Annotated in this window: 41 protein-coding genes (1 of these 41 running past the window's edge); 35 read left to right on the top strand and 6 right to left on the bottom strand. The window is 42.7% G+C overall.

What is annotated here, in order from left to right; translation table 11 throughout:
• Positions 1–3,206 carry the 5' portion of a phosphoribosylformylglycinamidine synthase gene (gene purL / locus RE317_RS11800; RefSeq protein ID WP_011964614.1) on the bottom strand. The gene continues 499 nt to the left of window position 1, outside the view, so the window shows 3,206 of its 3,705 coding nt (coding positions 1–3,206); it begins with the start codon at positions 3,204–3,206; the stop codon falls past the left edge of the window.
• 150 nt (positions 3,207–3,356) lie between these two features.
• Between purL and RE317_RS11795 the strand changes: the two genes are divergently transcribed.
• The 4 genes from RE317_RS11795 (at position 3,357) to RE317_RS11780 (ending at position 7,077) form a co-directional block, all read left to right on the top strand.
• Positions 3,357–4,016, top strand: a complete 660-nt coding sequence (locus tag RE317_RS11795; protein ID WP_005842995.1) for a LysE family translocator — start codon at positions 3,357–3,359, stop codon at positions 4,014–4,016.
• Between the two features lie 71 nt (positions 4,017–4,087).
• Positions 4,088–4,630: a DUF4924 family protein gene (locus RE317_RS11790; RefSeq protein ID WP_118430179.1), complete on the top strand. Its 543-nt coding sequence runs from the start codon at positions 4,088–4,090 to the stop codon at positions 4,628–4,630.
• 14 nt (positions 4,631–4,644) lie between these two features.
• Positions 4,645–5,502: a dTDP-4-dehydrorhamnose reductase gene (rfbD, locus tag RE317_RS11785; protein ID WP_005851079.1), complete on the top strand. Its 858-nt coding sequence runs from the start codon at positions 4,645–4,647 to the stop codon at positions 5,500–5,502.
• Between the two features lie 6 nt (positions 5,503–5,508).
• The gene (locus RE317_RS11780) at positions 5,509–7,077 is read left to right on the top strand and encodes a peptide chain release factor 3 (RefSeq protein WP_005842989.1); all 1,569 of its coding nucleotides are present in this window, start codon (positions 5,509–5,511) and stop codon (positions 7,075–7,077) included.
• Between the two features lie 74 nt (positions 7,078–7,151).
• On the opposite strand, the gene RE317_RS11775 is transcribed toward RE317_RS11780, so the two are convergent.
• Positions 7,152–7,934: a TerB family tellurite resistance protein gene (locus RE317_RS11775; protein ID WP_005842987.1), complete on the bottom strand. Its 783-nt coding sequence runs from the start codon at positions 7,932–7,934 to the stop codon at positions 7,152–7,154.
• A gap of 106 nt (positions 7,935–8,040) precedes the next feature.
• On the opposite strand from RE317_RS11775, the gene RE317_RS11770 reads away from it, so the two are divergent.
• Positions 8,041–8,925: an NAD(P)-dependent oxidoreductase gene (locus RE317_RS11770; RefSeq protein ID WP_008670231.1), complete on the top strand. Its 885-nt coding sequence runs from the start codon at positions 8,041–8,043 to the stop codon at positions 8,923–8,925.
• On the opposite strand, the gene RE317_RS11765 is transcribed toward RE317_RS11770, so the two are convergent.
• Positions 8,908–9,696, bottom strand: a complete 789-nt coding sequence (locus tag RE317_RS11765) for an aspartate dehydrogenase domain-containing protein (protein WP_008670229.1) — start codon at positions 9,694–9,696, stop codon at positions 8,908–8,910. The two genes, RE317_RS11770 and RE317_RS11765, sit on opposite strands and share 18 nt — an antisense overlap.
• A gap of 296 nt (positions 9,697–9,992) precedes the next feature.
• Here RE317_RS11765 and RE317_RS11760 point away from each other — a divergent pair, with 296 nt between their 5' ends.
• On the top strand, positions 9,993–11,072 hold the full coding sequence (locus RE317_RS11760; protein ID WP_118430178.1) for a BF3164 family lipoprotein: 1,080 nt from the start codon (positions 9,993–9,995) through the stop codon (positions 11,070–11,072).
• Between the two features lie 763 nt (positions 11,073–11,835).
• Here the strand turns inward: RE317_RS11760 and RE317_RS11755 are convergent.
• On the bottom strand, positions 11,836–12,834 hold the full coding sequence (locus RE317_RS11755) for a winged helix-turn-helix domain-containing protein (RefSeq protein WP_022508243.1): 999 nt from the start codon (positions 12,832–12,834) through the stop codon (positions 11,836–11,838).
• Between the two features lie 253 nt (positions 12,835–13,087).
• Between RE317_RS11755 and RE317_RS11750 the strand changes: the two genes are divergently transcribed.
• The 15 genes from RE317_RS11750 (at position 13,088) to fmt (ending at position 35,431) form a co-directional block, all read left to right on the top strand.
• A complete protein-coding gene (locus tag RE317_RS11750; RefSeq protein WP_120002709.1) occupies positions 13,088–13,309 on the top strand; it encodes an NVEALA domain-containing protein in 222 nt (73 codons plus the stop codon).
• Between the two features lie 3 nt (positions 13,310–13,312).
• Positions 13,313–14,179, top strand: a complete 867-nt coding sequence (locus tag RE317_RS11745; RefSeq protein WP_118430177.1) for a DUF1573 domain-containing protein — start codon at positions 13,313–13,315, stop codon at positions 14,177–14,179.
• A gap of 247 nt (positions 14,180–14,426) precedes the next feature.
• A complete protein-coding gene (locus tag RE317_RS11740; RefSeq protein WP_008670224.1) occupies positions 14,427–15,521 on the top strand; it encodes a 6-bladed beta-propeller in 1,095 nt (364 codons plus the stop codon).
• Positions 15,522–15,800: 279 nt separating this feature from the next.
• Positions 15,801–17,705 (top strand): hypothetical protein, encoded by a 1,905-nt coding sequence (locus RE317_RS11735; protein ID WP_016270773.1) that lies wholly within the window; start codon positions 15,801–15,803, stop codon positions 17,703–17,705.
• An 8-nt stretch (positions 17,706–17,713) separates the two neighbouring features.
• Entirely contained in the window at positions 17,714–18,616 is a 903-nt protein-coding gene (gene lepB / locus RE317_RS11730) for a signal peptidase I (RefSeq protein WP_016270772.1), read from the top strand.
• 1 nt (position 18,617) lies between these two features.
• A complete protein-coding gene (locus RE317_RS11725; protein ID WP_074783544.1) occupies positions 18,618–20,129 on the top strand; it encodes a transglutaminase family protein in 1,512 nt (503 codons plus the stop codon).
• A gap of 2 nt (positions 20,130–20,131) precedes the next feature.
• On the top strand, positions 20,132–21,784 hold the full coding sequence (locus RE317_RS11720) for an O-antigen ligase family protein (RefSeq protein ID WP_057099373.1): 1,653 nt from the start codon (positions 20,132–20,134) through the stop codon (positions 21,782–21,784).
• 52 nt (positions 21,785–21,836) lie between these two features.
• Positions 21,837–22,904 carry an efflux RND transporter periplasmic adaptor subunit gene (locus RE317_RS11715; RefSeq protein WP_011964606.1) on the top strand — a complete coding sequence of 356 codons (1,068 nt, stop codon included), beginning with the start codon at positions 21,837–21,839 and terminating at the stop codon, positions 22,902–22,904.
• Positions 22,905–22,908: 4 nt separating this feature from the next.
• A complete protein-coding gene (locus tag RE317_RS11710; RefSeq protein ID WP_118430176.1) occupies positions 22,909–25,989 on the top strand; it encodes an efflux RND transporter permease subunit in 3,081 nt (1,026 codons plus the stop codon).
• On the top strand, positions 25,976–27,463 hold the full coding sequence (locus tag RE317_RS11705) for a TolC family protein (RefSeq protein ID WP_007839821.1): 1,488 nt from the start codon (positions 25,976–25,978) through the stop codon (positions 27,461–27,463). The genes RE317_RS11710 and RE317_RS11705 overlap by 14 nt, the downstream gene beginning before the upstream one ends.
• Positions 27,460–30,636, top strand: a complete 3,177-nt coding sequence (locus RE317_RS11700; protein ID WP_005851161.1) for an efflux RND transporter permease subunit — start codon at positions 27,460–27,462, stop codon at positions 30,634–30,636. The genes RE317_RS11705 and RE317_RS11700 overlap by 4 nt, the downstream gene beginning before the upstream one ends.
• A 90-nt stretch (positions 30,637–30,726) precedes the next feature.
• Positions 30,727–31,890, top strand: coding sequence for an N-acetylglucosamine-6-phosphate deacetylase (gene nagA, locus RE317_RS11695; protein ID WP_005842962.1), 1,164 nt, complete (start codon positions 30,727–30,729; stop codon positions 31,888–31,890).
• 166 nt (positions 31,891–32,056) lie between these two features.
• Positions 32,057–32,632 (top strand): L-threonylcarbamoyladenylate synthase, encoded by a 576-nt coding sequence (locus tag RE317_RS11690; protein ID WP_005842961.1) that lies wholly within the window; start codon positions 32,057–32,059, stop codon positions 32,630–32,632.
• Positions 32,633–32,640: 8 nt separating this feature from the next.
• The gene (locus RE317_RS11685; RefSeq protein ID WP_005842960.1) at positions 32,641–34,443 is read left to right on the top strand and encodes a chloride channel protein; all 1,803 of its coding nucleotides are present in this window, start codon (positions 32,641–32,643) and stop codon (positions 34,441–34,443) included.
• A gap of 13 nt (positions 34,444–34,456) precedes the next feature.
• Positions 34,457–35,431 carry a methionyl-tRNA formyltransferase gene (gene fmt, locus RE317_RS11680; protein ID WP_005851165.1) on the top strand — a complete coding sequence of 325 codons (975 nt, stop codon included), beginning with the start codon at positions 34,457–34,459 and terminating at the stop codon, positions 35,429–35,431.
• 72 nt (positions 35,432–35,503) lie between these two features.
• Here fmt and RE317_RS11675 read toward each other — a convergent pair whose 3' ends face one another.
• Positions 35,504–36,286, bottom strand: coding sequence for a NigD-like protein (locus RE317_RS11675; protein WP_008670208.1), 783 nt, complete (start codon positions 36,284–36,286; stop codon positions 35,504–35,506).
• A 157-nt stretch (positions 36,287–36,443) separates the two neighbouring features.
• Here RE317_RS11675 and RE317_RS11670 point away from each other — a divergent pair, with 157 nt between their 5' ends.
• The 9 genes from RE317_RS11670 (at position 36,444) to RE317_RS11630 (ending at position 46,849) form a co-directional block, all read left to right on the top strand.
• A complete protein-coding gene (locus RE317_RS11670; RefSeq protein WP_005851170.1) occupies positions 36,444–36,986 on the top strand; it encodes an RNA polymerase sigma factor in 543 nt (180 codons plus the stop codon).
• Positions 36,987–36,988: 2 nt separating this feature from the next.
• The gene (locus RE317_RS11665) at positions 36,989–38,284 is read left to right on the top strand and encodes an outer membrane beta-barrel protein (protein ID WP_008670207.1); all 1,296 of its coding nucleotides are present in this window, start codon (positions 36,989–36,991) and stop codon (positions 38,282–38,284) included.
• 75 nt (positions 38,285–38,359) lie between these two features.
• Entirely contained in the window at positions 38,360–39,013 is a 654-nt protein-coding gene (rpe, locus tag RE317_RS11660; protein ID WP_005842952.1) for a ribulose-phosphate 3-epimerase, read from the top strand.
• 46 nt (positions 39,014–39,059) lie between these two features.
• Positions 39,060–40,979 (top strand): ComEC/Rec2 family competence protein, encoded by a 1,920-nt coding sequence (locus tag RE317_RS11655; RefSeq protein ID WP_008670206.1) that lies wholly within the window; start codon positions 39,060–39,062, stop codon positions 40,977–40,979.
• Positions 40,980–41,028: 49 nt separating this feature from the next.
• The gene (locus RE317_RS11650; protein ID WP_008670205.1) at positions 41,029–42,069 is read left to right on the top strand and encodes a bifunctional oligoribonuclease/PAP phosphatase NrnA; all 1,041 of its coding nucleotides are present in this window, start codon (positions 41,029–41,031) and stop codon (positions 42,067–42,069) included.
• 82 nt (positions 42,070–42,151) lie between these two features.
• Positions 42,152–42,787 carry a DUF4827 domain-containing protein gene (locus tag RE317_RS11645; RefSeq protein ID WP_008670204.1) on the top strand — a complete coding sequence of 212 codons (636 nt, stop codon included), beginning with the start codon at positions 42,152–42,154 and terminating at the stop codon, positions 42,785–42,787.
• Positions 42,784–44,172: a phosphoglucosamine mutase gene (gene glmM / locus RE317_RS11640; protein ID WP_005842943.1), complete on the top strand. Its 1,389-nt coding sequence runs from the start codon at positions 42,784–42,786 to the stop codon at positions 44,170–44,172. The genes RE317_RS11645 and glmM overlap by 4 nt, the downstream gene beginning before the upstream one ends.
• Before the next feature lie 90 nt (positions 44,173–44,262).
• Positions 44,263–45,054, top strand: coding sequence for a glycoside hydrolase family 16 protein (locus RE317_RS11635; protein WP_008670194.1), 792 nt, complete (start codon positions 44,263–44,265; stop codon positions 45,052–45,054).
• Positions 45,055–45,355: 301 nt separating this feature from the next.
• Positions 45,356–46,849: an MFS transporter gene (locus RE317_RS11630; protein WP_008782290.1), complete on the top strand. Its 1,494-nt coding sequence runs from the start codon at positions 45,356–45,358 to the stop codon at positions 46,847–46,849.
• A gap of 170 nt (positions 46,850–47,019) precedes the next feature.
• On the opposite strand, the gene RE317_RS11625 is transcribed toward RE317_RS11630, so the two are convergent.
• Positions 47,020–47,985 carry an IS110 family transposase gene (locus RE317_RS11625; RefSeq protein ID WP_008670190.1) on the bottom strand — a complete coding sequence of 322 codons (966 nt, stop codon included), beginning with the start codon at positions 47,983–47,985 and terminating at the stop codon, positions 47,020–47,022.
• A 212-nt stretch (positions 47,986–48,197) separates the two neighbouring features.
• Here RE317_RS11625 and RE317_RS11620 point away from each other — a divergent pair, with 212 nt between their 5' ends.
• The 5 genes from RE317_RS11620 to RE317_RS11600 all read left to right on the top strand — a co-directional run bounded on the left by RE317_RS11620 (position 48,198) and on the right by RE317_RS11600 (position 57,451).
• Complete coding sequence (locus tag RE317_RS11620; protein ID WP_008670188.1) at positions 48,198–49,319, top strand: endo-1,4-beta-xylanase; 1,122 nt, start codon at positions 48,198–48,200, stop codon at positions 49,317–49,319.
• Between the two features lie 12 nt (positions 49,320–49,331).
• Positions 49,332–50,303 (top strand): glycoside hydrolase family 43 protein, encoded by a 972-nt coding sequence (locus RE317_RS11615; RefSeq protein WP_008670185.1) that lies wholly within the window; start codon positions 49,332–49,334, stop codon positions 50,301–50,303.
• A 349-nt stretch (positions 50,304–50,652) separates the two neighbouring features.
• Positions 50,653–52,389: a glycoside hydrolase family 43 protein gene (locus tag RE317_RS11610; protein WP_008782291.1), complete on the top strand. Its 1,737-nt coding sequence runs from the start codon at positions 50,653–50,655 to the stop codon at positions 52,387–52,389.
• A gap of 41 nt (positions 52,390–52,430) precedes the next feature.
• A complete protein-coding gene (locus RE317_RS11605) occupies positions 52,431–55,502 on the top strand; it encodes a TonB-dependent receptor (protein ID WP_008670182.1) in 3,072 nt (1,023 codons plus the stop codon).
• 14 nt (positions 55,503–55,516) lie between these two features.
• Positions 55,517–57,451, top strand: a complete 1,935-nt coding sequence (locus RE317_RS11600) for a RagB/SusD family nutrient uptake outer membrane protein (RefSeq protein WP_005842928.1) — start codon at positions 55,517–55,519, stop codon at positions 57,449–57,451.
• The last annotated feature ends 220 nt before the right edge of the window (positions 57,452–57,671 follow it).

The following is a 57,671-nucleotide window of genomic DNA, read 5'->3' as shown; positions in this document are numbered from 1 at the left end:
GCATAGAAGTTATCCAATGCAGCTTTGGCTTTGGGATTGAACAAGAAAGCTCCGGCCCATCCTTTGGCAGAGCCTAAAACGTCCGAATTAGAGAACCCACCGCAGAATACGATGAAATTGATGTCCTCTAATGTCTCACGTCCGCTGACCAGATCGGTCATTGTTACATCCTTCACATCAAATCCTGCCAAATAGAGCATGTAGGCCATTTCGCGTTCGCCATTGGTTCCTTTTTCACGGATAATAGCCGCTTTGATACCTGTCGGAGTACGACGGTCGGGGTTAAGGCCGAATTGTGAAAGTTTGCCGGTGAATGATTTGTCGAATACAAATTCCAAAGGTTGTTTCTTGTAGTTCTCGAAACGTTTTTTGGCGCAGCCGTTCATGCTCTGCTTGCGGTCTAGCAAGTAAGAGGTAGAATACCATACATCGCGCAGATAGTCTATGCCGAACTGGTAAGTCGCATCTCCCTTTTCTACCAGGATATGCCGTTCTTCAGTCGGTTTACCTAATTTTACGTAGCCTATGCCTGCGTCTTCCAAGATCTTTTTCACTTCTTCTTTGTGCTTATCTTTTACCTGGATAACAATACCCGGATTTTCGGCGAACAATATCTTGATAATGTCATCTTCCTTAATCTTGTTCAGGCTGATTTCCATACCACCTTCCATATTCGAGAAGCACATTTCAAGCAGTGTAGTAATAAGACCACCGGCAGAAATATCGTGACCGGCCATAATCAGACCTTTATTTACTAATTCTTGTACAGCCAGGAATGCGTCGCGGAAATATTCAGGATTTTGTACAGTCGGTACATCGTCACCTACTTTGTTCAATGATTGTGCAAAAGCAGAACCTCCCAGACGTAACTTGTCAAAACTGAAATCAATATGGTAGATAGTGCTCTTTTCATCATTTACCAATACAGGAGAAACCACTTTCTTCACATCCGAAACTTCACCGCCGGCAGAAACGATGACAGTTCCCGGACTGATGATCTTTTCACCGTTAGGATATTTCTGAGTCATAGACAAAGAATCTTTTCCGGTCGGTACATTGATTTGCAATGAGCAGCAGAAATCGGAAAGGGCTTTTACGGCAGTGTACAGGCGGGCGTCTTCACCTTCCTGTGCGCGGCATGGCCACATCCAGTTGGCAGACAAGGAAATGCTGTCCAATCCTTCCGCCATCGGGGCCCATACGATATTAGTCAGTGCTTCGGCTACCGACAAAACAGAGCCTGCGGCCGGATTGGCTAAGGCGGCTTGGGGAGCATGGCCTAGAGAAGTTGCTATACCTTTTTCTCCACGATAGTCGAGAGCTACTACACCACAATCGCTCAGAGGCAACTGAATTTCACCTTGACATTGTTGGCGAGCGATTTTACCGGTTACGGAACGGTCTACTTTATTGGTTAACCAATCTTTGCAAGCAACAGCTTCCAGCTGAAGTACGCGGCGGATATATTCATTTAATTTGGAAGTTTCGTATGAAACATTTTCATAATGGCGCTCTACGGTCTTGTCAACCATGTAGGTTTTCGGAGAAGAACCGAACATCTGATCTACTGCCAGATCGAACGGACGTACCCCATCGGCCTGTTCAAAGGCAAAGCGGGCGTCTCCGGTTGTTTCACCTACGGTATACATTGGCGCACGTTCGCGATCAGCAATTTTTTGTACATGTTCAATAGCCGACTCGTCAATCAGCAATCCCATACGTTCCTGAGATTCGTTGGCGATAATTTCTTTGGCAGACAAAGTCTGGTCACCGATAGGTAGTTTGTCCATATGAATTAATCCACCGTTTTCTTCTACCAGTTCGGATAAACAATTCACGTGGCCGGCCGAACCGTGGTCGTGAATGGAAACAATCGGGTTGTTATCTTCTTCACACAATGCACGGACTACATTATAGGCACGTTTTTGCATTTCCGCATTGGCACGTTGAACGGCGTTTAGTTCGATTCCCGATGAGTACCGGCCTGTCTCAACAGAAGAGACCGAACCTCCACCCAAGCCGATGCGATAGTTATCACCACCCATTACAACGACTTTATTTCCTTTTTCGGGATGTCCTTTCAGACAGTCGCGCTGAGTACCGTAACCTACTCCTCCTGCCAGCATAATCACTTTGTCGTATGCATACTTCTCGCCGTTTTCCTGGTGCTCGAATGTCAGTACAGAACCACAAATCAGCGGTTGACCGAATTTGTTACCGAAATCGGAAGCACCGTTGGAAGCCTTGATTAAGATCTGTTCCGGAGTCTGGTATAACCATTGGCGGACAGGAAGGATGTCTTCCCATTCGCGTCCCTCATCAGTACGGGGATAAGAGGTCATATAAACGGCAGTACCAGCAATGGGCCATGAGCCCTTGCCACCGCCCATACGGTCACGGATCTCACCACCGGTACCGGTAGATGCACCGTTGAATGGTTCTACGGTTGTCGGGAAGTTATGTGTTTCGGCTTTCAGTGAGATAACAGTCTTGATATCTTTGATAATGAAATAATCGGAAGTGGAATGATCGGCCGGAGAGAATTGCTCTACTATCGGTCCTTCGGCAAATGCTACATTATCTTTATAAGCGGAAATAATCTTGTTGGGATTTTCAGCAGTCGTTTTCTTGATCATCTGGAACAAGGAAGACTCCATTTCCTGACCATCAATAATGAATGTTCCGCCGAATATCTTATGGCGGCAATGCTCGGAATTGATCTGTGCGAAGCCGAATACTTCGGAATCGGTTAATTTACGTCCCAAATCTTTTTCAACCTTCAGCAAATAGTCCATTTCCTCACGGGAAAGTGCCAGACCTTCTTTTTCATTGTATTCTTCGAGGTTCTCGATGTGAACAATCGGCTGGGGTTTGATGTTGACTGTGAAAATCTCCTGGTTCAATCCCTTATACATACGTTGCAGCATAGGATCGTACTCGGCGTTTTCGTCTTTTACAGGGAAATATTCCTCAATGCGTAAGACACCTGTAAGACCCATGTTCTGAGTGATTTCTACAGCATTTGTACTCCAGGGAGTAATCATTTCCCGACGCGGTCCGATGAAGCAACCTTTCAGGTTCTCTTCGTTCTCTACAGTGGCTTCACCATAAAGCCAGCTTAATTTCTGAATATCCTCAGAAGCCAGTTCCTGGCTGACTTCTGTTGCTATTACACTTTTAGTGGGTGTTCTGAAAAATAGAATCATAGCACTTTTATAGTTGTTTTGTTAATTGAAAACTAGTTCTAATATCAAGGGTCTATTAATAAGGTGCAAAGTTATATAAAAGAGACGGGGTATGAAAGAATTTTGAGCGTAAATATAGGTACTTTCGTAAAAAAGTAGCATCTTTGCAGCATGAATTGGATAGAACAAGTAACCATACTCGATTTATTGGTGAAAGGGCTTATCGTCGGTGTAGTGGTTTCTGCGCCGTTAGGTCCTGTTGGGGTACTTTGTATACAGCGCACACTGAACAAGGGACGATGGTATGGATTTGTTACCGGTCTGGGAGCTGCCCTTAGTGATATAGGCTATGCCTTGATTACAGGTTATGGCATGAGTTTTATGGATGATTTCTTGGCAAAGAACCAAGTTTTGTTACAAATTATCGGCAGTATCATGCTGTTCTTTTTCGGTATTTATACTTTCCGTAGTAATCCTGTCCAGTCTATCCGTCCTGTATCTTCTACCCCGGGCAGTTATCTTCATAATTTTGTTACTGCTTTTTTTGTGACTCTCTCCAACCCCCTCATTATATTCCTGTTTATAGGTTTGTTTGCCCGTTTTTCTTTTGTGATGCCGGGCAGTCCCATAGGCTTTCAACTGGTGGGGTATTTGGCTATTGTATTGGGGGCTCTTCTCTGGTGGTTCGGAATTACGTATTTTGTCAATAAAGTACGCACCCGTTTTAATTTACGCGGCATTTGGATTTTGAACCGTGTGATTGGTATTGTAGTGATGCTGATTTCAGTCGCAGGTTTCATTTATACTATTTTAGGAAAAACGATGTACTGACAAAGAAACATATCTTGTGTATCATACGTTGGTTTTTTAATTTTTTAATTATCAATTTTAATTTAAAAAGTATGTTCGTTTCCAGGCAGTTAAAAGAAAAGAATATAGCCGAGTATCTTATATATATGTGGCAGATAGAGGATTTAATCCGTGCCAACGGCTGTGATATGGAAAAGATAAAAAGCACCATCATAGCTCCTTATCCGTTAACGGAAGAGCAGAAAACGGAACTCACCCAGTGGTATATGGATTTGATTGAGATGATGCGTCATGAAGGGATTATGGAAAAAGGCCATTTGCAGATTAATAAAAACATTATAACTTGGCTTACCGACCTTCATTTGCAGTTATTGCGTTCCCCTAAGTTTCCTTATTATAATTCTGCTTATTATAAAGTATTGCCTTATATTGTAGAGTTACGCGCTAAAGGTGCGGATAAAGAGGAGCCTGAACTGGAAACTTGTTTTGAGGCGCTTTATGGTATCTTATTGTTGAAATTGCAAAAGAAAGAAATCAGTGAGGAAACAAGAAAGGCACAAGAAGCAATCTCGACATTGCTGGCTATGTTGTCAAACTACTATATAGAGGATAAAAAAGGAGAATTGGAATTCTAATAAATGAAATAGAAATGAAGAATATATTGGTGACTGGTGCCAACGGTCAATTAGGAAATGAAATGCGTGTGCTATCGGCTGAATACAAGGAATACACTTGTTTTTTTACGGATGTAGCCGAATTGGACATTTGTGATGAGCAGGCGGTGATGACTTTCGTAAAAGAGAATAATATTCATGTCATAGTGAACTGTGCGGCCTATACGGCGGTAGATAAGGCAGAGGATGATATAGAGTTATGCACCAAGCTGAATAAGAACGCAGTGAGCTATCTGGCGAAGGCGGCTGAAGCCAACTGGGGTGAGTTTATTCAGATATCAACGGATTATGTGTTCGATGGCACGAAACATCTTCCTTATAATGAGGGGGATGTTCCTTGTCCCAATTCTGTTTACGGCAAGACCAAGCTGGCCGGTGAAACGAATGCATTGGAGTATTGCAAAAAAACAATGATTATCCGTACCGCATGGCTTTATTCCACTTTTGGGAATAATTTTGTAAAAACGATGCTCCGTCTGGGAAAGGAAAAGGAAACTTTGGGTGTGGTCTTTGATCAGATTGGTACACCGACATATGCCCGTGATCTGGCACGTGCTATCTTTACAGCCATTTATAAGGGAGTGGTTCCGGGAGTTTATCATTTCAGTGATGAAGGAGTATGTTCCTGGTATGATTTTACCAAGGCTATCCATCGTATTGCCGGTATCACGACCTGTAAGGTCAGTCCCCTGCATACAAATGAATATCCGGCAAAGGCTCCCCGTCCCCATTATTCCGTATTGGACAAGACCAAGATTAAAACTACTTATAACATTGAGATTCCTCATTGGGAAGAGAGTCTGGAAGCATGTATCAAAGAATTAAATGCATAATAAAATATGAATAGTGAAATAGAAAGAAGACGGACGTTTGCGATTATAGCGCATCCGGATGCCGGTAAGACCTCTCTAACTGAAAAATTGTTACTTTTTGGCGGACAGATACAGGTGGCCGGAGCCGTAAAGAGTAATAAGATAAAGAAGACCGCCACATCCGACTGGATGGACATTGAAAAGCAGCGTGGTATTTCTGTGACCACTTCTGTGATGGAGTTTGATTACAATGATTATAAAATCAATATTCTGGATACTCCGGGCCATCAGGACTTTGCCGAGGATACTTATCGTACTTTGACAGCCGTAGATAGTGTCATTATTGTGGTGGATGGTGCGAAAGGTGTGGAAACGCAGACACGTAAGCTGATGGAAGTATGCCGTATGCGTAATACTCCGGTAATCATATTTGTCAACAAGATGGACCGTGAGGCGAAAGATCCGTTTGATTTGTTGGATGAACTGGAGGAGGAACTCATTATCAATGTACGTCCTCTGACGTGGCCTATTGAAAGCGGTCCCCGTTTCAAAGGTGTGTATAACCTTTATGAACATAAACTGAATCTTTTCCAACCTTCCAAACAGGTGGTAACAGAAAAAGTGGAGGTTGATATCAATACGGAAGAACTAGACAACCAGATCGGTGCTCCTTTGGCTGAAAAATTGCGCGGAGAACTGGAACTGGTTGACGGTGTTTATCCTGAATTCAATGTGGAGGAGTACCTGAAAGGCGAGATGGCTCCTGTATTTTTCGGGTCGGCATTGAATAACTTCGGTGTACAGGAACTGCTGGATACATTTGTGGAAATTGCTCCGAGCCCCCGTCCTACCAAGACAGAAGAACGTGAGGTGGAACCCGATGAACCGAAATTTACCGGATTTGTCTTTAAGATCACAGCTAATATCGATCCTAATCATCGTTCATGTATTGCATTTTGTAAAATTTGTTCGGGCAAATTTTCCCGTAATACTCCTTATTATCATGTACGTCATGACAAGACGATGCGTTTTTCTTCTCCCACTCAGTTTATGGCACAGCGTAAAACAACAGTAGACGAGGCTTGGGCGGGAGATATCATCGGTTTGCCGGATAACGGAACGTTCAAGATCGGTGATACGCTGACTGAAGGTGAGAAACTTCATTTCCGTGGAATTCCCAGTTTTTCGCCCGAGATGTTTAAATACATTGAGAATGCTGACCCTATGAAACAGAAACAATTGGCTAAAGGTATTGACCAGTTGATGGATGAGGGTGTGGCACAGTTATTTATCAATCAGTTTAATGGACGTAAGATTATCGGTACGGTAGGGCAGTTGCAGTTTGAAGTGATCCAGTATCGTCTGGAAAATGAATATAATGCAAAATGCCGATGGGAGCCTATCAGCCTATACAAGGCATGTTGGGTGGAAAGTGATGATCCGGAAGAACTGGAAGCTTTCAAAAAACGTAAATATCAGTATATGGCCAAGGATCGTGAAGGAAGGGATGTATTCTTGGCTGATAGCAATTATGTACTTCAAATGGCACAAATGGACTTCAAGCATATTAAGTTCCATTTTACCAGTGAGTTTTAATTTGTTGTTGGAGGTGGTCAAAAATCCCTAAGGGATGGACACACCTCCTTCTTGTTTTCACGAAATATTCTTTTTTACTTTATTCCTCTGGCTTTATAAATTCGTTCTTTAGCGTTATTAATTTGTTGGAACTTCTCTTCTGCCGCTTTTTTCACATCTTCACCCAATGTAGCAACACGGTCAGGGTGATGTTTTAATGCCAGACGGCGATAGGCTGTACGTACTTCCTCATTGGTGGCGGACGGGTCAATTTCAAGTACTTTGTAAGCTTCTTCCAATGAGTTTCCGCTTAAGTTCAGCATGGATTCCACTTCTTTGGGCGACAGTTCCATGCATTGTGCCACTTCTTTTAATGCTGCTATTTCCTCAGAGCATACGCTTCCGTCACTTTTGGCTATGTTTACCAGAAAGTCCAACAATTGCAGCCGTTGTTCGTAAGGCAGGTTCGCGGCAATCTGTGCACCACATTCATGGATGGTATTTTTAAATGCCATCGGGTTTTGACGCTCCATCTGTTTGCGCTGTTCAAAAAGATTCAGCAAAATCTGTTCTCCTTGGATGACTGCCTCTTCGCCGAAATTCATTCTTAAGAATTGGCGTACATATTCCATTTCGCTGTGCATGATGCGTCCGTCTGCACGGATGATGTAAGACGCCATAACCAACATGGAGAATAAAAAGCTATTCCGCTGGCCTTCGTCATAGTTTCCGGCTTCCGCCTGTCCTTTTTCGTATGTATTGCCAAAAAGTCCGTTGTTTCCATCCAGCAATGAGCCTAAGGCAAATCCGGCCAAAGCTCCCAGTGGTCCCATAGTCATGAATCCCAGAATACCACCAATCCATTTTCCTGCTCCCATTATTCTTTTAATTTTTTCGTTTTGGATGCAAAAATAAACAATCTTGGATGAAAAAAGTCTCTTTGCCGCATTTTTTACTATCTTTACCAGTCAAATTAAAAATACTATGTTTCAGAAACTTGTAGCAATAGAACCTGTCAGTCTGGTTCTGTCAGCAGAAAAAGCGTTATATTCTTTTGCAGATGAGGTTGTTATGTACTCTGATATTCCGGCGGGGGATAATGAGATTATTGCTCGGATCGGAGATGCGGATGCTGTATTGTTAAGTTATACATCACAAATAAACCGGTATATTTTAGAGAGATGTCCGAATGTCCGGTATATCGGTATGTGTTGTTCACTATACTCTCCCGAAAGTGCGAATGTGGATATCCGTTATGCTAATGAACGCGGTATTACGGTGACAGGTATTCGTGACTATGGTGATGAAGGGGTAATAGAATATGTAGTCAGCGAACTGGTGCGTTGTCTTCATGGATTCGGTCAGAAGCCGTGGGAAGGGATTCCCCGGGAGATTACCGGCTTGAAAGTGGGTATTGTAGGCTTAGGAAAATCTGGTGGTATGATAGCGGATGCAATGAAGTTTTTTGGTGCGGATATAGCTTATTATGCCCGTAGTGAAAAAAAAGAAGCCGGTGCGAAAGGTTATCGTTTTATGCCTTTGAATGAACTTTTGACATGGAGTGAAGTGGTATGCTGTTGCTTGAATAAGAATACGGTTTTGTTGCATGAGGCGGAGTTCAAGGCACTTGGAAATAGGAAGATACTATTTAACACAGGATTGTCACCTGCGTGGGATGAATCTTCGTTTACCCGATGGTTGGAGGAAGATAATCTTTGTTTTTGTGATACATTAGGAGCATTGGGGAGTACGGCATTGCTTACCCATCCGCATGTGCGTTGTATGCAAGTATCAACCGGCCGTACCCGCCAGGCGTTTGACCGCCTGAGCGAGAAGGTGCTGGCCAATTTGTCAGAATACAATGGGTGAAGTGATATTGAGCAGGGTGTTCACTACAGACCATCCTGCAATCTCTGATGTGGCGCTGTACACTTCTACTACTGCGTGTACTTGTTCATTTTTGATTTCCACTTTTTGAGTATCACCTGTAAATCCAGGGGTGGACTGTATGGATACCTGCATATTGTCCGGTCCTACGGAAGCCAATGAGGCTGCGACAGATACATTTACTTTGGTTGGAAAAACATTTATTGCCTCTGTTGCATTGCCGGAAAAGACAATGCGTTTTTCCTGTTGCAGCTCTTCCTTGTAAACCGATGTGCCTTTCAAAGCATCAGGTCCTTTTTCATTGAAAAAACGAGCTGTAGCATTTCCCATCAAAGAGGTGGTTCTTAATACATCAAATCCTCCGGTGGCCCCGGATACCAAGTAAACCCGTGTATCGTTTGCCTTGGCCGTTTCTTTGACTTTCTCATAAAAAGAGGTGTCTGCCAAAGCTCCTATGGATAGGGTGATAATGGAAGTTCCGTTTTCCAAGGTGGGTAAGGCCAGTTCTTTCATTGCGGCAGGCGAGGCTGATTCCACCAGATAATCAGGTTTTAATTCCAACAGTTCTTTTAAAGTGTGACAGGCTGCACACATTTTTCCGTGTTGCCTCATTTTATTCGCAATGTGTTCGGCCTTTGATGCCGTACGCGAATATACGCCTACTAATTCATAGTCGGGCAACATTCCTTTGACAACTGCGTTTGTTATAATTTCAGCAAGTCGTCCACATCCTACTATAACCAATCTATTCATAGAACAAAGATAGTGATTTTCATCATATAAACCTATTTTGTGGAAAATGGAATTTATTGTGATGTATTTCTTGTTCTATGGGTATGTCTGTCCGAGCTGTTTTGAAATGTTTGCACTTAGTAAATGGCAAAGTATCTGAACTTCGATGAAATGGGAAGAAATGAAAATCTACTCGTGAAAAAGAGATGTCTATGACGAATCTAAAATGAAGATTTAAGGTAAATCTAAGGTTGTTTCTTCTTGTTTTTATGAATAGTTTGTTTACTTTGTGCCAGATAAGTAAATATAGAAATCAAATGGAAAACAAACAACTATTATGCGTTTTATTCCCTTTGTTGGTGGCGTGTACCGGGCAACGCCATCAACAGCAGGTATCCAGTGAGTCAATCATAGAAGAAGCGGTGCGGAAGGGAGAAGTTCTGAAAGGGGAGATTGTTCCCATTGATACGGCTCTGTTCCGGTATGCCTATCGTATGCGTGTACAGGGTGACAAGGCGGTGATATTGGATTTGCACAATGCCGATTACTATTATCATGTATTTACTTATCCCGATTTTCAATATCAGTCTTCTTTTGGAAAGCGTGGGGAAGGTCCGGGTGAGTCCATTTATGCGGCGAATATCCGTTTTGCAGGGCAGGACACGGTGTGGGTGCTTGATGACGGCAAGGGCAGGATGTATCAATATAGCGGTATAGCCGGGGGGAAAACTCCCAAACAGGAAAAGGATATTTTGTTGGATAAGCGCTTGTTCCGTTCCCTTGATTTTGATTTGAAGGATGCCTCTACTGTTGTTATCCCCGATTATTCCGGTGAGAACCGTTTCAGTTGGGCTTCACTCTCTTCCGGCGAATTGCTTCGTAAATCCGAGCAGATACCTGTGTCCGATCCGGAACTGTTGAGAGAAAGTGCGCCTGCTGTGGCTCAAGGCTGGAACAGTTTTGTATCATTCAGTCCTGATAAGAAGATATTGGTTTCTGTCACTCAGTTTGGAGATAGGCTCGATATTTATAGCATGGCTTCACAAAAGCATATAGGAGAATTGGGTGGGGATGGTGAACCCCAATTTAAAGTGAGTCCTGAAGGGTATGGACTTCCGGCGGGGAGAATCTGTTATTATGATGTGCAGGTGACTGACCAATACATTTATACCATTTACGACGGTCGTAAATTTAAGGATATTATGAAGTTGGCCGATGCCTATCAGCAGGGTGGTAAAATATTACGTATATCCACCCACGAGGGCGATGTGGTGAAAACCTATGTATTGGATCGTCCTATTGCCGGTATTTATGTAGATGAGGCTGCCGGTATGTTATTCGGTTTGGATGTCAATGCTGACGAGCAGATAGTGAAATTTCCCCTTGAATTGGAATAGAGGAAGTTTTGAAAAGAAATCACCGTGTTATCCTATAATGGCGGATAATTTATTGTAGTGTATGGTTGGAAAAACATAAGTTCGTTTTCCGAAAAGAACCGGATCTTTTTTGAAAAGAACAGGGCCTTTTTTAAAAAGGTTCTAGTGTTTTATGAGCTGGACTGTCTGCTTATACCAATTTAGAATTCATGCGTTTTTTCTTTCAAATCCTTCATCCTTATGTAAGATGTTAGTTCTTAGCTGATTATAATGACGGATTTGTACCCGGAAAGCTTCAGCCAAAAAAAATCCTTCAGGGTGAAGGAATATGGATGATTTTCAAGTTTGCTTTCATAGAGTTTAAAAGTGAGAATTATCTGTCACACTGTCACAGTACTAATTATTTTGCTGAAAAACAGGTTGTTAAGATGTGACAGATAGCGTGACGGAGAGTGTGACAGATAAAAGTCTGTCACAGTGTTATTGTCCTGCACTACATTGTCCTGTGGCCTATAATGAATGAATCAGAATATAGTAACGAGAATCTCTTTGTTTCCCGTGTATTACAGTGTGTTCCACTGTTTGGTACAATTAATTTTATATGGTGGAACAAATAGTTTTATATGGTGGAATATTTAGTTTTACCTTGATGAAATAAATTATTCCACCTTAATGAAACAACTCGTTCCGCTGTGAGAAATGCTTTGTTCCTGCTGCGGTGGGTTGGTGATTTTAAGTAAGATTGTATACCTTATGTATGCTTATTATTGGAAATAGGAGCTATTCATTCGTTTGAGGAGATAACCAGTCGGTATCCTCCTTTTTCTGTCACTATCTGATATTCGGGAAAGTCCTTGAGTGAGGATTTAAGAGTGGAGATATGACTATATATTTTATTTTCGGGATTGTTATCTTTCGGCCAGAAAGCATTTTTAATATCTTCTTTAGTCAAAAGATGCTTGGGTGTTTTGATAAACAGTTCCAGCAGATTGAAATCTGCCGGTGCTATGTGGCAAAGCCGGTCGCCAATATATAGTTTCTTGCTTTCCAACTTTAAAGTCATTTTCCCCAATTGTATGTAGTCCGGATTGTCAGGAATTTCTTCACATGGTATGCAGTCCGGATTGGCGGGAGTTTCTTTTTCCTGTGGTTTTTTCAGAAATGACAGAGACACCCATATCAAGACAATGAAATAAGCAATGATACTCCATAACACTTTTGGAGTGGTATGTTTTACTATTTCTGTCCAATGAATCATAGCCCATGCCTGTACGCCGGCGGTTCTTTTAGCGTCTATTGCTTGTACAGGGGTGACAAGAGCTTTCTGGAAAGAGATTGAATCATTGTCACTGAATACCTTTTTCTTGTTGGGGCAGTAAATGATTCCCGTCTTAGCGGCGGAAACTCCATTCTTTTCCCATTCTTCTTGGAAGATCTTATTGAAATTGTCTGGATTGACGGGGATAATCCTTGTCATCACATACTGGTTGGCCAGTTGGGTAGCCAGTGACTCATGGGTGCTGTCTTCAAAATAAATGATTTCTAGACTATCACCGTATTCTATTTGGACACCTTTTACCTTTCTGCCTAAAGGGCGATAATGAATAAGAATCTTGTTTAAGCGTTCTTGATAATCAATATTGATTGCTTCACGTAGGCTGTCCTTCATTGTTATCAGAACATTTGTTTTTTCATCTTTAAAAGCAACATAACATAGCAGGATGAATACAATCCATCCCAATGCAATAAAGCTAAACTTGAATAAGTTTGTCGGTATTTTCATGTTTCTTGTTCATGTTAGAGATTGCAAAGATACGCATATTTATAAAAAAGGAACTTATAAGTTAAAAAAAGAATATGATTTAATTGGATGAACCTTATGATTTGGAGATCAGGGCATTAAAATAATCCTTCCGATGAAATGGGGATTTTTTGAATCTTAAGAAAACTTTAAGGTCACCTTAAGATCAATTTAAGGGAAAAAATTTGCGTGCCCGATAGATGTTCTCTACCTTCACACAAAAAATGATAAACCAATGAAAAAAGTATTTGTATTATTTACCGTTGTTATGCTAATGGCGGTAATGGCTTGGGAAAAGCAATCCGGAAAGCCGGTAGAGAGTGAGTTTCTTTTAGATAATGTGGAAGCATTGGCTGCAGGAGAATCCGGGTATGATACATGTCTGGGCAGTGGGAATGTGACTTGCAGTACCGGAGACAAAGTGGAATATGTGCTTAGACCTTTTGGCTTGGATTAATCAATGAGATACCTTTGTCTATTACTATGTGTTTTTGCTCTTTTTTCCTCCTGCAAGGAATCAGAAAAAGATAAAATCGCTCGTTTGGTTGAGGAATGGGAAGGGAAAGAAATTCTCTTTCCTACCCATTCCATCTTTACTATTCAAGGGAAGGATACAGTGGACTTTTCTTTAGCGGATGCGGATTATAAGGTAGTGACTTATATCGATTCTGTAGGCTGTACTAGTTGTAAGTTACAATTGCCTCGCTGGAAGCTGTTTATGCAGGAAGTTGATTCAACGTTGAACCGTCCGGTTCCCTTTGTCTTCTATTTCCATCCGAAAGATATGAAAGAACTGCGTTATATTACCCGTCGTGATGCATTTGTCTATCCTGTTTGTTTCGATGAAAAGGACGATTTTAACCGATTGAACCACTTTCCGGATGAAATGACTTTCCAGACATTCCTATTGGATAAAGACAACAGGGTGGTGGCTATAGGCAATCCTGTTCACAATCCAAAGGTGAAGGAACTTTATTTGAAAGTATTGACAGGTGGTGAAGTTGTAAAAGCGGAAACACCGATAACGAAAGTCAGTCTGGACGTAACAAGCATAGACTTCGGTTCATTTCCTCAGTCGGAGAAGCAGGAACGCAAGTTCACACTGACCAATACGGGACAGCATGTACTGGTGATATACGATGTCATCACTTCCTGTGGATGTACCAAGGTAAACTATAATAAGGAGGGTGTTCGTCCGGGAGAAAAAGCGGAACTGACCGTGATTTATGAAGCCGAAAAGGCTGAGCATTTCAGTAAGACGGTTACCATTTATTGCAATGCAGATAATTCTCCACTTCGTTTGAAGGTAACGGGGAATGCTGAATAAAGGATGAAGTATGAATCAATGGGAGTAAAAAGCGGATGGAAAGAAATTCATTTTCTTTGCCGAAAGTCGATTCTTTCCACCCTGTGGCTCTCTTCTAAAAGAAAAGGAGGTTAAGTCCGATGTAAAAGTAGTGTAAATAATCAGAATAAGCAAGCGGTATTTTTGTTTTTTCTGCGGTGGAGTTCTTTCCGAGAATAAGATGAAAATATGAATAATAATAATTTTTTTTACTAGAAATAAGATGATAATGAAAAAGTTGATATTAATATTTTTCCCATTTCTTTTTGTTTCATGTAGTGTAAAACATAAAAAAACATTTGATTATATTTTTAATAAAACTGAAGCAATCACACTTGAGCAAAGCAAATTGACTTTGAGTAAGGATATAACCGTTCTCAGTTTTTCAGATTCTAGTATGGTCGATCGTAATTCATCTATAATTAAAGTTGACAGTGGTTGGATTGTATATTCAAAAAATTCAGAATCATCTATACTTAGCTTTACTAGTGATGGACAGTTTTCCGGTTATATCGGACACAGGGGAAATGGCCCTGGTGAATATACTAGCGTCTATGATGTCGTTGTTAATCAGAAAAGTAAAGTTTTAGAGGTCCTATCAGATGGAGGAATTTTTTGTTATACTTTTGGGGGAGATTTCTTAGACAAGAAGGAGGTTACTTATCCTGCGTTTTCTTTTGCCATAGATGATAGGCAGAATTATTGGTTTTATGTAGGTAACAACACCACGTATGGCGATGCTAAAATGATTTGTACAGATGAAAATATCGCCAATGTGGCATATTATCTTCATCAAAAGTCTAATATGCTTCCGATGGTAGAGAATAATTTTGGAAGAAATGGAGAATGGTTGACGTTTCATGAGTCGCTAAATCATGATTTGTATACGATAGAAAATGGGAAATTGGACTTATCATATGCTATGGACTTTCCTAATTATAAGCTGCCTAAGAAATTACATGAATTATCGGGCATGGAAGTTATAGAAGAATTGCAGCGTTCTAACTATGCATCTATTATAAATTATCTGGAAAATCATGATTATATATTTTTAAATGTTTTATTGAACAATGAAGGTGAACGAATCCCAGAGGTTTATTATTGGATTATTAGTAAGAATTTGCAAGAGGAAGTTATCATCAAAATTGATGGTGGAATTTCTGCAGAATCCTATTTGTTTAATACTCAGTATTTGTCTAATGATAATAAATTATATTGTTTGGGGTATATATGGGAAAATAAGGATATGGAATCCTTTGAGGAAAATTTAAATCCTTCTGTAGTAGCACTTGAATTTAATGAACTATTTAGTAAAGTACGATGACAAATATAGTATCTTTATTTTATTGTAAGTGTGAATCCTTATTCTCTCCTTTTCTGAAAATAAGATGAAGTAACTAATTATTGAAACTAAAAATATCAATTGAGTCTGATTCTTCAGACTGGTTGAAATGTAGTTTTACTCAGGTACATAATTTAATTCCTGTGTTTTAGATTGTATCAGATAGCGGGAAGAATAAGGTGTGTTTTGAGTTTAGTTTTAATTTATGTTTTCGCAGGGGTAAATTATACTATTCCACCAAATTAACAAATGAATAATATTATGTTCTTAGCAAGACTCCTTGTCCTTTTTTCATTAGTATGTATCTCTTGTGCCCACTCTTCTTTTGAGCAGAAACAATTGAAACATGCTTTAGATTTTGCTACTTCTAATCGTTTGGAATTGGAGATACTGCTTCAGCATTATACCTATGATTCTTTAAAATTGGAAGCGGCTAAATTTTTGATACGGAATATGCCTCATTGCTATTCCTACCAACAGGGAGGTGAAATGGATAGTGTGAAGCGTGTACGTACTTATTATAGTCCTTTCGGACAAATAGACCAGACTTATGCCAGACGTTGGGGGCATTATACCTATCGTAATCTTCCTAAAATATATGATGCCCATATTATCACAGCCGAATACTTGATAGACAATATAGACCGTGCTTTTGATAATTGGCAGAAACGTCCATGGAACCGTTCTCTTTCATTTGAAGATTTTTGTGAATACTTGTTGCCTTATCGTATAGGGGATGAACCGCTGGAAGAATGGCGTGAACTTTATGAAAAGAAATATGGATATTTATTAGATTCCATATATAAAGGCAGTGATGTGGTGGAGGCCGCGAATTTGGTAAGCAGGCATCTACAAGAACCTGTCTTTATTTATTGTGAAGACTTTGAACTGCCTCATATCGGTCCCAGATATTTATTCAGCCATCGATATGGTAGTTGCGTGGATGCGGCGGATATAGTGACTTATGCATTTCGGGCTGTCGGCATTCCTTGTATGGAAGATACGGATGCCAGAGGGGGACATGTGTGGAATGTTGTTCGTGACACGACAGGGCGCGATGTACCTATTTGGTATATAGCTTCGGAGGCTGTAAGGGGGAGTAGGGATACGGGAGGGTATAAACGTGGCAAGGTTTACAGGCCCATGTATGGTTTTCAAGAAGAAAAGGCAGCACATCTGGGAGATGATTGGAAATCAATGCCGCTTTTATTCTATCACCCTTATATGAAAGATGTCAGTTATGCATATTATCCGGATACGTTACGCATACTTACCGGTATTCCTGATGATGAGGTTTGTTATCTGGCCCATTTCCACGAAGCGCATTGGTGGAGTTGTGCCTGTGCACGCTCGGCAAGCGGCAAGATGGAAATACCTAATCTAGAATCGGAACTGGTATATCTTCCCATGAAATATACCAAAGGCAATTATTATCCTTCCGGCTTCCCCTTTTGGTTTGCAGGTGGAGAAATAAATACGTTTCTTCCGGATTGGGAGAAAACAGTAAAGGTTCGTTTGTATAGAAAATATCCGGTATATGGTTGGTTGCGCAGCTTTATGGGCCATGTGGTGGGAGGTACTTTTGAGGGAAGTATGACGAAAAATTTTGAAGATGGAAAGACATTATATGAGATAGCGGATACTCCCGTGATAGCAAGGAATAGAATCTTTCTGAATAAGTCGGTTAAGTGCCGTTACATAAGATATAAGGCTGACAATGATAAATGTGCGGAACTGGCGGAAATGACATTTTATGCCAATGGAAAGGCTGTTTCTCCGATAGCGGTTTGGGGGAGTCCTACGGAAAAAGGAAATATGCATGTGCTGGCAAAGCACGTGGCGGATGGTGATCCTCTTTCTTATTATCTGTCTTTAGACAAAGGAGGGGAGGTTGTTGTTGATTTGGGCCGTGTCGCAGTTATAGATTGCCTGGAGTATATGCCCCGGAATGATGACAATTTTATTTCTCCGGGTGATATTTATGAGTTGTTCTGTCATGCCGGTACTGAAGGATGGAAGAGTTTGGGAAAACAGCGGGCTGATACTACCTGTTTGGACTGGATTGTGCCTGACAATGCATTGTTCTGGTTACGCGATCTGACCCGTGGGCGTGAAGAACATATTTTCTTTATGCAGAACAGGCGGCAGAAATTTCCAACCTTTTAAGATTTAAAATGAGGTATATAAAGAAATACATAGGCGTTTTATATAACTTGCTGGTTTGTGTGACCGGAGGGAGTTTGTTAATGATGATTATTTGGTTGTTATTACAGATATTTGTTTTTGCCTCATTTGCCATACCTTCTGACTCCATGGAGCCGGTTCTGATACCGGGTGACTATGTGCTTGTCAATAAAATGTTGAAAGGACCACGTATATTCAGCCTTGGTGATGCCCGGCAACATAAGCCGCTACACATCGATCGTTTGAAGGGATTCAGTGAATTTCAGCGCAATGAGGTATTGGTCTTTAATTTCCCTTATCCGGAACGATGGGACAGTATAGGGTTTAACCTGATGCTTTATTATGTAAAGAGGTGTATCGCATTGCCGGGTGATACTGTTGAAATAAGGGACGCCCGATATAGGGTCAGAGGTTATGATAAGGAATTAGGAAATATAGTTTCACAAAACAGTTTGGCGCATTTTTTGGAGAAACCGAGGAATGTGGAGAAAATGATACAGGAAAATTGTTTTTTTGCTTATCCCGGTGATACCATCTTAAAATGGAGTATTAAAGATTTTGGTCCTTTTTATCTTCCTTCCCGTGGGGATACTATTGTGATGGATGATAAACATTATTTGCTTTATCGCAATCTTATAGAATGGGAGCAACAAGATAAATTAATAGCAAGTAACGGGCATTTTTATTTAAATGGGCGGGAAGTGGAGCATTATGTTTTTATGCACAATTATTATTTCATGGGTGGTGATAATTGTTATAATTCTCAGGACTCGCGCTATTGGGGGCCTTTGCCGGAGGAATATATTGTAGGAAAGGCGACATTGATATGGAAGTCTAAGAATGGAGTGACGGATGAAATACGTATGGACAGGATATTTAAAAAGATAAAGTAGTATGAGAGTTTGTGGTGTATATTTTGTTTTTGTAATTCTTCTTTCTGCTTGTACGAATGGAGTAAGTCATTTGGATATTGCTTTGCAGCAGGCTAAACATAATAAAGCGGAGTTGGAAAAAGTGTTGAAGCATTTTAAACATGATAGCTTGAAATACCGTGCTGCCTGTTTTTTGATTGAAAATATGCCTGGTAAATATTCAATACTCCCTTATGATTCGTTGGATAGATATAAGAACTTTTTGAAGATTATCCCACAAAATGATCCTATAAGTTGGGATGTGCGATATTCTAAGATTTGGCATGGATTTGATTCTATTTCTAAACGACAGTTGGCAGGTTTTAGTAAGATTGAAGATATAAAAGTTATAACGGGAGATTATTTAATAAAAAATATTGAATATGCTTTTAAAATATGGGAGAATGGAAAAATAAAAGATTACTGTTCATTTGATGAATTCTGTCATTATATTTTGCCTTACCGTATAGACCATGAGCCATTATCGAATTGGCGCGAGGAAGGTTTTCAAAAGTTTGGTCATTTATTGGATTCTTTAATGTCTCCACGAGAATTGGCCCTTCGTATCATAAAATTAGGTGGAATGCGTTATAATATAGGAATGACTAAATATCCTTATAAACAGTCTTATGTTGAAATGCTACAGACCCGTTGGGGTACTTGTGATGATATGGCGGCATTTTTAGCTTTGTCTTTACGTGCCATTGGAATCCCTGCTTCTATTGATTATGTTCCGGCATGGGCTAATAGGAGTTCTTCGCATTGTTGGAATGTGGTGAAAGATGCTACTGGTGATTTTATAGAAGTGGGATATGGCCCTGAAGGAAAAAATGAAGTTGTATACAAGATTTCTAAGATTTATAGGAAAAAATATGATATTCCACTATGTGATGTTACATCCGAATATGCTATGCCTCTTTCTGATTTAACCTTTAGAGTGCCTTCACAGAAAGATAAACAATTAATCAGTCTTTGTACTTTTAATAATCATGACTGGGTTCCTGTTGCTTTATCAAAGGTGATGAATGGAAGTGTTTTGTTTGAATCAGTCGGGAGAGGAATTTTATGGGGAGATAATCAAATAAGAACTTATTTAAACGAAGGAAAGGGGATTGTTTTCTTAGCATTTATCAGCCAAAATGGGCGGTTGAATAATAAACCTATAGGGTTTCCTATAATTCTTTTAGAAGATGGAACCATAAAAGAGCTGTGTGCTAGTACAGAAAAAGAAAGTATTATACTTTACCGTAAATACCCATATTATGGAAGTAATAATGCAATAATACATGATAGTAATGAAATATGTGTCGATAATGAATATGAATTGTTCTATTGGAATATGAAATGGATTAGTTTAGGGCGAAAATTAGCAGTCGACAATAAACTTCATTATGATGATGTGCCTAAAGGCGCTTTATTGTGGTTAAAAAATCATACTCAAGGAAAAGAAGAGCGGATTTTTACATACGAAGACGGGAAACAAGTTTGGTGGTAGAAATGGAAAATAAATGGCTGAAATATGGAATAGCATTGGTGGCAGGCATACCGGTTGCGTTGTGTCTCAGCGTGGTGTGTTGTAGTACGTCTTCACTGTCATCCGATATTTTGGCGGATGACTGGCGGTGGATGTATGCCTGTGGAGTTCTTTCATCGGCAGCTTTTGCCCTGTTGATATTTCTTTTTCCGGCACGGATTAAGGAATGTCTTTCGGCTGTCGTTTCATGGGTGTTTATTCTATACGGAGGAATGGAAGCCGTGTGGGGCATCCGTCAGGTGGTATATGGCTTTACCTATTCCAACCATTCCCTCTATGCTTTGACCGGTTCATTCTATAATCCCGGTCCTTATTCAGGCTACCTTGCCATGATATTCCCTATCTGCCTGTATGAATGGTTAAAGCGGAAAGAGGGTAAGAAAACCATACCTTATTATGTTGCTTTAGCTGTCATGCTATTGATTCTTTGTGTGTTGCCTGCCGGAATGAGCCGCTCGGCATGGATAGCTGCGGCGGTCTCTTCCATTTATGTTTGTGGTATGCACTATAAGATGGAAATTCAGCATTATATCAGGCATCATCGTAAGCAGGCAGTGTCTTTTGCCATAGTAACCTTTATTTTGGGCGGTATAGCATTGGGTGGCATTTATCAAATGAAAAAGGATTCGGCAGACGGCCGTCTGTTTATGTGGAAAATTGCTGCCCAAGCTGTCAGTGAGCACCCATGGACAGGATGCGGATGGAACAGTGTTCCGGCTGCTTACGGACAAGCGCAGGAGAATTATTTTGCAGCCGGAAATTATACGGCAACGGAGGAACTTGTGGCAGGTGCTCCCGAATATGTTTTCAATGAATATCTGCAAGTAGCCATTGCCTGGGGAATACCTGTGCTTTGCATCGGGTTGTTGATACTAGGTGGGAGCATGTACATAGGTCATAAACAAGGCATCTATGGACTATGCGGCGCATTGCTATCTTTAGCGGTATTTGCGTTTTCTTCTTATCCATTACAATTTCCAGCGTTTGTTTCGGCTTTGATTATATTAGTATTAGCTTGCGGTATCCGTGTTCTTCCTTTAGAGAAAGTTTGGCCTCGCATTTTATTTACTGTTTTATTGTTAATCGGAAGCTATGGCTGTTTCTGTAAATATCAGCAGAAATCCAAGACTGTAGAAGCTTGTAAGCAATGGACCAAAAGCCGTATATTTTACCACTCGGGAGCTTACCGGCAAGCGGTGGAAAGCTATGCTGAAATTCAGAAAGAAATGAAAGGGAATGCCCGCTTTATGTTTGAGTATGGCCATGCCTTGCATAAACTGCATGAACCCGAACTGTCTAACAAGGTACTGAAAGAGGCCTTGAAAGTGAGTGGCGATCCCATGATACTAAATATTATCGGGAAAAATGAACAGGACATGAAGCACTATGATAGTGCGGAATATTGGTTTATGCGTGCTGTCCATCGGTTGCCCGGAAGGATTTATCCTTATTATCTTTTGGCCAATCTATATGCGGATCCGTTTTTTTATCGGTGTGACAAATTGGAGCGGATGGTACAGACGGTATTGGAGAAAGAACCGAAAGTTCAGTCTACCGCTATCAAGCAGATGAGACGGAAAGCACGGGAATTATTAAAAAAAGTACCCGAAAATTAGTTTTTTCAAAATAAAAAGTTTTTATTTGTTATAGATATCACAAAATATGACCATGAAATTACACATATTTGCATCAGGCTTATTATTAGCCGTTTCTTTCACTGCCTGCTCGGGAGAAAAAAAGGAAACAACGGAAAAAGAAGGGGTGGAAACAGTTCTTCCTTCTTTACCCAATGAGGTGACGGTGATGCCGCTGAAAAAGCAGGTTTTCAATCATGAATTGATCAGTAACGGGAAAGTGACGGCACAGGATTATGCCGACCTGTATTTTCGTACCTCGGAAGTGGTGGCGAATATCTGGGTAAAGAACGGGGATATAGTGCGGAAAGGTCAAAAAATAGCCCAATTGGATTTGTTTAAGTTGAACAATACGTTGGTACAGAATAAAAATAGTTTGGCACAGGCTACCCTAGAGATGCAGGATGTGTTGATAGGACAAGGATATGCTCCCGATAATCTGAAGGTGATACCTGCTGATGTGCTGGAACTGGCAAAAGTAAAAAGCGGGTATGAGCAGAGCAAAGCTCAATATGAATCTGCTCAATATGATATGGAACAAGCTACGTTGACTGCTCCTTTCGATGGAGTGATTGCCAACCTCTTTGAAAAGAGATATAATATGCCCAAAACTTCCGAGCCTTTCTGCCGGGTAATCAATGCCGGAAATATGGAGGTGGATTTCACCGTACTTGAAAATGAGCTGCCATTGCTGAAAGTGGGGGATAAGGTGGAGATTACTCCTTATGCATCGGCAGCAGGGGTGCGCCAGGGAAGTATCAGTGAGATTAATCCGCTGGTGGACGAGAATGGAATGGTACGGATAAAGGCGAGAGTGAACGGGAGTAATAAATTGTTCGACGGCATGAATGTAAGGGTAAGCGTGAAGCGTTCTGTGGGCGAACAACTGGTTATCCCCAAAACGGCGGTTGTACTACGTTCCGGCAAACAGGTGGTATTTACACTGAAAGAGGGTAAAGCTATGTGGAACTATGTGCATACGGGATTGGAGAATATGGAGGAATATACTGTCACAGACGGACTGGAAGAAGGTATGGAGGTGATAACTACCGGAAATGTGAATCTGGCTCATGAAGCACCGGTGAGGGTGATTAAAAATTAAAAGTATGGTTAAGTTCTTATTGCAACGGCCCATTGCGGTGCTGATGGCTTTTACCGCCTGTTTTATTGTCGGGTTGGTGACCTACTTTTCGCTGCCTGTATCTTTGCTGCCCGATATTGCCATACCGCAGATTACCATACAGGTAACGGGTGAGAATTCATCGGCGCGGGAACTGGAGAATACAGTGGTTACCCCTGTGCGCAGACAGTTGCTGCAAGTGGCCGGACTGAGAGAAATAAAAAGTGAAACCCGTGACGGGGCGGGTGTGGTCCGTCTGGAATTTGACTTTGGAGTGAATACCGACCTGGCATTTATAGAGGTGAATGAGAAGATAGATGCCGCTATGAACAGTCTTCCCAAGGAAGTGACACGTCCCAAGGCTATCAAAGCAAGTGCAACGGATATTCCTGTACTTTATGTCAATATGACTTTGAAAAACGACGGTGCTTATCAGGAAACCGACGAGCAACAATTTCTGGAGTTGTGCGAATTGGCGGAGAATGTGGTGAAACGCCGCATCGAACAGTTACCCGAAGTGGCTATGGCGGATATAACCGGAGTGCCCGGAAGGCTTTTGCAAATTGTTCCTGATAAAGATAAACTGGCCATGACGGGTATCAGTGTGGAGGATATAGAGAATACACTTTCCGCCAATAATGTAGAGCCGGGAAGTATGCTGGTGAGGGATGGTTATTATGAATATAATATTCGCATTGCTACCCTGCTCCGTACCCCGGAGGATGTGAAGAATATCTATATCCGCAAGGGGGAACGTATTATGCAGTTGAAAGAGCTCTGCAAAGTAGATATTGTTTCGCAAAAAGAGATGGGACGTTCCGTAGCCGGAGGAAAAAGGGCGGTGACGCTGGCCATTATCAAGCAGAGCGATGAAAATATGGATGTCATGAAAGAGAAGCTGAAAGTAACAACCGATTATTTTGCTTCTCTATATCCGGATATTGAATTCAGCGTAAGCCGTAATCAGACGGAATTGCTGGACTATACCATTTCGAATTTGCAGCAGAACCTATCTTTGGGTTTCTTGTTTATCTTTATTGTAGCCGTGCTGTTTTTGGGGGATGTCCGTTCACCGTTGATTATCGGCATCAGCATGGTTACTTCTATTGTAATCACATTCTTTTTCTTTTATTTCTGTCATGTGTCGCTGAATGTGATATCACTTTCGGGCTTGATTCTGGCAGTAGGTATGATGATAGACAGCGCCATTATTGTAACGGAAAATATTTCGCAGTATCGTGAACGGGGGTATTCTCTGAAACGTTCGTGTGCCGTGGGCACGACGGAAATGATCACACCGATGCTCAGTTCGTCCCTTACAACCATTGCGGTATTTGTGCCTTTGATATTTATGAGTGGCATAGCCGGAGCTATTTTTATGGATCAGGCTTTTTCTATCACGGTGGGATTGATGATATCTTATATTACGGGTATTATGTTGCTGCCCGTATTGTATCTGTTGTTTTATAAGGTCGGTATCCGCAGTAAGGGATTTCTTTCCAGACGTTTTGACAATCTGCTGAAAAATGAGTGGCTGGAAAGCTTTTATGATAAAGGGATTGACTGGGTGTTCTCACATAAAAAGCTTTGTGTGACCGGCACGCTGGCAACCCTTCCACTGTGTGTGTTTCTTTTTTATGTAATGGAAAAAGAGCGTATGCCGCAGATTGACCAGAATGAACTGGTGGCAAGGATAGAGTGGAATGAGAATATCCATGTGGACGAGAACAACCGCCGGGTGGATGATTTAATGAAACAGGTGGACGACCGGGTAACGGAGCATGCTGCTTATGTGGGTATGCAGGATTATATATTGAACGGGGGCAGTGAACTTTCGTCTACCGAAGCGGAACTTTATTTCAAGACGGAAAAGCCATCCGGAATCTATTCATTGCAGGAATTATTAGAGAAGGAGATAAGAGAGAAATATCCGTTGGCTGTGGTTACTTTCTCACCTCCCGAAACAATCTTTGAAAAATTGTTTGTGACAGGAGAAGCGGATGTGGTAGCGGAACTCCATACGGCGAATAAGTCGCAGGCACCGGATGCGGAGCATTTGCAGCGGTTGGAAAAGGAAATTACGCGGGTGGCGGATAATGTTCCGACGGGCATCGCTTTCCGGAATCAGATGAATCTGATAATCAATAAAGAAAAACTGTTGTTGTATAACGTATCATATGATGAATTGACGCGGGTGCTCCGCACGGCTTTCAAAGAAAACAAGGTTTCCGTTTTACGCTCTTATCAGCAATATCTGCCTATCAGTATTGCCGGAGAGGAAAAGAGTGTAAATAGTGTATTAAGTGAAACTTTGGTGCGGACGATGGCGGATGGTAACGGAGAGGTGAATCATATTCCTTTGAATAATCTGGTGACGGTAGTGCCCGCCGAAGATTTGAAGAGTATTACGGCGGGAAAGAACGGAGAATATATTCCTTTAAGTTTTTATGATGTGAAGGATGCACCGGAACTGATGCGGAATGTAAAAGAGGTGGTTAGTGAGGAAAAGGAATGGGAAGTGGATTTCTCGGGTAGTTTCTTTTCGAATGAAAAAATGATGGGGGAATTGACTGTGATTCTTTTTGTTTCTTTGTTGCTGATGTATTTTATCCTTTGCGCGCAATTCGAGAGTTTCCTGCAACCGCTGATTGTCTTGATGGAAATTCCTATTGATACGGCTTTTGCTTTGCTGGCATTATGGGTTTTCGGTCACACGTTGAATTTGATGTCTGCCATAGGCATTATCGTGACTTGTGGTATTGTGGTGAATGACTCTATTTTAAAAATGGATGCCATCAATGAATTACGGAAAGCGGGGATGCCTTTGGTGGAAGCCATTCATACAGCGGGCAGGCGCAGGTTGAGAGCGATTATCATGACTTCGCTGACAACTGTCTTTGCAATGGTTCCGTTGCTGTTTACCTCGGATATGGGGTCGGAGATGCAGAAGCCTTTGTCTATTGCCATGATTGGCTCTATGGTGGTGGGAACTTTGGTCAGCTTGTTTATCATTCCTTTAATATATTGGTTTATTTATAGAAAACATGACAAAAATGAAGTACATTAGCATATGGATGGTGGGGTGTATGCTGTTGTCTCTCGGAGCAAAGGCGCAGCAGGTGGTGAAGCTGGATTTGCAACGCACGATAGAGATTGCGAATGATAGTTCCTTGTCCGCTTTCAGATATCAGAATCTTTATTTGTCGGGATATTGGGAATATCGTACTTACAAGGCGAACCGTTTGCCGAGTCTTACGCTGGATCTGACTCCGGCTAAATATTATCGCTATATCACCCAGCGTTATGATTCGAATGAGGATATGGATGTGTATCGTGAACAACAGATGTTCAGCGCATCGGGTGGATTGAGTATCAAACAGAATCTGGACTGGACGGGCGGTACTTTCTATATTGATTCGGAACTGGACTTTATGCGTAATTTCGGTGACTCAAAGTCTACACAGTATTCCAGTATCCCTGTGCGTGTGGGATATCAACAGAGCCTGTTGGGATATAATGCTTTTCGTTGGGACCGGAAAATAGAGCCGTTGAAGTATGAAAAGGTGAAGAAGCAATTCATTTATAACACGGAAATGGTTTCAGAAGAAGCGGTGACTTATTTCTTTGCGTTGGCTATGGCACAGGCGGATTACCGCTTGGCGGAGGAGAATGTGGCGTCCAGTGATACCCTTTATAGCATCGGACTCCAGCGTCATAAGATAGCAGCCATATCACGTGCCGATTTGCTGACATTGCAGCTGGACAAAGTGAATGCGCATAATACGTTGCAGAATGCGCAGATTGCTTTGAAACGCGCTATGTTTTCATTGGCTTCCTTTCTGAACCTGGATAAGAATACTGTGATTGAATTGGATATACCGGGACGTCCCACAGGAAAGATGATTCCCGTAGATGATGCGTTGATGCGGGCCAAAGAGAATAATCCTACTTTCCTGGAACAACGGCAGAATGTGCTGGAAGCGGAACAGAATGTGGACAAGACAAAGAAAGAATCCCGTTTCAATGCCAGCTTTAATGCCAGTGTGGGCTTTAACCAGGTGGCGGATAAACTGGGAGATGCTTACAGGCATCCTTTGCAACAGGACTTGGTTTCTGTCAGTGTTTCTATTCCTTTGATTGACTGGGGGGTGAGAAAGGGTAAATATAATATGGCGAGAAATAATCTGAATGTGGTGAGGATTGCCGCCCGTCAGGAAGAACTGAGTGTGGAGGAAGAGGTGATTATGACGGTGAATGATTTTAATATTCAGCAGAGTTTGATTGCGAGTGCGGAGGAGGCTTTGGATCTTGCCGTAATGGCATACGAGCAGACACGCCAACGTTTTATCATCGGAAAGGCGGATGTGAATAGTCTTACTCTTTCGTTGAACCGCCAGCAGGAGGCGCAGAAAAATTATATTTCGGCTTTGCAGAATTATTGGTTGAATTATTATAAGATACGTAAACTGACGCTGCACGATTTTGAGTCCGGTTTTTCCCTTGCGGACAAGTTTGATTTTAATACAGGAATTTATCGATGAGTAATCCGCGTAACCTCTCCTCGTTTACCTTGATAGTGACATTTGTCTGCCTGTCACTGATAGGGGTGGTATTAGTACCGCTGTTGCCGGTTAAGCTGGCGCCGTCGCGTACCTTGCCCGGTCTGACTGTTTCTTTCAGTATGCCCGGCAATTCGTCACGGGTTATTGAGGCGGAGGTTACCAGTAAACTGGAGGCGATGATGGCCAGAGTAAAGGGAATCAGGAAGGTGAACTCTACTTCGGATAACGGCAGCGGCTCAATTTCTTTGGAACTGGACAAGCATGCGGATATTGACGTTACCCGCTTTGAAGTGTCTACCATCATCAGACAGACCTGGCCTCAGCTGCCCGAGGGGGTGAGTTATCCTCAAATCAGTACGCGACGTTCGGATGATAAGGCATCCAGACCTTTTATTACTTATACACTGAATGCGCCTGCCAATCCTATTTTGATTCAGCAGTATGCGGAAGAGAATATCAAGCCGGTATTGGGACAGTTGAAGGGGATTTATAAAGTGGAACTGAATGGAGCTACACCTATGGAGTGGCAGTTGGAGTATGACAGTGACCAGCTTTCGCGTTTGGGAATCACACTGCAGGCTGTGCAACGGGCCATTAACCGCCATTATGAAAAAGAGTTTCTGGGGATCTGTTCTATTGAAAAAGGTGCGGAGGGCAGAGAGTGGATCAGACTGGTACGTACATCTACTGAAAAAGAAATGGAATTTGAACCGGGAGCCATTCAACTGCAAGCCGAAGATGGAACGATGGTTACGCTGGATAAACTGATAAAGGTAAGGCATGTGGAAGAACGACCGCAAAGTTATTACCGGATAAACGGGCTGAATTCTGTCTACCTGTATATCACAGCCGAGGAAACTGCCAATCAATTAAATTTAAGTGGGGAAGTGAAGCACCTTATGGGTGAGTTGCAACAGAAGATGCCTCCGGGCTATGAGGTACATATCAGTTATGACGCTACGGAATATATTCAGAAAGAATTGGATAAGATTTATTTCCGTACCGGACTGACCGTATTGATTTTATTGCTGTTTGTAGCGTTGATAACACGAAATCTGCGTTATCTGTTCCTGATTGTGACCAGTCTGGCGGTTAATATATCTGTTGCCGTCATTCTTTATTATGCATTTGGTCTGGAAATGCAGCTTTATTCATTGGCGGGTATTACCATCTCATTGAATTTGGTGATAGATAATACGATAGTGATGACAGACCATATTCTGCATCGCCGCAATCTGAAGGCGTTTGTTTCTGTACTGGCGGCCACGCTGACTACTATCGGGGCATTGGTTATTATTTTCTTTCTGGATGAGAAGATACGTCTGAACTTGCAGGATTTTGCAGCGGTGGTCATTATCAATCTGGCAGTATCTTTGTTTGTTGCATTATTCTTTGTTCCGTCCATGATTGATAAAATAGGTTTGGAAAAGAAAAAGAGAAGAAAAAGAAGACGTTTTCTGCTCAGACCCACTTTTATGAAACGGTTGACTGTCTATTTTACCCGTTTCTATCAAGGGGTGATTTATTATTTATGCCGTTTCAGGGTGATAGCTTGCCTATTATTGCTGCTGGGGTTCGGTCTGCCTGTATTTATGCTGCCCGAGAAGATGGAAGGAGAAGGTAAATGGGTGGAATATTATAATAAGGTATTTGATAATCCTACCTTCAAGGATAAGGTAAAGCCGGTAATCAACAAGGCTTTAGGTGGCAGCCTCCGTCTTTTTGCGGAAAAAGTATACGAGGGAAGTTATTTCAATCGTGATGAAGGTGAAGTGGTGCTTTCCGTTTATGCTACGTTGCCTAATGGCAGTACATTGGAGCAGATGAATGTGCTGATTAAGAGGATGGAAACTTATCTGAGCGATTTCAAGGAAATCAGGCAGTTTCAGACGTATATCTATAATGCGCGTCAGGCTAATATCCAGATTTATTTTACAAAAGAAAATCAGCGGAGCGGATTCCCGTATACTTTGAAAGCTAATATAATCAGTAAGGCACTGACTTTGGGAGGTGGTAGCTGGAGTGTATATGGTTTGCAGGATCAGGGCTTCAGTAACGATGTGCGTGAGAGTGCGGGAAGTTTCCGTGTGAAACTGTATGGATATAATTATGACGAACTTTCTTATTGGACAGAACAGCTGAAAGAGAAGTTGTTATTACACCGTCGTATTAAAGAGGTTACGGTAAATTCGGAGTTCTCTTGGTGGAAAGATGATTATAGCGAGTTCTATCTGGATTTGGACAGGTTGAGGATGGCGAAAGAGCATATTACAGCCACGCAGCTGTTCGCCGCTTTGCGCCCTGTTTTCGGAAGGGATATTTATTGTGGTAACGTGTTGTTTGACAGTCAGACGGAGCAATTGAAACTTTCATCGGTTCAGGGACAACGATATGATGTATGGGGATTGGTCAATATACCCTTTTTTATTGATGGCCGTTCTTATAAACTGGCTGATTTCGCTACTGTCCGGAAGGGACAGTCACCTCAGAAAGTCGCTAAAGAAAACCAGCAATACCGGCTTTGTCTGCAATATGAATATATCGGTTCTTCCGAACAAGGAAAAAAACTGTTGAAGAAAGACTTGGAAGAATTTAATAAGATATTGCCTATGGGATATACAGCCGAAAATGAGCAGGATTACTGGTCATGGAATAAGAAAGATAACAAGCAATACGCATTGCTGTTGATTGTAATCGCCATTATTTTCTTTACGACGGCTATTTTGTTTAATTCCTTGAAACAGCCTTTGGCTATCATTTTTGTTATTCCGATATCCTATATCGGCGTATTCCTTACGTTTTATCTTTTCGGACTGAATTTTGATCAGGGGGGATTTGCTTCTTTTGTATTACTTTGCGGTATTACAGTAAATGCCAGTATTTATATTCTAAATGAATATAATGCGATAAGAAAAAGGTATCCTCTGTTATTACCGGTACGTGCCTTCACCAAGGCATGGAATTCGAAAATTCTGCCTATCTTTCTGACGGTCGTTTCTACTATTCTGGGATTTATTCCTTTTATGGTGGGAGATGGAAAAGAGGCTTTCTGGTTCCCTTTGGCAGCAGGTACTATAGGCGGGTTAGTTATGTCTATACTTGGAATATTTTTGTTTTTGCCTATATTCTCATTGAAGAAACAAAAAAGATAATAAAGGTTTTACTTTTCTTTTTCAATAGAAGTGTTTACTTTTGTTGTTACAAAAAAACGTTGAATAAATATTATCTAATACTCGCTAATCATGTTGACTCAAATTATTAACGGCAAGATTTTTACTCCGCAAGGTTGGCTGGACGAAGGCTCTGTACTGATACGGGATAATAAAATATTGGAAGTGACTAACTGTGACCTGGCACTGATCGGTGCAAAATTGATTGATGCTAAAGGGATGTATATTGTACCCGGATATGTGTGTATGCATGCTCATGGCGGTGGTGGTCACGATTTTAATGAATGTACGGAAGAGGCGTTCCGCGCAGCTATAAAAGCGCATCAGAAGCATGGGGCGACCAGTATTTTCCCAACTTTGTCTTCTTCTCCTTTTTCAGAAATCCGTAAGGCGGTAACTGTGTGCGAAACCTTGATGAACGAGAAGGACAGTCCTGTGTTGGGGTTGCATGTAGAAGGCCCTTATCTGAATCCGAAAAGAGCAGGTGAGCAGTTTGCCGGGAAATTGAAGAATCCTGATAAAGAGGAATATACTTCTTTATTGGAAAGTACTGACTGCATCAAGCGTTGGGACGCTTCACCTGAACTTCCGGGCGCGTTGGAATTTGCCCGCTATTTGAAATCAAAAGGTATATTAGTGGCTGTGTCACATACAGAATCGGAATACGAGGGGATAAAAGCTGCGTTTGAAGCTGGGTTTACTCATACTGCCCATTTCTATAACGGTATGCCGGGATTCCATAAATGTCGTGAATATAAATACGAAGGGACAGTGGAAAGTGTTTATCTGACAGACGGAATGACCATTGAATTGATTGCCGACGGTATCCATTTACCTGCTACTATTCTTCGGTTGGCTTATAAGTTGAAGGGAGTGGAAAAAACTTGTTTGGTTACGGATGCTTTGGCATATGCCGCCGCTGATGGAATGGAAATAACAGATCCTAATGTGATTATAGAAGATGGTGTATGCAAAATGGCTGATCATTCTTCATTGGCAGGTAGCATAGCAACCATGGATGTATTGGTACGGACAATGGTAAAAGCTGGTATTCCGCTGGCCGATGCCGTGCGGATGGCTTCTGAAACTCCGGCACGGATTATGGGAGTGGATGACCGGAAGGGGGCATTGCAGAAAGATATGGATGCCGATGTGTTGATTTTGGATAGAGAACTGAATATCCGGGCGGCTTGGGCTATGGGCAGGCTGGTGGAGGATACGAATACTTTGTTTTAAAATAGAAGATAAAGGGAGAATTAGTATCCTTATTGTGTGGACAAGATGCCTTGACTGTTTCGGAAAACAATCAAGGTATCTTTTTTTCGGGTTTAACTCGTCATTATCAAGAGGATTTGCTACATTTGCAACTTGTTAAAATGAGAACCAAATAATAAAAAACGATATGAACGGAGATTTTAGAGAGGATTTGAAGAGAGCCTGTGAAGTGATGCAGAAGGGAGGAGTGATTCTTTATCCTACTGATACTATTTGGGGAATAGGTTGTGATGCAACTAATCCGGAGGCGGTGAAACGAGTTTATGATATAAAGAAGCGTGCTGACAGTAAGGCGATGCTTGTATTGGTGGACAGTACGGTAAAAGTAAATTTTTATGTTAGTGATGTACCTGCGGTAGCTTGGGATTTGATTGAGTTTACCACAAAACCATTGACTATTATTTATGATGGGGCACGTAATCTGGCTGAGAATTTGCTGGCTGAGGACGGCAGTGTAGGTATTCGTGTTACGGCTGAGGAATTCTCCAAACAACTTTGTTTCCGGTTTCGTAAAGCTATTGTGTCGACTTCTGCCAATATCAGCGGTCAGCCTTCACCTGCCAACTTCAGTGAAATCAGTGAAGAAGTAAAACAAGCTGTAGACTATATTGTGGAGTATAGACAAGATGAAGTGGGGCATCCCAAACCATCCAGCATTATCAAACTGGGTAAAGGGGGAGAAGTGAAGATTATTAGAGAGTAAAAAAAGGAATGGACGCAATTATAGACGAAAATAAGAAAAGTTGGTTACAGCGCTTTATCTTATGGCGCGAAAAGAAGATAAAAGAGAAACACTTTATTCTTATATTAAGTTTTCTTGCTGGTATTTTTACGGCATTGGCCGCATGGTTTCTGAAGTTTCTAGTAGAATGGATCAAGGAATTTCTGACTGAAAATTTTGATTCTACAGGAGTCAACTGGTTGTATTTGGTGTATCCGGTTTTTGGTATTTTTCTTACCGGATTGTTCATTCGTTATATTGTGAAAGATGACATCAGTCATGGGGTGACGAAAATATTATATGCCATATCCCGTCGCCAAAGCCGCATCAAGCGGCATAATACATGGTCGTCTGTGATAGCCAGTGCCATTACTATCGGTTTTGGTGGTTCCGTAGGTGCAGAGGCTCCGATTGTGCTGACCGGATCGGCTATCGGTTCTAATTTGGGAAGTGTATTCAAGATGGAGCATAAGACCCTGATGCTGTTGGTGGGGTGTGGTGCGGCAGGTGCTGTGGCCGGTATTTTTAAGGCTCCTATTGCAGGCTTGGTTTTTACTTTGGAAGTCTTGATGATTGATCTGACGATGGCATCATTGTTGCCTCTTCTTGTTTCCTGTGTCACGGCAGCTACTGTTTCTTATATTCTTACCGGTCCCGATGCCATGTTCAAGTTCCATATGGATGAACCGTTTCTGATGGAGCGCATTCCTTCGGCAATTCTGTTAGGCATTGCGTGCGGATTGGTTTCTTTGTATTTTACGCGGGCTATGAATTCTGTGGAGAATATATTTCGTCGATATAGTAATCCGTATATCAAGCTGGCTATAGGCGGTGCAATGCTGAGCATATTGATTTTCTTGTTTCCTCCATTGTATGGTGAAGGATATGATACTATTAATTTATTGCTGAATGGCGTAACCAATCATGACTGGAATACAGTAATGAATAACTCTATCTTTTATGGGTTCGATAATTTGTTACTCGTTTATTTGGCCATGATTGTACTTTTCAAAGTCTTTGCTTCCAGTGCAACGAATGGCGGTGGTGGTTGCGGGGGAATTTTTGCTCCCAGTTTGTTCTTGGGGTGTATCACCGGGTTTATCTTCGCTCATTTCTGTAATGAACTGCATGTAGGTCCTTATATCCCGGAGAAAAATTTTGCCTTGTTGGGAATGGCGGGATTGATGTCGGGAGTAATGCATGCTCCGCTGACTGGTATTTTTCTGATTGCAGAACTGACTGGCGGGTATGATTTGTTCCTTCCGCTGATGATGGTATCTGTCAGCTCTTATCTTACCATTATGATATTCGAGCCGCATAGTATTTATTCTATGCGTTTGGCTAAGAAAGGTGAATTGATAACGCATCATAAAGACAAGGCCGTATTGACTCTGATGAATATTGACAGTGTGGTTGAAACTGATTTTGAGAAAGTGCGTCCTGATATGGATTTAGGTGAAATGGTTAAAGTCATTTCGCAGGCTAAACGCAATTTGTTTCCGGTAGTGGATGTCAATGGAGAACTTTTGGGCATTGTGGTATTGGATGATATCCGTAATATTATGTTCCGTCAGGAATTATACCATCGTTTCAAGGTGGAAAAATTTATGATTTCTCCTCCGGCACGGATCAATGTTACTGATTCAATGGAAGAAGTGATGAAGAAGTTTGATGATACAAAGGCCTGGAACCTGCCTGTGATTAATGAAGAGGGAAAATACAAAGGGTTTGTTTCCAAGTCCAAAATATTTAATTCGTACCGGCAGGTGTTGGTTGATTTCTCTGAAGATTAAATAATGTAAGTATATGGAAAAGAAAGATTTGCGGATCGTATATATGGGTACTCCCGATTTTGCGGTGGAGAGCCTGAAAAGATTGGTTGAAGGAGGCTATAATGTAGTAGGTGTGATAACTATGCCCGACAAACCGATGGGACGACATGGCAGTGTGCTGCAACCTAGTCCGGTGAAAGAATATGCTGTTTCTCAAGGTCTGAGGATACTTCAGCCGGAGAAATTGAAGGATGAGGCTTTTATAGAGGAACTCCGGTCTTTACAAGCCGATTTACAAATTGTAGTTGCTTTCCGTATGCTTCCCGAAATAGTATGGAATATGCCGCGTTTGGGCACATTTAACTTGCATGCATCTTTATTACCTCAATATAGAGGAGCTGCTCCTATAAATTGGGCGGTGATAAACGGAGATACGGAAACTGGTATTACGACTTTTTTCTTGAAACATGAGATAGATACCGGTGAGATTATCCAACAGGTGCGCGTTCCTATTGCTGATACGGATAATGTGGAAATAGTACATGATAAGCTGATGTATTTGGGGGGAGATTTGGTTTTGGAAACCGTGGATGCTATTTTGAATGGAAGTGTGAAACCTGTTCCTCAGGAAAGTTTGATCCGGCAGGAAACGGAGTTGCGTCCGGCACCGAAAATATTTAAAGAGACTTGCCGTATAGACTGGAATAAAGGTGTGAAGCAGATTTATGACTTTATTCGCGGGCTGTCTCCTTATCCGGCTGCATGGACCGAACTGTGTGTGGCTGATGGAACACGTCAGGTTTTAAAAATATATGAAACGGAGAAAGTTTTTGCTTCACATGAGATGAATATAGGCGATATCCGTACGGATATGAAGACCTATTTTCAGGTGGCTGTAAAAGATGGTTTTATTAATGTGCTTACTTTGCAGCTGGCAGGAAAGAAACGTATGAATGTGGCTGATTTTTTGAGAGGCTACAGAACTTCGGATAATAATAAGGTGGAATAAATGATAAAGGCTGTATCGAAAGATTTTCGGATACAGCCTTTTCGTTACAATAAGACAAGGAGTTGTTAAGAATCATTTAGTTTTTGTGTTGGATATACCTTTCTGTATGAACGGAAAGTTTGTAGATTTACTTTTATTATAACTTACTGTAACGGTTTCTTCGCCATTGTTAATGGTATTCATTTTTATTTTAAATCCTTGTAGCTTACCCTCTTTATATCCGGGAACATCCAATAAAGGGAAGGATACATAACCGGAACTCGGATATTCCTGTCTGTCACCTTCGGCATTGTGGCGTAATTCTACGGCCATATATCCGTTTGCGTCAGGAACAGTTCCTTCTGTGGCTACAAGGCTGATCCGATGTTTGATATTAGAGTTGAAACCTAATATTTGGAACATAAGGGTCAGGTGTGTCTTACCCATAATGGGAGTGATGAGGTTGATTCCATCATGTCCGTAAATATCTTCCTCATTTTCTTTTAATGTATCCATTCGTTTGGTTAAAATCTTCTGCAAGTAATCTATAGAAATAAAAGGTCCTTTCTTACTTGCATCTCCGGTCGGATTGTCTGCATTTATATAGGTATAAAAAATACGTTGCCCCGGATTATTTGTTTCAAAACGTGTTAATTTATCGGGATTCACTACGTATGCTACTCCATCATTATCGCTTTCTATCATTGCTTCACCGGGTATTTCGCTGGGGGTCACTACGGTTGCTAAAGCGGCGTTAAAAGGCATTCCTGCCTGCATGTCGTAGATGTCATCATCATAGTCATCCAGGCAAGATTGCATAAATGGAATCAGCATTACCATAATTATAACAATAACTGTCGCTTTATATTTTCTCATATTCTCTGTTTCTAGAATTGTTTCTATGGCTTAAATGCGAAGATAGTAAGTTTACTGCTTGTAAAAATGTTAAATCTGCTTAAGCAAAAATTTTATTCTTCCGGATGCAGTATTTTTGCAGTCTTATCATTTATCCAATAAAGAAGTGTCACAAACAATGAATGAAACAGAATTGGTGGAACGTTGCGGCAAGGGTGATAACCTTGCACGCAAGCAATTGTATGAGCGTTATGCCGGGCAATTGATGGCCGTTTGTGTTCGTTATACAGGTGATAGGGAAGTGGCACAGGATGTCTTACATGATGGATTTTTGAATATATTTCGTTCATTCAGTCAGTTTACTTATAAAGGAGAGGGGTCATTGAAAGCATGGCTGACACGTATTATGGTAAATGAAGCACTGGGCTATCTTCGCAAGAAAGCTTCTACAAATCAGGAAGTGATAGTCGAAGAGTTGCCCGATGTGATAGATGGAGATGAGGATGATTTTGAGCAAATACCCCAATCTGTTTTAATGCAATTCATTAAAGAGCTTCCGGATGGATATAGAACGGTCTTTAATTTATATGTATTAGAAGAAAAGGGACATAAGGAGATTGCTGAAATGCTAGGAATTACAGAACATACTTCATCATCTCAATTATACAGAGCCAAAACCTTATTGATGAAAAAAATAAATGATTATAGAAAGAGGATATAGGAATGAAAGAAAAAGATAAATGGATAAAAAATTTCCGCACCCGGATGGAGGGCTATTCGGAACCGGCTCCTGCTGATCTTTGGGAACAGTTGGAAAAGGAACTGGATACGGTTCCGAAAGTAATTCCGATGTGGCGCCGCTGGCAGGCTGTAGCAGCTGTTGCCTTGTTAGTGGTTGTGTCTTCATTGACCGTATGGTTTTGGCAGTCACCTTCTGCAAACTATTTGGAGAAACAGTCGGCAGAGTTGAATGTAATGCACGAACCCGATGAGTTGGTGCCGGGATCAATCACTCCTGAGCAACCTATGGCCTTGGTAGTTCCTGCTGCCCGCTCTGGGAAAAAACAACATGTAAAAGTTGGTGGGGTTGCTAAGGCAGAGGCATTGGCTGCCGAACAGAAGGTTTTGCTAAATAAAGAGGTGGAAGAGATACAAATAGAGGAAAATTATATTGAAGAGCAGAAAGAGGAATCTGTTATAGTGGAACAAAAACAGCAGAAACAGGCCGGCAGATCTTCCTATTCGGCTGCCAAAACGAATTACGCTTACGTGGCTCCTCATAGAAAGAAGGACAGAAACTGGTCGGTAGGACTTTCTACCGGTAATGGAACCTTTTCATCCTCGACTAGTATGGATGGATATTTGCCTTTGCCTAATGGCACAAGGAATGCAACAATGAATAGCGCTTATGGAGTGGAAACAAGGGCTGAAATTGATAAGCTGGTTCAGTTCAATAACTTGTCGGAAGGAAAGGATGCGCAGTCTGATATAAAATATCGTATGCCTGTTACTTTTGGAGCTTCCCTTCGTTTTGATTTAAGTGATGATTGGGCTGTAGAAACCGGGGTGACTTATACCCAGCTTTCATCCGAAACACGTTCGGGAACCGAAAAAAACAATTATGGTTGGGAAGAGAAACTGCATTATGTGGGTATTCCTCTGAAAGTGAACCGGAATATATGGAGTAACAAGCGGTTTGAAGTGTATGCCTCGGCAGGTGGAGCGGTAGAAAAATGTGTGTCTGGAAAGCGGAGCATTATCGGCAGTGTTTCTACATCAAATGCAGGAAAAGATGAACAGTTTTCGGGAGGGGAGGAAAATGTCAAAGTGAAACCTTTGCAATGGTCTTTGTCCGCAGCGGCAGGTGCGCAGTTTAAGATTACGGAGAAATTGGGTATTTATGCGGAGCCGGGAGTTGTTTATTACTTTGATGACGGCAGTAATGTAAATACGATTCGCAAGGAACATCCTTTTAATTTTAATATACAGTTGGGTGTGCGGTTTACTTTGCCGAAATAAAATGAACTTTTTCACTGTTCTTATATAAAATATGGTTATCTTTGTTCTGTATAAAAAGAATAAGAACAGTGAACCATGAATAGACCTCTGATATCCCCTTCTTTGTTGTCTGCCAATTTTGCTAATCTACAGGCAGACATAGAACAAATAAATCGTAGTGATGCCGACTGGCTGCATATTGATATAATGGATGGTGTGTTTGTACCGAATATTTCTTTTGGTTTTCCTGTATTGAAATATGTAGCCGAGTTGTCTGAAAAACCTTTGGATGTACATTTGATGATTGTTAATCCTGAGAAATTCATTAAAGAAGTGAAAGATTTGGGAACAATGATGATGAATGTGCATTATGAAGCCTGTGTACACTTGCATAGAGTGGTGCAACAGATAAAGGATGCCGGAATGAAAGCGGCTGTCACATTGAATCCTTCTACTCCTGTAGCTATGTTGGCCGATATTATCCGTGATGTGGATATGGTGTTGCTGATGAGTGTGAATCCCGGTTTTGGTGGTCAGAAATTTATTGTACATACCCTGGATAAGGTGAGGGAATTACGTGAATTGATAACGAATACAGGTTCGCAGGCATTGATAGAGGTTGACGGGGGAGTGAACCTGGAAACCGGCAGACAGCTTGTAGAGGCTGGAGCGGACGTGCTGGTGGCAGGAAATGCTGTGTTCAAAGCTCCTGATATGTCAGACATGATACATCGGTTGAAATCTCTTTGAGTTTAAAACCAACGTGCGAAATATAGCGGCTGTAAAGCCTTGTTCCATGTTCCGGTTGACTATACCTCTAGTCGCCGGAATTTTTGTATCCGATCATTTTTTTCAAGGCGCCTTGCCTGTGCTTGTTTCTGGCACGGGAATATTGGGGTGCTTGATTGGCTTGATTGTATTGATGAAATGGCAAGGCTACCTTTCCCGATGGTTATTTGGAGGCATGGTTTTTATGTTTCTATTTTGTGTAGGGGCATTGTTGCTACAGCAAAAATGGCAACGGGTGGACTATGAATGGTCATCAGGGAAGAATATGTATCAAGGGGTGATAGTGGATGTTCCGCAAGAAAAGGTAAAAACATATCTCTGTAAATTGCGGATAGATAAAGAAATGTCTGAGAGGGGGATGGTTCCTGTTAATCGTATGATACTAGTCTATATTATGAAAGATAGTCTTTCTGTAAATTTACGATGTGGAGACCATTTGAACTTTTATACACGTATCTCGACTCCTGAAAGAGAGGTGATTCCGGGAGAATTTGATTATGCGGCTTATCTTTTCAGACAGCAAATTAGCGGAACGGCCGTAATCTTTCCGGGGTATTGGCAATGGACAGGCAAGAAATCGGCATTGACATGGAAACAGCGGGCAGGTGTATGGAGAGAGAAAATACTGGACAGTTATCGGAAGTGGGGATTCTCGGGAGATGAATTTGCCGTATTGTCGGCTTTGACTGTTGGCTATAAAGAGGAACTGAGTGAGGATTTACGTGAAACTTATCAAGTGGCGGGAGTGAGCCATATCTTGGCTTTGTCAGGAATGCATATAGCTGTTTTGTGGGGATTATTGTGTTGGATATTGCGTCCGCTGGATAGAAGTTGCCTGCTGCGATGGGTAAAGTGTGGCATTATTGTGTTGTTGTTATGGACATTTGCTTTTTTAGTGGGCTTGCCTCCCTCGGTTATACGGGCGGTGGTGATGTGTATGTTAATGACAGCGGCGCGTGCGGCAGGAGAACGGACTTTGTCATTGAATACCTTGTCTGTAGCGGCATTCTTTATGCTGCTTTACAATCCTTTTTATCTTTTTGATACCGGGTTCCAGTTGTCATTTCTGGCTGTACTTTCAATTTTGTTTATTTATCCTGTCATTTCCCGGTATTGGCGGGTGCGTCACCCTGTACCTCGTTATATTTGGGGGATAGTGGCAGTTTCGCTGGCGGCACAGTTAGGGACAGCTCCCGTGGTTATTTATAAATTCGCTTATTTTCCTGTTTATTTTTTACCGGCCAATCTGGTAGTGGCACCTTTAGTGCTTGTTATAATTTATGGATCGGTAGCAAGTTTTGTCTTGTCTCCTTTTACGGTATTGCATATATGGGTGGTAAAAGGATTGAACGGGGTGTTGCGGTTGCTGAATGACAGTATGCAATGGGTGGGGGATTTGCCTGTATCACATTCCGGCGATATACATTTGTCTTTGCTTCAGGTTGGTATTCTTTATGTATTATTGTTTGTGGTATTATCTTATCTGTTATCTCCTTCACGGAAAACGTTGATTACTGTTTTGTGTGGAATCAATCTTTTTATAGGATTTTCAGGTTGTCTATATTATATGAAAGAGGAGTCTTTTCAGTTAATCCTGGCCCATTCGCAAGTAAAAGTTTCCCCTCAAAAAGATGTTTGGCAACAGGATAGCATTTATCATTATAAAGGTATGAATATATGTGTTTTGGTGGATAACCGCTGGCGGAGCAGATCGGTTGATAGTTTGTTGGATATTGATTATATGTACTTGTGTAAAGGTTTTAAAGGAAAAATTGCCCCATTACAAAAAATATTTAAAATAAGGAAGGTCATACTGGATGCTTCGCTCGGTGGGTATAGATTGAATTTGTTAAAGGACGAGTGTAGAGGTTTGGGATTGGATTATATTGATATGTCTCCGAAAGGTTCTTACCGTATTCTTCTGTGAATAAAGAATTAATTTGTAAATTTGCCATTTCAAAAGAAAAAGATTGAATATGTTATCAAAAGTAATTGCACAGGCTAATATAGACCATGCCGAAAAATGGTTTGAAAGAGCTGATAAAATAGTTATTGTTACCCATGTGTCACCGGATGGTGATGCTATTGGCTCCTCGTTAGGATTATGGCATTTCTTGGAATCACAGGAAAAGACGGTGAATGTCATTGTTCCCAATGCTTTTCCGGATTTTCTGAGATGGATGCCGGGAGCCAAGGATATAATCCGGTACGATAAATATACTGAATTTGCCAATAAGCTGCTGAATGAGGCGGATGTGATCTGCTGTCTGGATTTCAATGCATTGTCTCGTATTGATGCGATGGCGGATGCAGTGGCTCAGTCTCCGGCACGTAAAATGATGATTGACCATCACCTTAATCCGGAAGCCTTTTGTAGAATCATTATTTCTCATCCTGAAATATCTTCTACATCGGAATTGGTTTTCCGGTTGATATGCCGTCTGGGGTATTTTGAGGATATCACCAAGGAAGGTGCTGAATGTATTTATACGGGGATGATGACCGATACAGGTGGCTTTACTTATAATTCTAATGACCGTGAGATTTATTTCATTATCAGTGAACTGCTTTCGAAAGGCATTGATAAGGATGAGATTTATCGTAAAGTTTATAATACGTATTCTGAGGGACGTTTACGCCTGATGGGATATGTACTGTACGACAAGATGCAAGTATTCCCTCAGTTCAATTCGGCATTGATTTGGCTGACAAAAGAGGAACAAAGTAAATTCCAGTATGTAAAAGGAGATACGGAAGGGTTTGTGAATATTCCGCTTTCCATAAAGAATATTATTTTCTCCGTATTCTTGCGTGAGGATACGGAAAAGAATATGATAAAGGTATCTCTGCGTTCTGTAGGTGCTTTCCCTTGTAATAAAGTGGCTGCCGAATTTTTTAATGGAGGTGGTCATTTGAATGCATCCGGTGGTGAATTTTATGGAACAATGGATGAAGCCATCGAACTGTTTAAACAGGCTTTGGTGAAATACGAGGAACTGCTTCTGGCAAAAAAATAGTTATTTTAGTATAATTGCATACAAACAATATAAAAGTTAGGGGCTTATTTATTAATTTAGCCCGAAAATAACAGAACTTAGAATGAAGAAATTAGGTATATTGTTCGCATCTGTGTTTCTTTTAGGGCTGGTCTTCCAGTCTTGCAATAATGGAAAGACCTATGCTGAAATGAAAGAAGAAGAGAGAGAAGCTATCAAACGATTTATTGAACGGGAAGATATCAATGTGATCAGCTTTGAACAGTTCCAGGAACAGGATTCTACGACCAATGTGGATGAAAACCAGTTTGTCCTTTTCTCGGAAACAGGTGTTTATATGCAGATTGTGGAAGAGGGAAACGGAGAGCGTTTGAAAGACGGTCGTTATGAGATTCTGGTCCGGTATGTGGAGGAACAGATTACTTCGGATGGAATAGATTCTTTGTCTTGGAATACAGACTATGGGAATTCTCAAATGGTTTATCCGGATGCTATGATGCTGACAAAAAGTGGAAAATCTTTTTCAGCTACATTCACCTCCGGTATAATGTATACAGTTTGGGGTACACCTTATGTACCTTCAGGATGGTTGATTCCATTCAATTACATAAAGGTCGGCAGGGAGATTTCCGGTCGTTCTAAGGTCAGACTGATTGTACCTCACAGTGAAGGACAATCTGACGCTTCTGCTTCTGTCTATCCTTGTTACTATGAAATAACTTATCAATTAGCACGATGACATTAATTAAATCAATATCCGGAATTCGTGGAACCATTGGTGGGCACGTGGGGGAAGGTTTGAACCCGCTGGATATAGTGAAATTTACATCAGCTTATGCAACGCTGATACGTAAAACAACCACAGTAAAGAGTAATAAAATTGTAGTAGGACGTGACGCACGTATCTCCGGTGAGATGGTGAAGAACGTGGTATGCGGTACTTTAATGGGAATGGGGTTTGATGTGGTGAATATCGGACTGGCATCTACACCGACTACAGAACTGGCTGTAACCATGGAAGGAGCGTGCGGTGGCATTATTTTGACTGCCAGCCACAATCCCAGACAATGGAACGCTTTGAAGTTGCTGAATGAGCATGGAGAATTCCTGAATAAGGAAGAAGGAAATGAAGTGCTGCGTATAGCAGAAGCGGAAGCGTTTGAGTTTGCCGATATAGACCACATCGGAAGTTATCGCGAAGACAATACCTACAATCAGAAACATATAGATAGTGTTTTGGCTTTGAAATTGGTAGACGTGGATGCTATCCGTAAGGCCAATTTCCGTGTAGCTATAGATTGCGTTAATTCAGTTGGCGGTATTATTCTTCCTGAATTGTTGGAAAGGTTGGGAGTGAAGCATGTAGAAAAGCTTTATTGTGAAGCGACCGGTGATTTTCAGCATAACCCGGAACCTTTGGAAAAGAACCTGGGGGACATTATGGGATTGATGGCCAAAGGCGGTTGTGACGTGGCTTTCGTTGTAGACCCGGATGTTGACCGTCTGGCTATGATCTGTGAGGATGGAAAAATGTATGGCGAAGAATATACATTGGTGACCGTGGCAGACTATGTATTGAAACATACTCCCGGAAATACCGTTTCTAACTTGAGTTCTACCCGTGCTTTGCGCGATGTGACCCGTAAATATGGCTGTGAATACAATGCTTCGGCTGTAGGGGAAGTGAATGTGGTTACCAAGATGAAAGCGACTCATGCTGTGATTGGAGGTGAAGGAAATGGTGGAGTAATCTATCCTGAAAGTCATTACGGACGTGATGCATTGGTGGGAATTGCTTTATTCCTGAGCCATTTGGCGCATGAAGGGAAGAAAGTCAGCGAACTGCGTGCTACTTATCCTCCTTATTTCATTGCCAAGAATCGCATTGATCTGACTCCGGAAACGGATGTGGACGCTATTCTGGCCAAGGTGAAGGAACTGTATAAGGATGAAGAGATAAACGACATAGACGGTGTGAAAATAGATTTCCCGGACAAGTGGGTACATTTGCGTAAGAGTAATACCGAACCTATTATCCGTGTGTATTCTGAGGCTGCAACCATGGAGGCGGCAGATGAAATAGGCCAGAAGATAATGGATGTGGTTTATAGCCTGGCGAAATAAATACATTATTAATAGATAATTAGCCGTATTGAATGAGATTATATTTCGTTTGATACGGCGTTGTTTTTTAATCAGATAGAAATAAATACTATGAGAAAAATCCTTTTATTTGTTTGGGCCTGCATGGGGCTGGTTTGTTTGATGAGTGCTTGTAAGACATCGGTTAAAAGTAAAGAATGGAAGCTGGTATGGGTAGAGGACTTTGATCAAAAAAACAGTTTTGACGAATCGGTATGGACTAAGATACCTCGCGGAACATCCGATTGGAACAACTATATGTCTTATTATGATTCATGTTATGCTATGCAGGATGGGAATCTGATACTTCGTGGAATAGCCAATCATACTCAGAAAAATGATACGGCTCCTTATCTGACCGGTGGTGTATATACCAAAGGAAAGAAACTGTTTACGGGCGGAAGAGTAGAAGTATGTGCCAGGTTGCAAGCCGCTAAGGGGGCATGGCCGGCTATATGGATGCTTCCCGAAAAAGCGGAGTGGCCCAAAGGAGGAGAGATTGATATTATGGAACGGTTGAACCATGATCATATTGCTTATCAGACTACTCATTCATATTATACACATATATTAGGTATAAAGGATAATCCGCCTCACGGAGGCATCAATAAGATAAATCCTGAGGAATACAATATCTATTCGGTAGATATTTATCCGGATAGTTTGGTGTTTGCTGTCAATCATCGTCATACCTATACTTATCCGCGCATTGATACGGACAAGGAAGGGCAGTTCCCTTTCTATCAACCTTACTATTTATTGATAGATATGCAGTTGGGTGGCTCATGGGTTGGTGCTGTGGATCCGAAAGAGTTACCTGTGGAAATGTGGGTGGACTGGGTGAAGTATTACGAGAAACGCTGAATGCTGTTTGTCGGGAAACGGGGGGCTGTTCAATGTTGGGCAGCCCCCCGTTCTGTTTAATTATCAGGTAAATAGACCTTGATGTAACATCATCAAAGAAAAATGTTACAGGCGGAGCACGTCTGTTCTGCCTGTAAAGATGCGTGTATCATTGTGATTACAGGAATCATAAAGCTTTGTGTACTTTTGTTTCGTCTGGAATAAGATTCTAAAGATTGGAGCAGGGACAACATTTTGTTTAGCTCATTTTTGTTTTCAATAGGCGTAAAGTAATTATGGAAGATATTTTAATGTAATAACCATGAATACACAAAGTCAAAAAGTTTCGATGGCCGAGAAAATCGGTTACAGCCTGGGGGATTGCTCGGCTAATCTGGTCTTCCAGATGATGATGATTTATCAGACAAAGTTTTATACGGACATATTCGGTCTGGAAGGTGCCATTGCCGGTACGGTGATGTTGGTGGCGCGTATCACGGATGCCTTTGTCGATCCTACAGTGGGATTATTGAGTGACCGCACCAAGACACGTTTCGGGAAATATCGTCCGTGGGTGCTTTGGACTGCGTTGCCTTTCATGGTTTTCTATGTGTTGGCTTTCTATAATCCGGGCATTGAAGATAAAGGGCTGGTAGCATTGTATGCTACGTTGTCTTATACCTTGCTGATGAGCCTTTATTCTTTTAACAATACGCCGTATGCTTCTTTGGGCGGAGTGATGTCCGGTGATATAAAGGAACGTACCAGTATCACTTCCATTCGTTTTGTGGCGGCTACCATTGCCCAGTTTGTGGTGCAGGGACTTACGCTCCCTTTGGTAAGCAAGTTTTCGGATGGTGGAGACAAAGCGCATGGCTGGTTATGTACTATCTCTTTGTTCGCTTGTATCGGGTTCGTTTTTCTGGTCATTACTTTCTTTTCAACTCGTGAGCGCATAGAGCCGCCTGCCAGTCAAAAGACAGATACGCTTCAGGATATAAAGGATGTATTTGGAAGTGCTCCTTGGCGGGCTATGTTCATACTTACGCTTTTCATTTTTATTACGCTTGCCATGTGGGGTAGTGCCATGAACTATTATTTTGAGAATTATGTGGATGCCGGAGCATTGTATGCCTTTCTTGACCGTCTGGGATTAGTGGCAATGGAAACAGATGGCAGCGCGGGGTATGCTGTGTTGAATGCTTTCGGGCTGGTAGTCAATTCTTCCGATAAGGCATACGAGGTAGGATTTGGAGTATTTAATATGTTGGGAGCACTTGTCCAGTTCTTTGGGGTGATTTTCTTGTCCGGCTTTTTGGCAAACCGTTATGGTAAGAAACGCGTTTTTATTGTTTGCCTCTCACTTACTGCCATTTTTACAGCTTTGTTCTATTTTCCGGGAAAAGCGGATGTGGAAACGATGTTTGTATTGAATTTCCTGAAGAGTCTGGCATACGCGCCGACTGTACCTTTGTTGTGGGCGATGATTGCCGATGTAGCCGACTATTCAGAATATAAAAATTACCGTCGCGCCACAGGTTTTGTGTTTGCTGGTGTAGTTTTTGCCTTGAAGGCCGGGCTGGGTATCGGTGGGGCCATCCTAGGGTTTCTGCTTTCAGGATTTGGGTATGTGTCCGGTATCGGGGCAGAGCAAAGCGGTACGGCTATAAGGGGGATTGTACTTTCCTCCAGTCTGATTCCGGCTATGATATTTGGAATGGGAGTAGCTGCCTTATGCTTCTATCCTATTACAAAAAAATACAACGAACAGATGCAGGCGGAACTTGCTGACCGTCGCAGTAAGGCCGGTTATTAATGAAAAAGAACAAGTTATTTACCTTAAAAACTTTGTAATATGAACTATAATATAAAAACTGAATACGGTTAACGATAATTAGCATAATCATGCAAGTTATCGTGCATGAAAAGCTCGTCGGGGCTGTGTGCTCAGTCCCTTGCCGCATGGCGTTCCCTCCGCAGGAGCTGTTATGGCTTTTCGGATTTGAATCCATCGACATAGGGTTTCCCTTGCGTGACGACAGCGAAGGCTTGCCTCACAAGTTTGTTGGCGACCGCAATAACCACCACCTTGCCGGGCTTGCCGTTAGATCTGAGACGGTCGAAACATGCCTTACACTCGGTATTGCACCTGAGCGATGAGAATGCGGCTACATAAAGTTGGCTTCTGAGGCTTGAATCCCCGTTTCGGTTGATGTGGCCTTTGACATTGACTGACGTACCGGATTGTTGGTAAGTAGGTGACAAGCCCAAGTAGCGGGTCAGTTGCTTGGCATTATCAAAGTAAGAGAATCTGCCGGTGGCTACAATAAGCGCAGCTGCCAGCGTGACACCGATGCCTTTGATGGAGGTGAGCAGGTCCATCTGTTTCTTGTATTCACCTTGTGCCAATGAAGCGAGTTCCTCTTCCATCTCTTTGATTTGCTTTTCAAGAAATGTAATCGTCTTTTCGATGGTTTTCTTGCATTTGGGGTCAAAGAATGGAAGGACCTCCATCGAGCCTTTGAGGTTGCGTGTGGCTACAAGTTGCTTCTTGAGTTGGCGCAGCACCGTCCGTTTCTGCTTGAGGACAAGGATTGCATCACTGCGAAGTTTGTATGGCGCAGGTTGCATCTTCTCTCCGTAAAGTGCTATCAGGCGTGCATCAATCTCATCCGTTTTGGTAACGGTGAGCATGACACGGGCGAAGTTCTTTATCTTCAACGGATTTTCAAGGCTGATGGTAATGCCTGCCTCTGAAAGCAGGTAAACGAGTAACGCGCTGTAATTGCCCGTAGCTTCCAGCACGCAATTATGTTCGGATGCTGAAATAGTTTGGACGAACTCGTGAACGCCATTTACGGTATTCTTGAATGTTCTCGTCTTGTTTGTCTTTACAGACGAATAGGCAACAACGAAAGTCACCTTGCTGACATCAATACCAACGTAAGTCATAGTCTGAATGATTTATTAAAACAACATCTGTACATCGTGAGCCATCATTGCGAATGCGGGGTCTCAAAAGCCCATTGAACTATCCGGTTTCTGATGTATAAAGTGTGGGGTAAAACATACTACACGGTCTTTTTGACTAATGAAAACTCAGCCTTATTCCACACTTTGATGTTGAATGTTTATGCAAAAATATAATAATTAAAAATTATACAATGAAAATAAGATATGTGACATTATTGGCTGCCATTGCCGGATTAATGGCCGCTTGCGGCAATGACCGGAAGGTCGAGCCGGGTCCTTCGCTGAAGGAAGCAGCTTCGGGCAAGTTTCTGATGGGGGTAGCGTTGAATGTACGTCAGGCAGCAGGTCAGGATACTTACGCCTCGAAAGTGGTAAAACGTCATTTTAATTCCATTGTGGCCGAGAATTGCATGAAATGCGAAGTGATTCATCCGGAGGAAGACCGTTTTGATTTTACGGAAGCGGACCGGTTGGTTCGTTTTGGCGAGGAGAACGATATGGCTGTTATCGGGCATTGCCTTATCTGGCATTCACAGCTGGCACCTTGGTTCTGTGTGGACGAACAAGGAAAAACAGTAAGTGCCGACATCTTGAAGGAGCGTATAAAAAAACATATCCAGACTATTGTGACGCACTATAAAGGGCGTATAAAGGGCTGGGATGTATTGAATGAAGCCATTGAATCGGACGGCTCCTGGCGTAAATCTCCTTTTTACGAGATATTAGGCGAAGAGTACATCCCGCTTATTTTTCAGTATGCTCATGAAGCGGATCCGGAAGCCGAACTTTACTATAATGATTATGGCATGGACGGGAAGGCTAAGCGTGACAAAGTAGTCGAATTGGTAAAGATGCTGAAAGACCGTGGACTGCGCATCGACGCGGTAGGTATGCAGGGACACATGGGAATGGATTATCCGTCAGTGTCCGAATTTGAAGCCAGTATACTGGCATTTGCAGCTACCGGAGTAAAGGTGATGGTAACCGAATGGGATATGAGTGCATTGCCCACGGCACGGATGGGAGCCAATATTTCGGATACGGTGTCTTATAAACAATCCTTGAATCCCTATCCCGACGGTTTGCCCGACTCTGTGTCTGTGGCATGGAATAACCGGATGAAGGAATTTTTCGGTCTTTTCCTGAAACATTCGGATATCATTACCCGTGTGACAGTGTGGGGGGTGACGGACGGTGACTCATGGAAGAATAATTTCCCTGTGCCCGGACGTGTGGATTACCCTTTATTGTTCGACCGTGATTGCCAGCCGAAACCTTTTGTGGAAGAACTGATAGGAAAACATAACATTTAATAACGTAACGATATGGAAAAGAAATTCAGATACTTGGTGCCCGGAGACTATATGGCAGATCCTGCTGTACATGTTTTTGACGGAAAGCTTTACATTTATCCTTCTCATGATCGCGAGAGCGGAGTGGAGGAGAATGACAATGGTGATCATTTTGACATGTGTGACTATCATGTCTTTTCTACAGAAGATGTGATGAACGGAACAGTGACTGATCACGGAGTCGTACTGAAAGTTTCGGATGTCCCTTGGGCCGGGCGTCAGTTGTGGGATTGTGATGTGGCCTGTAAAAACGGGAACTATTATATGTATTTTCCATTGAAAGACCGGAACGACATCTTCCGTATCGGCGTGGCGGTGAGCGATTGCCCCGAAGGGCCGTTCATTCCCCAGCCCGATCCCATGCGTGGAAGCTACAGTATAGATCCGGCGGTATTTGATGATGGTAATGGGAACTATTATATGTATTTCGGCGGTTTATGGGGTGGACAGCTTCAGCGTTATCGCAACAACAAGGCATTGGAGTGGGCGGCTTTTCCGGCTGATGGTGAACCGGCTTTGCCTTCACGTGTGGTAAAACTTTCGGACGATATGCTTCAGTTTGCCGAAGAGCCGCGGCCTTTGGTTATTCTGGATGAACACGGACATCCGTTGAGTGCCGGTGACAATGCGCGTCGCTTTTTCGAGGCTTCATGGATGCACAAGTACAACGGGAAATATTATTTTTCTTATTCTACGGGAGACACTCATCTGCTTTGCTATGCCACAGGAGATAATCCGTATGGTCCGTTCACTTATCAAGGGGTTATTTTGCAGCCTGTGGTAGGTTGGACTACTCATCATGCCATTGTAGAATACAAAGGAAAATGGTATCTGTTTCATCACGATTGTGTCCCTTCGGGGGGAACCACTTGGTTGCGTAGCCTAAAGGTATGCGAATTGGAGTATGATGCGGAAGGGAAAATAAAGACCATAGAATCTGTCTGAAAATAAATCAGTGATACATCATTCGGACAGATTGGACCGGTTGCTTTGCCGGGCATTGTCCAAACAGACCGTTTGCAGAAATTATGTTCATTGTCCGGAACTTGCAAACGGTCTGTTTATATCTGTGCTCTTCAAATATAATGTCTGGTGGTGTGAATGTAATTTGTTGTAATATAATGTGTTATGTGTGTATTGTAACGCAAGTAAAGATTCATGTAACACGTTTGAAGCAAGATGTAACTCTACGAAAGATGCGTGTATCATGCAGAGAATTTATATTCGGCGACACTTTCTATATTTGCGTCTGAAATCCGTAAAGGAATTGGTCAATTATAATACTAGAAAGACAATGAAACAAAAACAAAAGCTGAAAAGATGGTCGGGCGTGCTGATCGCTTTAGGGGTGCTGGGCTCCTCTTTTACCTCATGTAGTTCGATCAAGAAAGGAAATGATTTGCCAGTTGTAGGAAAGTCTGTCGCTCTTTTCGATTACTTTAATTATAAAGGTGAGGATGATGTCTATATTTCCAATCCGCTTCCGGGAGATGATTATTTTTATAATCCCATTCTGCCGGGATGGTATTCCGATCCCAGCATTTGCACCAATGGTGAAGGTGATTATTTTCTGGCTGTTTCCACCTTTACTTATTATCCGGGTGTGCCTCTTTTCCACAGCAAGGACTTGGTGAACTGGAAGCAGGTGGGGCATATCTTGAATCGTCCTTCTCAATTAGTCAACATGGAGGGGCAACACGTAAGTGGAGGGATTTTTGCCCCGGCCATATCCTACAACCCGCATAACAAGACTTATTATATGGTTACTACCAATGTAGGGGTTGGAAACTTCTTTGTGAAGACACAAGATCCTTTTGGCGAATGGTCTGATCCTATTATGTTGCCCGAAGTGACAGGCATTGATCCCTCTTTCTTTTTCGATGAAGATGGGAAGGCCTACCTTGTCAATAATGATGACGCGCCGGACAACAAGCCTGAATACAGCGGACATCGTACCATCCGTGTGCAGGAATTTGATGTGAATGCGGACAAGACGGTGGGGCCGCGCAAGATTCTGGTGAACAAGGGAGCTCGTCCGGAGGACAAGCCCATCTGGATTGAAGGTCCGCACCTTTATAAAATAAACGGGAACTACTTCTTGATGTCTGCCGAGGGTGGAACAGCCGGATGGCATTCGGAAGTGATTTTCCGTGGTGATTCTCCGACGGGCAAATTCACACCGTGGAAGAACAACCCTATTCTGACCCAGCGTCAGTTGGATGCGGAGCGTCCTAATCCGGTGACGTGCGCTGGACATGCCGACTTGGTTCAAACCCGGGAAGGGGATTGGTGGGCAGTCTTTCTGGCTTGCCGTCCCATAAACAACACGTTCGAGAATTTAGGACGTGAGACTTTTATGATGCCCGTTAAGTGGAGTGAGGATGGTTTCCCCTATATGACGCAGGGGGATGATCTGGTGCCAGTCATTGTTCGCCGCGAAGGAGTGAAGCGTGACGAATCTGCCACCTTCGGAAACTTTGAAATGAATGACGGTTTCGACGGACAAACATTGGGTATGGAATGGATGACTTTGCGTGCTCCTGCTACCGGACTTTACTCGCTTTCCCAGACTCCGGGTTATCTCACTTTGAAATGTGATTCAGTCAGTGCTTCCGAAAAGAAGGTGCCGGCTTTTATATGCCGCCGGTTGCAGCATCATAAGTTCGAATGCAGCACACGTATGTTGTTCTGTCCGCAGAGCAAGGCGGAGCAAGCGGGCATATTGTTGTTCAAGGACGAAAAGCATCAATATTTCCTAGCTGTAGGCAGGGATGATCAAGGTGAATGTATTTCCCTCAGGCAGATAGGCGATGGGGAAAGTAAGGTGCTGGCTTCCGTTCGCTTGGACGACGGAGGAGTGCTTACCGACCTGAAGGTGGTTTCGCGCGGAACACATTATGATTTCTACTATGCTCGCCAGGAAGGTGTGTGGTACGTGTTGTGCAGGAATGTGGACGCTGGGTATCTGTCAACGGCCACTGCCGGAGGCTTTACTGGAACAACGATAGGCATGTATGCTACCTTAAAATAAATGACTGTTTGATTTTTTGTATAACTTAAATTAATGTATTAATGAAAAATGCTATGAATTTTAGGCCGGTGGGGCTGATGCTTCTATTCTGTCTCATTCCTTTGTGGGCATTTGCACAGAGCGTGATGGTAAAAGGTGTAGTAAAGGACACAAGTGGTGAAGCCATCATCGGAGCCAGTGTCTTGGAAAAAGGCACTACCAACGGTACGATTACCGATTTTGATGGTAACTTTGCATTGAATGTATCGAAAAACGCCGTGTTGGTGGTGAGTTTTGTCGGTTACAAGAACGAGGAAATCCCGGTAGCGGGAAAAAGTTCTTTAAAGATTACATTGAAGGAAGATTCCAAAGCTTTGGAAGAAGTGGTGGTGATTGGTTACGGTAGCGCCCGCAAGAGTGATGTGACCGGATCTATTGCATCGGTAGGCGGAGAGAAGCTGCGTGAGATGCCTGCCACCAATATTACATACGCTTTGCAGAACCGCGTGGCAGGTGTGGATATGTCGCAGACTTCTTCCGCACCGGGTGCTTCCATGCAGATCCGTATCCGTGGTACCCGTTCGTTGAACGCCAGTAACGACCCGTTGGTGGTATTGGACGGAATCCCCTTTATGGGTAATTTGTCCGATATCAACCCCGGTGACATCAAGAGCATGGATATTTTGAAGGATGCATCCTCTACTGCTATCTACGGTTCGCGTGGTGCCAATGGTGTTATCCTGATCACTACACACAAAGGGGCACAGGGTAGTCCCGCCCGGTTTACTTACAATGGGTATGCAGGTATGAAGAAGGTATTTTCCAAATATCCCATGATGAACGGTAGCAAGTTTGCCGAAATGCGTAAACTAGCAGGCAAGTTCGAGAATTCGGTGGACGAGTCGGACGATGTGGATACTGACTGGCAGGACTTGATGTTACGAGACGGTTATGTAAACAGCCACGATGTCAGCGTGTCCGGTGGTACCAACGGTGGAGGCTATAGCTTTGGCGCGGCTTACTATAAGGATCAAGGTGTCATTCCTACTCAGAACTATACCCGTTACTCTCTGCGTGGTTCTTTCGATCAGGGTGTGGGAAAATATTTCCGCTTCGGACTGGTGAACAATACCAACTATAACGTCACCAAAGGTTCCAATATCGGACTGTATGGTGTACTTTCCATGTCTCCTATCGCCGACCCCTATAATGCGGACGGCACATTGAAACGTACCGTGAAATACAACAGTCAGGATGAGTCATTTGTACTGACCAGAGGCGTTGTGGAAGAATTGGAAGACAGTTGGCTGAGCAAGACCGAAGGCTTCGGTACGTACAATAACCTGTTTGCCGAAGTGAAATGCCCGTGGATGGAAGGTTTGAAATACCGTGTCAACCTGGGTTTGAACTATCGTTCTACTAAAGGTGGATCGTTCACTGGCGAAGGCATCAACAGCACTACGGCAGACACTCCGTCCACCGCTTCGCTGAACCACTCGGAAACGACTAATTGGACTGTGGAGAACCTGCTGACTTACGACCGTACTTTTGGAAAGCACCAGCTGAATGTTGTCGGTATGTACTCTGCCGAACAGACTGTCTATACACGTTCGGACGTTGCCGGACGGGATATTCCTGCCGAATATTTCCAGTTCTATAACATCGGGCGTGCGGAAGGCACCATTACGGTGAACCCCGACAACTGGAACTATCAGAAGAGCGGTCTGATGTCTTGGATGGGTCGTGTGATGTACACTTACGACAATCGCTATATGTTGATGGCGACTGTACGTGCCGACGCTTCTTCACGTTTGGCAAAGGGACACCAATGGCACACTTATCCCGCCGTATCGGCAGGATGGAACATTCGTCAGGAAGAGTTTATGGACGAGGTGGACTGGATAGATATCCTGAAACTGCGTGTAGGTTACGGACAGACCTCCAACCAGGCTGTTGATCCTTATAAGACCTGGGGACGCTTGGCAACCCGTCCTTATAACTTCGGTCCTACTGGCTATGTCACCGGTTACTATGTATCCGAACTGCCTAATGCCGAATTGGGTTGGGAATACTCTTCTACATGGAACTTCGGTCTGGACTTCACCTTGCTAAGAGGACGCCTGTCCGGTACATTTGAGTATTACATTCAGAAAACCACCGACTTGCTGCAAAGCGTAAGCCTTCCTTCCACTTCGGGAGTAAGCAGCTATATGGCTAATGTGGGAAAGACGGAAAATAAAGGTTTTGAATTTACCTTGAACGGAACGATTCTGGACAACCATAACGGATGGACATGGGAGGCAAGCCTCAACCTGTCTGCCAACCGTAACAAACTTACCGAACTGGCTTCGGGTTCCAAAGATGATAAAGCGAACAACTGGTTTGTAGGACATCCCATCGACTGTATCTACGACTATGAAAAAGTAGGCTTATGGAACAGTGATGATCCCGATTTCCAATACTTGGACATTCTGGAGCCGGGTGGCAATGAAGGTATGATCAAAGTGAAATATACCGGTGATCGTGATGCCAGCGGCAAGCCGACCCGCGCCATTGGTCCCGAAGACCGTCAGATTATCAGCTTGGAACCTAAATTCCAAGGAGGTTTCAGCACTCGCGTGGCCTATAAAGGCTTTGACTTGAACGTTATCACCGCCTTCCGTTGCGGAGGCAAGCTGATCAGTACACTGCACCACAGCAACGGTTACCTGAATATGCTGACCGGTCGTCGCGGACAAGTAGATGTAGACTACTGGACACCGGAGAACAAGGGGGCCAAGTACCCGAAACCGGGTGGTATCCAGAGTGGTGACAATCCGAAATACGGAAGCACATTGGGCTATTTTGACTCTTCTTACTGGAAAGTACGCAACATTACGCTGGGCTACAACTTCGAGAAGCAGGCTTGGCTGACCCGCATGGGCATACAGAGCCTGCGTGCTTACCTGTCCGTGCAGAATCCGTTCATTATCTGTTCTCCTTTCCATAAAGAAACCGGACTGGATCCCGAAACCAACTCTTACGGTAACGAGAATGTAGCTGTGACAGAAGGTATTCAGAAACGATTCCTGACAGTAGGTACTAACTCACCGTCCACCCGTAACTATTTATTCGGTATTAACTTAACATTCTAAATGAAAGCATGACTATGAAACCTATATTTTCAAAAATAAGAGTTTTGGGAACAGCCGCACTGGCTTTGTTCCTGACAGCATCCTGTTCAGACATTCTGGACGAGCAGCCGCGCAGCAGTTATGATCCTACTTTCTTTAAGACAGAAAAGGGAGTGGAAGGCGGTGTGACCTCTATGTATGCACACTTGCGCTATATTTACGGACAAGCTTATTATTATAATTCCTGTCTGACGGGAACCGACGAGGCAACCTGGGGATGGAGTGCCGATGGTAACTTCAAGGATGCCGACCTGTCCGGAGTAGGCAACCTGACTGCCACGACTTGCCGTTCCGACGCCTTGTGGGGAACCGCTTTCTCGAACATCAACACCGCTAACGGAGTGATAGAGAACGGTGCCGAAGTAGGAGTCAATGAATCATTGGTTTCCGAAGCCCGCTTCTTCCGTGCGTTCGATTATTTCCTGTTGGTGCAGACCTTCGGCGGAGTGCCTTTGGACCTGGGGTCCGGCGAACTGAAGTTCAATATCACTCCTTCACGTACATCCGTGCGCAATACCGTGCCCGAAGTGTATACCAAGGCCATCTTCCCCGACTTGCTGACCGCTATCGAGAACTTGCCTGCCAATCCCCGTGTGACGGGTGGAGTGACCAAAACCGTTGCTCGCCTGTACTTGGCAAAGGCTTACCTGACTTATGCCTGGTGGCTGAAGAATCCGAATAACATTCCTACTTATCCCGAGTGCCAGCGTACGGACCCCAACGGACACGATGCGGCATGGTACTTCCAGCAGGCATACGATGTGGCGGTTACCGCTATCGAGAACCCTGGTCCTTTCGGCTTGCAGGAAAGTTTCTGGATGGTGAATGCCGGACCCAATGATCGTAACATGGAAATCCTGCTCTATGCAGACCATACGCAGGAAGACGAGTATTATAATGGTGGCAGCCTGAGCTACGGTGGCGGTGGTGCTCCCGATAACTTTGCCGGATGGATGATGAATTGGAACTATACCGACGCGCGTTCGGCTGATAATCAGGCTGTCATCAACCGTATTGCCGAGCAGTGTTATGGCCGCCCTTGGACCCGTATGGCTCCTCCGTTGGGTGTGTTTACCAAGACGTTTGCCGACAAGGTGAACGACTCCCGTTACGACGGTACTTTCACTACTGTTTATCGCGGCAACTGGTCTACAGCCGGACAGAACTGGGAATCGGTGACCAATGCCAACGGAATGAAAGTGAAAGAACGTGAACCTATATTCTCTTTCGTATTCCAGGATATGGATAAGATAGACTATGCAGGAGAAGGTTCTAAAAGCAATCTGGGAGCAGGTACGTTGCCCGGTCGTGCCGACTGGGTATTGGGACTGGATGCGGTAGGTCGCTATGTATATCCCGGTCTTTGGAAACTCGGCCCGTATCGTACAGACAACGGCTCCGGAGCAGGACAGCCCAATGCGGGAAGTACCCGTCCGTATAACATCGCCAAGTTCTCCGAACTTTATCTGGTTGCTGCCGAAGCTGCCGTAGAAGGAGCTGCCACACAAGCCGGCAAGTCTGCCCGTGACCTGGTGAACGTGCTTCGTGCCCGTGCCGGTCGCTGGACTTACAGCAATGCCGAGTACAAGGAAGTGGATCGTGATTTCAGTGCTGAAATGACAGCCGCTACTCCGGCAACCATTGACATCAACTATATCCTGGATGAACGCAGCCGCGAGTTCTATGGCGAAGGTTATCGTTGGTTCGACTTGGTTCGTACTCAGAAATGGAACGAATATGCTGACAGTTACGTGATTTGTGGAGGCAAGGGTGATCACAATCCGCAGACTTACAGCCGTACCATCGAAGCGTTCCATTATCTCCGTCCTATCCCACAAGGACAGTTGGATGGCATGGAAATGACAGAGGAGGAAAAAGACGCTTATCAGAATCCAGGATACAGAGATTGATTTTTTGTTTTTTAAGAGTACCCGCCGTTTCTTTCTGTTTCTGATGGAAGAAGCGGCGGTCTTTTTATGGTATGGATTGCTGGGTAGGTTATCATCTTCCCATAGAATATATGTTTTCAGTTTGATGAGTATGTGGCTTCCTCGTAAGCATTCGGCCTCGTGCGTGTTTTTTTCCCCTCTTTTCCTTCCTACCTTTGTGGCTTCATTATAATCTTAATCC

Origin of the sequence: Phocaeicola sp. GP0067 (assembly GCF_031119655.1) — a bacterium.
Lineage (GTDB): Bacteria > Bacteroidota > Bacteroidia > Bacteroidales > Bacteroidaceae > Phocaeicola > Phocaeicola vulgatus.
This window is presented reverse-complemented; position numbering and strand designations above follow the sequence as displayed.

Excerpts from the sequence above, each read along its gene's own strand:
- RE317_RS11735 (WP_016270773.1), top strand. The coding sequence starts at position 15,801 with ATGTTCTTAGCAAGACTCCTTGTCCTTTTTTCATTAGTATGTATCTCT.
- nagA (WP_005842962.1), top strand. The coding sequence starts at position 30,727 with ATGTTGACTCAAATTATTAACGGCAAGATTTTTACTCCGCAAGGTTGG.
- RE317_RS11760 (WP_118430178.1), top strand. The coding sequence starts at position 9,993 with ATGGAAAACAAACAACTATTATGCGTTTTATTCCCTTTGTTGGTGGCG.
- fmt (WP_005851165.1), top strand. The coding sequence starts at position 34,457 with ATGGAAAAGAAAGATTTGCGGATCGTATATATGGGTACTCCCGATTTT.
- RE317_RS11635 (WP_008670194.1), top strand. The coding sequence starts at position 44,263 with ATGAGAAAAATCCTTTTATTTGTTTGGGCCTGCATGGGGCTGGTTTGT.
- RE317_RS11645 (WP_008670204.1), top strand. The coding sequence starts at position 42,152 with ATGAAGAAATTAGGTATATTGTTCGCATCTGTGTTTCTTTTAGGGCTG.
- RE317_RS11725 (WP_074783544.1), top strand. The coding sequence starts at position 18,618 with ATGAGAGTTTGTGGTGTATATTTTGTTTTTGTAATTCTTCTTTCTGCT.
- RE317_RS11705 (WP_007839821.1), top strand. The coding sequence starts at position 25,976 with ATGAAGTACATTAGCATATGGATGGTGGGGTGTATGCTGTTGTCTCTC.
- RE317_RS11685 (WP_005842960.1), top strand. The coding sequence starts at position 32,641 with ATGGACGCAATTATAGACGAAAATAAGAAAAGTTGGTTACAGCGCTTT.
- rfbD (WP_005851079.1), top strand. The coding sequence starts at position 4,645 with ATGAAGAATATATTGGTGACTGGTGCCAACGGTCAATTAGGAAATGAA.
- RE317_RS11610 (WP_008782291.1), top strand. The coding sequence starts at position 50,653 with ATGAAACAAAAACAAAAGCTGAAAAGATGGTCGGGCGTGCTGATCGCT.
- RE317_RS11715 (WP_011964606.1), top strand. The coding sequence starts at position 21,837 with ATGAAATTACACATATTTGCATCAGGCTTATTATTAGCCGTTTCTTTC.
- RE317_RS11690 (WP_005842961.1), top strand. The coding sequence starts at position 32,057 with ATGAACGGAGATTTTAGAGAGGATTTGAAGAGAGCCTGTGAAGTGATG.
- RE317_RS11790 (WP_118430179.1), top strand. The coding sequence starts at position 4,088 with ATGTTCGTTTCCAGGCAGTTAAAAGAAAAGAATATAGCCGAGTATCTT.
- RE317_RS11615 (WP_008670185.1), top strand. The coding sequence starts at position 49,332 with ATGGAAAAGAAATTCAGATACTTGGTGCCCGGAGACTATATGGCAGAT.
- RE317_RS11670 (WP_005851170.1), top strand. The coding sequence starts at position 36,444 with ATGAATGAAACAGAATTGGTGGAACGTTGCGGCAAGGGTGATAACCTT.
- RE317_RS11700 (WP_005851161.1), top strand. The coding sequence starts at position 27,460 with ATGAGTAATCCGCGTAACCTCTCCTCGTTTACCTTGATAGTGACATTT.
- RE317_RS11775 (WP_005842987.1), bottom strand. The coding sequence starts at position 7,934 with ATGGGAGCAGGAAAATGGATTGGTGGTATTCTGGGATTCATGACTATG.
- RE317_RS11630 (WP_008782290.1), top strand. The coding sequence starts at position 45,356 with ATGAATACACAAAGTCAAAAAGTTTCGATGGCCGAGAAAATCGGTTAC.
- RE317_RS11750 (WP_120002709.1), top strand. The coding sequence starts at position 13,088 with ATGAAAAAAGTATTTGTATTATTTACCGTTGTTATGCTAATGGCGGTA.
- RE317_RS11625 (WP_008670190.1), bottom strand. The coding sequence starts at position 47,985 with ATGACTTACGTTGGTATTGATGTCAGCAAGGTGACTTTCGTTGTTGCC.
- RE317_RS11720 (WP_057099373.1), top strand. The coding sequence starts at position 20,132 with ATGGAAAATAAATGGCTGAAATATGGAATAGCATTGGTGGCAGGCATA.
- RE317_RS11675 (WP_008670208.1), bottom strand. The coding sequence starts at position 36,286 with ATGAGAAAATATAAAGCGACAGTTATTGTTATAATTATGGTAATGCTG.
- RE317_RS11780 (WP_005842989.1), top strand. The coding sequence starts at position 5,509 with ATGAATAGTGAAATAGAAAGAAGACGGACGTTTGCGATTATAGCGCAT.
- glmM (WP_005842943.1), top strand. The coding sequence starts at position 42,784 with ATGACATTAATTAAATCAATATCCGGAATTCGTGGAACCATTGGTGGG.
- RE317_RS11755 (WP_022508243.1), bottom strand. The coding sequence starts at position 12,834 with ATGAAAATACCGACAAACTTATTCAAGTTTAGCTTTATTGCATTGGGA.
- RE317_RS11770 (WP_008670231.1), top strand. The coding sequence starts at position 8,041 with ATGTTTCAGAAACTTGTAGCAATAGAACCTGTCAGTCTGGTTCTGTCA.
- RE317_RS11745 (WP_118430177.1), top strand. The coding sequence starts at position 13,313 with ATGAGATACCTTTGTCTATTACTATGTGTTTTTGCTCTTTTTTCCTCC.
- RE317_RS11795 (WP_005842995.1), top strand. The coding sequence starts at position 3,357 with ATGAATTGGATAGAACAAGTAACCATACTCGATTTATTGGTGAAAGGG.
- RE317_RS11665 (WP_008670207.1), top strand. The coding sequence starts at position 36,989 with ATGAAAGAAAAAGATAAATGGATAAAAAATTTCCGCACCCGGATGGAG.
- RE317_RS11605 (WP_008670182.1), top strand. The coding sequence starts at position 52,431 with ATGAAAAATGCTATGAATTTTAGGCCGGTGGGGCTGATGCTTCTATTC.
- lepB (WP_016270772.1), top strand. The coding sequence starts at position 17,714 with ATGAGGTATATAAAGAAATACATAGGCGTTTTATATAACTTGCTGGTT.
- RE317_RS11650 (WP_008670205.1), top strand. The coding sequence starts at position 41,029 with ATGTTATCAAAAGTAATTGCACAGGCTAATATAGACCATGCCGAAAAA.
- RE317_RS11740 (WP_008670224.1), top strand. The coding sequence starts at position 14,427 with ATGAAAAAGTTGATATTAATATTTTTCCCATTTCTTTTTGTTTCATGT.
- RE317_RS11620 (WP_008670188.1), top strand. The coding sequence starts at position 48,198 with ATGAAAATAAGATATGTGACATTATTGGCTGCCATTGCCGGATTAATG.
- RE317_RS11765 (WP_008670229.1), bottom strand. The coding sequence starts at position 9,696 with ATGAATAGATTGGTTATAGTAGGATGTGGACGACTTGCTGAAATTATA.
- RE317_RS11710 (WP_118430176.1), top strand. The coding sequence starts at position 22,909 with ATGGTTAAGTTCTTATTGCAACGGCCCATTGCGGTGCTGATGGCTTTT.
- RE317_RS11655 (WP_008670206.1), top strand. The coding sequence starts at position 39,060 with ATGTTCCGGTTGACTATACCTCTAGTCGCCGGAATTTTTGTATCCGAT.
- rpe (WP_005842952.1), top strand. The coding sequence starts at position 38,360 with ATGAATAGACCTCTGATATCCCCTTCTTTGTTGTCTGCCAATTTTGCT.
- RE317_RS11600 (WP_005842928.1), top strand. The coding sequence starts at position 55,517 with ATGAAACCTATATTTTCAAAAATAAGAGTTTTGGGAACAGCCGCACTG.